The organism is Winogradskyella undariae (assembly GCF_013285155.1).
Classification (GTDB): domain Bacteria; phylum Bacteroidota; class Bacteroidia; order Flavobacteriales; family Flavobacteriaceae; genus Winogradskyella; species Winogradskyella undariae.
Window position 1 is genome coordinate 285,752 of record NZ_JABTEL010000002.1, and the last position, 57,671, is coordinate 343,422.

Below are 57,671 nucleotides of genomic sequence, written 5' to 3' on the forward strand. Positions count from 1 at the left end.
TTATGCTAGAGATAATGCTAAAACTTTTGGTGGTGAAGCTGCTGATGGTGTAGAAGCTTACAAGGTTATTCTTTCAAAGTTAAATCCTGAAATTGCCAAATCTCCTAGAGCTTTACAAGCCATGGGTAACGCTGTTAGTACACTCTCTAAAACTATGGGAGGTGATACAGCTGGAGCAACCGATGTTTTAACAACAGCTTTAAATCAATACCAAGTCTCTACAGAAAACCCAATACAAGCCAGTAAAGAGATGGCTTTAATGATGAACGTTATGGCAGCAGCAGCTGCTGAAGGTTCTGCTGAATTACCAGAGATTAAATCGGCTTTAGAACAAAGTGGACTTGCAGCAAAAACAGCAAATGTAAGTTTTGCAGAAACCAATGCATACATCCAAGAACTAGATAAAGCAGGTAAAAAAGGAAGTGAAGGTGGTGTGGCTTTGCGTAACGTAATGGCATCATTAGCACAAGGTCGATTTTTGCCAAAAGATGTTCAAAAGGAATTACAAGCAGCTGGTGTTGATGTCAATATTTTAACAGATAATAGTTTAACCTTATCTGAGCGTTTAAGACCACTACAAGGTATAATGAATGACCAGGCATTAATTACTAAAATGTTTGGTAAAGAAAATAGTAATGCTGCTATTGCGATGTTATCTGCTGTAGATAGAGCCGAAAGTTTAACCACGGCAATACAAGGTACAAATGTCGCTTATGATCAGGCAGCTATTGTTATGGAATCTCAAGCTGAGAAAAATGCAAGAATTCAAGCTTCGATAGATGATTTAAAAATCAGCCTATTTAACGTCACAGGTGGTGCATTAGGTTATGCTAAAGTATTAGGTGATATCGCTTTTGATGTTTCAAACTTAATACCACTTTTTGCAGGTTTTGCTCAGGTTATTCAATTTGTTACAAGTGCCACAAAAATGCAAGCCTTATGGACAGGTATTGTAACTACAGCAACATCTGTTTGGACAGGTGTGCAATGGGCTTTAAATGTCGCAATGAGTCCTATCTTTTTAATACCTGCAATTGTTATAGCCATTGGTGCTGCAATTGCGTGGGTAGTTTCTAAAACAGAAGGTTGGGGCGAAGCATGGCAACATACCGTAAATGGTGGAAAGCTATTGTTTAAGTTATTTGGAGAAAGTATAAAGCTTCATTTTATGACCTCTGTAAATGCGATTATGATTGGTCTTAACTACATTAAAAAAGGTTGGTACGAATTTAAAGACGCTGTAGGTATTGGTGATAGTTCTGAAAATCAAAGAATGATATCTCAGATTACTGCCGACACAGAAGCACGTAAGCAAGCCATAATAGATCAAGCCAACGAAGTAAAGAAAACAGCACTAGAAGCTGCAGGAACTTTTGGTATGGCAGCTGCTTCTATAAAGTGGAAAACAGATGTTGAAACGGATGAAGCTGGTGAAGGAATTAGTGATCCAACTATTCCTGGTGCTAATTTAGGAGGTGCTACAGCTGGAGGTTCTGGTAGTGGTGGATCTACTTCACCAAAAAAAACAAATAAAGCTATTGCCACAGGTGGTAGTAAGCATAATTATATCACTATTAATTTAAAATCATTAATAGAAGGTTTACAAATTAAAGGTGCTGATTTTAAAGATAGCGCACAGCAAATGCAAGATCAGAGTGTCGATGCATTATTGAGAACATTGGCAGTTGCCACAACACAAGGAAGTTAATGCAATTAGATAAAACAGGTATCATATTTAGTAGTATAGTTGGTGCAAAAGGTGCATCTGCTTTGCCACGTTTAGCGACGTTACAAAACGAGCTAATGAAACACGTGTTACCTGCGATACCGTTTTTGCCTGTAACGTCTCAGAATATTAGTATTAAAAATTCAGATCGTGCCATGGATGCTGAATTGTGGAAAGCTGACCAGAAGCTTAATGCTTCTGATCAGTTCTTTCCGTTTTCGTTTGTTGGGGATGATGGACAGGCTTATTTGTTACCATATGAGCCTATAATAAATATTAATGGCAAAAACACCATTGTACGTCGTTCTGTAGCAAAGGCGAAAACTAGTGATGGTTTAGCACTTGGAGGTAAGATAAAAGAACGCTGGACACAAGATGATTATGACATAACAATTACCGGTGTTTTAATTGGATCAATAATTACTGGCAATGTTGAGAATTGTTTTCCTCGTGAGGATTTTGAGAAGCTAAGAGATTTTATGACAGCACCAAGATCGTTAAAAGTGTATTGCGAACCCTTACAGCTTTTAGGGATTAATGAACTGGTAATTGAAGATTTTAGTTTCCCTTTTACCAAAGGCGAAAATGTACAAGCCTATACGATTAAAGCGTATAGCGATTTTGATTATAAACTATTACTAGACCTAGATGATTAGATTTTATTACTGCCCTGTTTTGGGTTTAAAATGGTTTGAAATAAAGGAAGAGTTACCAACAGCTTGGAATACTCAACCATCAAAAAAAAGAAGAAAAAGACGTGCTTAACATTGATTGGTACATAGAATTTAAAACAGCAGAAAAACGCTATCAATTAGCGTTAATGTCGGAGTGCGAGGTAATCTCTTCAGTAGATAATCTTAGCGACACGGCAACCATTGTTTTGCCTGAAGCTGTAATGAATGATGTACTAAACTTTGATGATAAAATTGGTAGAGGTACTGAGGTGATTATTAGAATGGGTTACGATGGTGATCTGCAAACTGAGTTTGTTGGTTTTATAAAAGACATTACAACTAACGATAGTTCTTTGAAAATTTTGTGTGAAGATGCTTTGTTTCTGTTTAGAGTTGGGGTACCAGATATTGAAATGAAACCGACCTCTTTAACAGAAGTTGCTCAGTATTTAATTGACAATATAGATAGCAGCTACACGCTTAAATGTGACTATGATATTAACTATGAGAAATTCACTATACACCAAGCCACAGGTTATGATGTATTGAAAAAGCTCCAAGATGAAACTAAGGCTAATATTTATTTTGATAGTGAGCTAAAGCAATTACATATACATCCACCTTATGTAGAAAAAGGTGGTGAAGCGCTCTATAGTATGCAGTACAATATTGAGAATTCTAGTTTAGAATTTAAAAACAGATTAGACAATAAAGTTGAAGTTACTGTTGAGAGTACCAATATACGAGGTGAAGTTAGTAAGGTCGTATCTGGAACAACTGGAGGTGATAAAGTAACGCTTAAAGTTGGCGCAATGGATGAAGCTTCTATGGAGCGCATTGCAAATGCTGAAGTATTAAAACGAAGTGCAAGCGGTTACGAAGGCAGTTATGATGGTTGGTTATTACCATTTGTAAAACCAACCTATTCATTACGAATTAAGGATGAAGATTATCCAAACAAAACGGATTGGTATTACTGCAAATCTGTTGTAACAAAATTAAGTGAATCGGGAGGTCAACGGACTATAACACCAGGAATAAAATTAAGCTAGTGAATAAGATTACTGACATAAAGAAATACCTGAAGGAGATTGTTGGCGCAAACCCTAATCTACCAATAAAAGCAACGGTTACAGCTGTACAAGCTGAGCAATGCGATGTTGAATTAGAAGGCGGATTAAAATTAACCAATGTAAAGCTTAAAGCAACAGTAACCGATGGTGATGATTTTATGATTGCTTACCCTAAAGTTGGCAGTAAGGTTTTGTTGATCAGTTTATCGGGCGAACTCGACAACCTCACTGTGATTAAAGTAGATGATGTTGAAAAAGTGCATTACAAACAAAATGGTTTAGAGGTTTTCATTGACAGTACAGATGGCAAGGTTGCCATACAAAATAACGACGTATCGTTTCATGAGTTTTTTACTGATCTGTACGATTTATTGAAAACATTTAAGGTGTTTACACCTGCAGGACCTAGTGGTACACCATTACCTCCAACAGTATTAAAAATTGAAGGATTTAAAACAAAGTTTAATAAGATTTTAAAAGCAGTTTAAATGGCATTGAATAAAGCATTACTGAAAGGTAAGATTGAAGGCATATTGATGGATATGCTACAAAGAGAAAATACATCGGTTGCTGAGTTTGCTACTCGTTTAAGTGATGCAGTTGATGATTATGTAAAGCAAGGTGAATTAAATTATACAGGTGGATTAATTGCGCCTAATGGTGCTGTTACAGGTATGATACAAGGAAATATACAATAATGAAAGGCAGAGGTGTACAACTTATAGATAGTAATGATGAAGGTACTTTAATGGATATTAAAATTAATCCTATTAGAGATGCTGATGGTAAGATTGTACAAGGTGAAGTTATTGGAGATACGCTTCAGCAAAACAAAGCTTTAATACTAATTGAACACACTGGAGAAATAAAGTGGCGAGAAGATTTAGGAGTTGGTATTGGAGACTTGTTGTTGAGTGATGATTATTTAGAATATAGGCACACCATTAGAAGAGAATTACAAAAGGATGGTATGAAAGTAACTAAGGTTGATTTGTATGAAAACACACCTTTAAATATAGTAGCAAATTATGATAGCTAAGCAAGGACAAAACTTTTGGGATTTGGTAATACAAGAGACAGGAAGTGTAGATAATGCTTTTGAGATGTCATTATTAAATCCAGATAGAAGTGTTACAGATGTTGTTGCTATTGGTACGGATATCATAAGCTCACCTATAACCAGAAAGAAGATTGTAGATCAGTTTAATGATTTAAACTTTCCTGCAACAGCTGAAGAGTTTCCAAGCTCTGGAGATTTATCTCCAAATATTGGAGGCATAGGTTACATGCAAATTGAAACATCATTTATAGTAAGTTAGAAAATGGCAAGAACGAGACAAGAAATAAAACTAGAAATAACAACAAGCTTTATGAGCAACTTAAATGTTGCTGAAGCTTATGGTTTTGCTGTTGGTGCAAATTTTAGTGATGAGTTTTCTTTAATAAGCATTGAGAATATTCGCTTTGAAATACAAGCCTATCAATTGTTTTTACAAGAAAAATTATTTAATCAACATAAAATAGAAGTTGATGCAACCATCCGTAACCAAAAGTCTGGACGTGCATCTTGGTATAGAACTATGGCATTGCGTTTTCAGTATGGTTTTGATTTATTATTAGACCAGGACTATTTTGATAATAGTAATGCAACTGAAGCGCAAATTGAAGCTTCAAAAATTATAAAGTATGCAGCAGTTAATGAAAGTGAAGATGAGAGCCGTGTAATTATAAAAATTGCTGGTGAAACGGACAACGAGCTTGCACCAATAACACAAGAACAACGCGAGTCTTTTGATTATTATTTAGATGAGTTTAGATATGCAGGTGTGCAAACTACGGTTATTAATTACTTACCAGACTTATTGTATTTAAACCTACAAATACAGCGTGATGCTTTGGTTTTAGACAGTAACGGTATGAGCATATTAAATGGGAATTACCCTGTGAATGAAGCTATTGAAGCATACATGAAACTATTACCATTTGATGGAGAGTTTGTTGTGTTTGATTTTTTAACCTACATAAAGAATAATGCTGAAGGTGTTATTATACCAACAGTAATTAATATAGAGAGTGCGGTGATTGATCCGTTGATAGATGACTATGGTGATCCTGTTAGTATTCCTATAAAAACAATAGCTGAGAGTGGTTATTTTAAGGTTGCAAACTTTGATAATATAACGTATGTGGTATAACGTAAACTTTTATAAACTGTGTTTTGATTTCATGTTGGTAAGCTTGCGCAAACCAATAGAGTTGGCAGTTTTATATGCTTACACCAAGCCATTAGTTACACTACAAATAAAGTGGTTGAATTATAGACGTGAAAACCTCTACATCCTAGATCATACAGGGCAGATTTGTAGGTTAAGAGGTGCGTTAAACGATAAGTTTGACAATGAGTTAAGGCGTATTTATATAGATGGTGATGGTGGTGCGGCTGAGCGTACTTACATATACACACCAGCAGAAAACCAAACAAAATATTTAGGCAAGCTGTATTTATATAATGCCTTAGAGTTTGGAGATAATGGTGCGGATTTTATTGTCTATGTACCATCGGAAATAATGGAAACACAAAATTTTGAAGTACGAGCACAAATTGACCTTTATAGAGCTGGAGGTAAACGGTATTTAATAATACAGATATAATGAATAGATATAATTTTTTACAGACAGGCGGTTTTCCTTTAGAGACAGACACATTAAATGGCATGCAAAATGCCTACAGCATATTTAATGCATTAGGGCAGTTAGCAGGTAATCTAACTATAATTAGTGGTTGTGTTGTAGCAGGTAGTACGGTAAGTGATGGTGTGGTTTTTATTAATGGAGAACTTTATAGATTTATAGGAGGTACGGCTCAAACAGATGTTAGAATTATACAAGACACCACAACCAAGATTTGGGAAAATGGCGAAGAAAACGATTGGCAGTATGACAGGCATGTTACGTTTGCTTCTGGTGCTGGTTCTATACCATGGGCAGACTTTACAAGATTGTCTAGTCTAAAGAATTTACAAAGCAGAATATTACCAGCAGGTACTAATCCACAAATGTATAGTGGAGCTATAAATGCTATACCACAAGGATGGCAATTGTGCGATGGTTCTAACGGTACTCCAGACCTTAGAGGTCGTTTTATTGTAGGCTATAATGCGGATGATTCTGATTATGAAAGTGTCGGAGAAACTGGTGGTGCAAAAGCTGTTACGTTATTAGAATCTCAAATGCCTCAGCATAATCACGGAGGAAACACAGGAGGGGATTCTCATACGCATAATTATAAAGATGGGTATCAATTAATAAGTGATAATTCCCAAAACGGTATATCTGGCAAAGAAACACAAAGCAGTAATTATTATGGTATGGATAATGCCGATAGCAATAATAATATAATGCATTATAAAAACAGAACTACAGATTCTGATACTCATAATCATTCTATCAATTCATCAGGCGGTGGTGAGTCACACGAAAACCGACCACCATATTACACATTAGCATTTATAATTTATATAGGATAAATATGGCAACACCACTAGAAACAATAAAAACTTGGTTTAGAACCAACTTATACCCATCGCAATCACAGTTTTGGGCGACATGGGATAGCTTTTGGCACAAGGATGAAAGCATTCCTATTGATAGCATTACGGATTTACAGACAGCCTTAGATGGTAAATTAGATGTAGAAGCTTATAATGGTTCAGCACCTCCTTTACAGTTTCCACCGTATGCAAATGAAGCTGCTATGGTTGCAGCACAAGACAACCAAACGGCAGGTTACTTGCAAAAGGTTTTAGACGGACCAGGAGACTTAGGTGTAACTTATTATTTGTTTAAAGGAGCATTCCATGAAACTGTAGAAGATTATGATCAGTTAACGGAGTCTGAGGCAGCTAGTTTAGAAGATCGTTTTAAGTATCAAACTAAACGTATTAAAGCCAAAGAATCCTCTTTTACAGGAGCAATAGAGTTAGGTTCTGAATACTTGGCTTTAATAGAAACTGATGGAAATATTAGTGCTATAATTTGGGATGAAGCTTATAGCAACTTATTAGCTAAAGCCAAAGCCTTAAAGACAGCAGGAGAAACGGTTAGATTTTCCTTTACTAATGTATCACAAAACAAACAAATTGTTGCTGAGGTAGATTCTTTTGGTACTTATGAAACCAGTGGGAAGGTTATTTCCACTTTGAAGACTACAGGTAATTTTGCAGTGCCAACTGCTGATTTAGTGGTTGAAGATGTACTACATGTGTTTTTGCCAGTTGTTGGTAGTGGTGGTGAAGGTGGTGGTGCTGATGGTGCTGATGGTGTAGATGGTGTAGATGGAAAATCAGCCTATCAATCATACTTGGATACTACTGCAGATGATCCTGTATTAACAGAGGGGGAATGGTTGGCTTCTTTAAAGGGTGATAAAGGAGACAAAGGTGATAAGGGCGATACTGGTAATACTGGTGATGATGGAGAAAAGGGAGAAACGGGAGATACTGGTAAGTCTGCATACCAATCTGCCTTAGACAGTGGATTTGTAGGTACAGAGGCTGAGTGGATAGCCTCATTTACAAAAGACAAAGTACAACTATCTTTAACCGCCACAGGTACATTAACAGTTGATTTCTCTGGTGCTATAAAAATTGCAGACATAGTACTTACCGGTGATACAGCAATTGGCGTAACCCCACCAACATTAGCTATAGGCGAAAGTATAACCACTTTTATGTACATAGAACCAGATGAAAATATACCAAGTTTAACCACAGATATTACAGATAATATGGTTGGTGATTTTGATGCTTTAGATGTTAAGTATCGCTTAGTCATAACTTGGATTAGAAGAGATGGTTCTACGTTAATTAATACTTCAACTTTAACACCACAAGAGTAATGAGTTTATTGATGCAACATCATGTTAGTACTAAAAAAATAGAACCAGACACATTTATCGGAGGGGTTGGCAGTACTGTTTTAACAAAAGAGGATTTAGTTAATCATATACGGACAGGTTCTTCAGGGTCATCCGCTCCAATAGACGTTTCTAATGTCGTTTATTTTAATAATGACGGGTATGAAATTTCATTTAAAATAAATGTAAGTCATAATTTCAGTATGGGTGCCGATTTTCCTAATGCAATATACGTGTTTGTGTATTCAGACCTGTTTAATTATATCAATAGATGGGGTGAAAGGCCTAGTATAAAAGAAATTATTATCGGAGAGAATGTAATAATTGCGGAAGGCGTTAATTTAGAATTAACAAGACACAGCATTATAAAAACGGTAGTCCTTTCTGATTACGCACCTAACTATATGTTTCAAAATTCAATCTTTAGGGTTTTATATATTCCTAACGCGAACCCTCTAGGAAGTTCGACTTCTTCAAATGAAACCATAAGCACGTGGAAACCTCAGAATAACAATAAAGGTTTTTTTAATATAGCTAACCAAACAAACAACGGAGGAGGAATAGAGGGAGACGTTCAAAATTTAATAAATAAAGGTGGCACGGCCAATTTCATAGTAAACAGCACACCTCCTAACCCTATAACAGATTTATCATTTACAGTATCGGGAGTAGATGTTATTTTGAGTTTCACTACTCCAGCATCTACAAATTCAATTTCACATTACGAAGTATATAGAGGCAAAGAGATAATGGGAATTATTTCTTCAAGCGGAGAATCTATAAGCGGTTTATCTAATGGGGACGAAATAACGGTTTACACAAAAGACACCTCATATAATTCTAGCACATCTAATTCAATAACAATATCGGGTTTATAAATTATGACAAAAGCAATAACACTAAACGGAACCACAATAATCGGTGTGCCTAAAAAATGGGTTAGAGCATCTAAACCAGGTTACGAGCATCCTGCTTATGACACGCTTTCAGATGAAGAACATTTTTTAGATGGTTGGAAAGAAGTTATTACACCAGAGTTTAATTCAGAAACACACAAATTAGGTGAGCTAAAAGACTATGAAAATAAATTTGAATACGATGTAGATCCCTTAACTCAACAAGAAATTGAAGCTAATTTTTTAGCTAAACAGAATGATTTAATAGAAGATTCAGAAGCAAACAAGCAACAATTAATTCAAGCAAAAACAGAAGCTAAAATAATTGAAGATGCCCAATTAATTGAAGATGATACTGAAGCTATTGCAAACCAAGCCTTATATCCTTTTTGGGATGAAAACAACATTGAAGTTTTTGAAGGCCACAAATACCAACGCATAGTAGGTTTAGAGCTTCACTTATATAAAGTAAAAGTTGGTAAAGGGCATTACACTCAAGCAAACTGGGCACCAGAAAACAATCCATCGCTATTCACTAGAGTTGGTTTCGCAGACGAGGCTGTGCCTTGGACTAGTACAGCAGCATCTGCAGGTGAATACATTTTAGGATATAAGGTAACACACAATGGCCAAACATGGATTAGCATTTTTAATGGAGCTAACGCATGGGAACCTGGTGAGTATGGTTGGGAAGTTTTCACAGGATAATTAACTAAAATAAATAGGAATTATGAATATAGATATTACAAAAAACACAGACAAAACGGCTCATTTCTTTTATGGCTACTGGCTTAACATTTTCGGTGTAGCAATCGCAGCATGGTTAATTAACGCATGGATAGGTGTTGCATTACTTTTAGCTTACTACATCGTTAGAGAGATTAAGCAGAAAAAAACAGGTGGCACCAATGATTTCCAAGAACAAATTGCAGATGTGCTGTTTAGTATTGTTACAGCAATTCCGTGGGCGTTATTATTACCATTTGTAATCGACAGAGTTTGGTAACATGAAAAATCTAATCCTACTTTTCTATTTGTCTTTTTTCGCCCTAAATGCACAGCAAGACCTCACTGATATTACCTCTACAATAGAAACCAACTATTATGCAGGTGTATACGGATATAATTTAGAGATAATAAACGATAGCCTTTATGTGATCTCTAAACAGAGAATAGCTGCTATTAAAATAATGAGTAAACGTAGTGATGTTAACTATTGGCACAGAGAATACAACAAATACAATATGGTTGTGTCTTTAAGACATTTAGCAAAAGGTAACTACATCATAGCACTAAGAATACAACAGTCTTTTATTATCAATATTTTAAATCATAAAACTAAATCCCTCAAAAAATGAAACATTTCACAACACTACTAACGTTTATTTGCTTTATGGCTAGCTACTCACAAGCAACCCAAATAGAGCTGTGCTCTTATCTGCATCAAGATATAGAAATGGTTTTAAATAGTACTAGTGATACATTAACGGTAAGCTCTGAAAAAGGCATTATTGATGATGTAAAGATCTTACACATGGTAGATCTTAATACCAGTATAAAAATGAACGTACCTAACGAGGTTAATTTCAATAATTACATTATACCATTATACAGATATAAAGAAGGCACATATCGCATAGTTGTGACTTTTAACTCTAGAAATTATGTGAGTTTAATGTTTAGGATGCAACCTATTGCAGGTGGACGTAAATCTTTAGTAGAGCTAAAAAACTATAGCGTTAGGTATGGTATTAATAGTGGTTTTGGTGGTACAATAACAAAGCGTGACAATCTTAGTAAAAAAGTGATGTACACGCTTTTAGAAAAGTTTAAAACCGACCAACACACTAAGCATGGTAATACTAACTGGCTAAAGGTTTATGGCAACTACACTAATGGCACAAAAGAACTGCTCTATGAAATTAATTAAACTATTACTGCTGGTCTTGGTATTTAATCTAAGCCAAGCACAACAAGATCTATCTGACCTTTTAATAGACATGCAAGGTGGTTGGTCTATTGGAAACGGATGTGGTCAGTTTGGAAACAATGGCTATAAAATATGTAAAACGGATGCTTTAGAGCTTAATGGAGATGTCTTGGAGGTTATGTGGGTAGAGCTTACGGTGCATCAACCTATTACTAATTATGGTGTGGAAACGGATGTTTTAGAATTACTAGCCAATGGACAAATAATACTTAAATGTGAGATTTCTAACGATTACCAGAACGAATCCACAATTATAGTTTTAGATCAAACTTTAGGTAACATTGATTCTCACTCTATACCTTTAAGAGTTTATCCTAATCCTGCAAAGAATCATGTATTTATAGAAGCTCACAATTTAAAGCAAATAGCATGTTATGATACAAATGGTCGCTTATTGTTTAGTATCAAAAACCCCACTACATTAAACAAGGTTTACCTTTTTAATTATTCTGATGGCTTATACCATTTAGTGTTAAAAGATCTCTTAGGAGGTATTGAAAATAGAAAATTGATAGTGAAGCGTTAAATCGTTTTTAAAGCTCATTTAACTATCGTTTAAATTACGTCTTAGGATAAAAAAAATGTCCTCAGATTTTTAAAAGTCGCCAAACCGTTAAAAATAATGCTCTGAAACATCGACTGAGGACAAAGTGTCTAAGCGATATTTGAGAGCATTTTTGGGTTTGGCGAATGCAAATTTAAACAATATAAATAATTAAAAAGTTAAATGAGTAGGAAAGTTTACACTACAGCACCCTTGCCTTTTATGGGACAGAAAAGGAAATTTTTAAAACAGTTTAGAAAAGCTCTAAGCGATTACCCAAAAGATGCTATTTACATTGATTTGTTTGGTGGAAGTGGTTTGTTGTCACACACGGTTAAAAGTCATTATCCTGAAGCTACAGTGATTTATAATGATTATGATAACTTTAGAAGACGTATTGAGGCAATTGCTGAAACTAATGTTCTATTGTCTAAATTAAGGCATCTACTGCATAGTTATTCTAAAGATAAACGATTAACAGAAGAGTTAAAACGCAGTGTTTTAAACCTAGTTAAATCGCACGAGTTATACTATGGGTATTGTGATTATATAACATTATCGTCTGCTGTTTTGTTTAGTATGAAGTATGTACAGAGTTATTCAGAATTAGAGAAAAGCACTTTGTACAATAAGGTAAGATTAAGTGATTATACTGCGGTTGGTTACTTAGATGAATTAGAGGTTGTTTCTAAGGATTACAGCGTGTTATTCAATGAGTATAAAGATAAAGATAATGTTGTTTATTTAGTTGATCCACCATACCTACAAACAGATAATAGTACTTATAAGAACTATTGGAGTTTGAAGGATTACTTGAATGTTTTGACAGTATTGATAGATAAGAAGTATTTTTATTTTACTTCTAATAAATCATCAATAATTGAGTTGTGTGAGTGGATTGGTGACCAAACGGTTGTTGAGAATCCGTTTGCCGATGCTACTAGAGTTGATATGACTAACGCACCATCCTATAATAGTAGCTATACTGATATAATGGTTTTTAAGTAGTATTTAAATGGTGTCTAAAATAGGTTTAAAATGCCTATTTTAGACACCTAAACCATTCAACTTTAATAGCGAGTGAGTGTGCATTTGAATTTTAAAAACTGTGCATTTGAATTTTGCGATTATAAACTAATATCAATTAGGGTCTCATTTCCAATATTATAAAATTAACTGCTATGAATATTTCACCATCTAAGCTCAATAAATTTTTAATGATAAAACTGCCTGCAGCGTACTTTACAGGTGTAAGAACAAAAACATTAAATGATACAGCATGCATTGTTACTGTAAAACACCGTTGGGTAAATCAAAATCCATTTAGGTCTATGTTTTGGGCTGTACAAGGCATGGCAGCTGAGTTAACAACAGGAGCTTTGGTTATGAAAAAAATTAAAGAAAGTGATAAAAAGATATCGATGTTAGTTGCGAGTAATAATGCTACATTTACTAAAAAAGCAACAGGCATTATTACATTTACATGTAACGAAGGAGAAAAAATAAATGAGGCTATAAACAAAGCAATAGCATCTGGAGAAGGGCAAACTGTATGGCTTAACTCTAAAGGCGTAAATGAAGAAGGCGTAGAGGTGTCAACTTTTAATTTTGAATGGACGCTTAAGGTGAAACCATAAATTAATAAAGAAATAATAAGCAGAAGGTTCAAAATAAATTGTAACAAATTATCAATTTCATCAACTTATATTTAAAACAACTAAATATTTTATCATGACATCACACGAAATCGATTACCGCATTTATGGAGAAGAAATGCAATATGTAGAAATAGAATTAGATCCTCAAGAAGGGGTTATTGCAGAGTCTGGGAGTTTTATGATGATGGACGATGGTATTAAAATGGATACAATTTTTGGGGATGGCTCTCAAAAAGACACAGGATTTCTAGGAAAGATATTAGGCGCAGGAAAACGAATTCTTACCGGTGAAAGTTTATTTATGACGGCTTTCTATAATAATCTTACAGGTAAACGCAACGTCTCTTTTGCTTCACCTTATCCAGGAAAAATTATCCCTATTGACTTAACAGAGTACGGCGGTAAATTCATTTGTCAAAAAGATGCTTTTTTATGTGCAGCAAAAGGTGTTAGCATTGGTATTGAGTTTTCTAAAAAATTAGGTCGTGGACTTTTTGGAGGTGAAGGCTTTATTATGCAAAAGTTAGAAGGAGACGGAATGGCATTTGTACATGCAGGCGGAACCACAGCCGTAAAAACTTTAGCAGCAGGAGAGACTTTACGAGTAGACACAGGTTGTATTATTGGATTTACTCAAGGTATAGATTACGACATTGAATTTATAGGTGGTATTAAAAATTCGATATTTGGAGGAGAAGGTTTATTCTTTGCAAAGCTACAAGGACCAGGGAAAGTTTACATACAATCTTTACCTTTTAGTAGATTAGCGGGGCGTGTACTAGCTTCAATTCCTAATGGAGGTAAATCTAAGGGAGAGGGTAGCGTTCTTGGTGGTTTGGGTAATTTGTTAGATGGAGATAATAGATTTTAAAAAGAAGAGGTGTTTTTAATCCTTTATTAATCAGTTTTTATGTTATTTTTTTTGATATTATTAAATTGAGAGAATTCAATAATACAATATAAGGTTTTAACATAATAAGCTGTTAAATTTTAAAGGATATCAAATTTGAATTCAAAAAAAATGCTATCTTTAAATCATAAATCGAAACATTAGCTTATAGATTAAAATTACTTTTTGTCAACCTAAAAACATAAAATACTTATGGCGCGAGCAATGTATGAGTACACTAAAACTGTGCTCAATAAAGTGAGTTTTGATGCAACATTATTTTGTAAAGAAGTGCAAAAAGCAGCAAAACGATTATTACCGCATGAACTAGAAGAACTAAGAATATTTATTAATTCTCTGATCTACGAACAACCAGAATTAAATCAATGTTTGATTTATTTAAAAGCATAATAAAAAAAGCGACTCAATATTGAGTCGCTTTTTTTAAGAGTTTATAATTAATTGAACCTATTATTTAGCCTTTGGACTAATGATTTCTACATTCTGAAAAGCAATAGCTCCGCGAATAATACCTGAAATTACATCATGCATAGCATCAATAATTTGCATTTTTAATTCACTTTTATGATAAATAATACTCACTTCTCTAGCAGGTGAAGGTTCAGAAAAGAATTTTAAATGCGGACTTAGTTTTTCTTTAATATCTAGAGTGTGTAAATAAGGAAGAAGGGTCATCCCCATACCTTCATTAGATAATTTTATAAGTGTTTCAATACTTCCACTTTCAAGTTGAAACGTTTCATCAACCTGATCTTTAAACGTTTTACAAAGATTAATAACACCATCTCTAAAACAATGACCATCTTCTAAAAGTAACATATCGTCAATACTTAAATCCGAAGTTTCAATGGTTTTCTTATCTTTTAATCTGTGATTATCTGGTATATAAGCAACAAATGGTTCGTAATATAATACGCGTTCTTTAATGTTTTCACTCTCCAAAGGTGTTGCTGCAATTGCAGCATCTAAGTGGCCATCGCTAATACGTGTTAAAATTTCATCGGTTGTTAATTCTTCAATTTTTAATTTAACTTTTGGATATTTTTTAATAAAACTCTTTAAAAACATCGGTAAAAGGGTAGGCATTACAGTTGGTATAATTCCTAATCTAAATTCTCCACCAATAAATCCTTTTTGTTGGTCTACGATATCTTGAATCCTGTCTGCTTCATTAACAATATTTCGGGCTTGATAAACAATTTTTCTCCCAACCTCAGTAAGTTCAATCGGTTTTTTACCTCTATCAAAAATAATGATATCTAATTCATCTTCTAACTTCTGAATCTGAGTACTTAAAGTCGGTTGTGTAACAAAACATTTTTCTGCGGCTTTAGTAAAATTCTTATGTTCTGCTATTGCTAAAGCATATTTTAGTTGCGTAATCGTCATGGCTATTAATTTAGACTATAAAAGTATAAAAAGTATTCATTATAACTATGATATTTTTGCCCTAAAAATCCGTAAATTTGATATAACAAAAAACAGATATTATGACATTAAATAGCATAGGTTTAGATACCAAAAAAACGAAAGTATTAGCTGACGATTTAAATCAGTTATTAGCAAATTTTCAATTGTATTATCAAAATTTAAGAGGAATACATTGGAACATTAGAGGGCGTGCTTTTTTTGATTTACATGTTAAATTTGAAGAGTTATATACAGATGCTAATCTAAAAGTAGATGAGATTGCAGAACGTATTTTAACGTTAGGAGCAACTCCATTACATACATTTGAAGACTATACGCAAGCAGCAAAAGTTCCTGTCGGGAAAAATATTTCTAAAGATGAGAAAGCTGTAGAGCTTATTGTTGAATCTTTAAGTGAACTATTAAAAATGGAACGTTCTATTTTAGAGTATGCAGGTGATGCAAATGATGAAGGTACAAATTCAATGATGAGCGATTTTATTACTGAACAAGAAAAAACAGTTTGGATGATGAAAGCTTGGTTGGGTGAAACAGTATAATCAAGGATTTATTTAGTAAAGTGATCGGTTGGGGCTTTTAAGTTTTAAAGCTTAAAAAATACCTTACCTTTTAATATTTAGAATCGCAGAGTTTTATAATCTCTGCGATTCTTTTTTTGTTTACTATTCAGTCGTTTTATTCAACATATTTGATATAGAGTTTTTAATATGTCAAATCAATAGCGATTTATTATTTTCTATTAATATTTTAAATTAAAATTTCAGTTTAAAAACATCAATTTAGAAGTTAACTTCTAAATTGATGTTAATACGTCTTATTAGGAACGTTAAAAGCATTATTTTTATAATGCTATGAAAGAAAAAACTAATAAATCGGGCTTTGTATTTAAAACTTACGAAGCACCAAATCAATCTCCTTTCGATAAACTTTTCGAAATATTTAAGGAATTAATTACGCATACTTCTGGTGATTTTGATGAAGCCATTGACTGGTTACGTCAGCTAGATAAAGAATATAAGTTAACCACACCAGATTATACTATTGATGATTTTATTGAAGACTTAAAGAATAAAGGCTACATCCAACAAGAAATTGATCCCGATGGTGCCGGAAATGGAGGTATCACCATTACTGCAAAAACAGAACGTGCCATTCGTCAACAAGCCTTAGACCAAATTTTCGGAAAAATTAAGCGTAGTGGTTCTGGGAATCATAAAAGCAAAGGTTCTGGTATTGGTGACGAACATACAGGCGATTTTAGAGCTTATCAGTTTGGTGACGGCTTGGATAAAGTATCGATGACCGAAAGTTTACGAAATGCTCAAATTAATAATGGTATCGGCAATTTTAGTCTCACAGAAGATGATTTGGTGGTAGAAGAAACACTTCATAAAAGCCAAATGAGTACCGTATTGATGATTGACATTAGTCACAGTATGATTCTCTATGGTGAAGACCGAATTACACCAGCTAAAAAAGTTGCTATGGCTTTAGCCGAAATGATTACCACACGCTATCCAAAAGACACTTTAGAGATTTTAGTTTTTGGTAATGATGCTTGGCCTATAAAAATTAAGGATTTACCATATTTAAAAGTAGGACCTTACCATACCAATACGGTTGCAGGTTTACAACTGGCAATGGATATGTTACGTAGAAAACGGAACACCAACAAACAGATTTTTATGATTACCGACGGAAAGCCAAGTTGTTTGCGTTTGCCAGACGGTCAGTATTATAAAAACAGTAATGGTCTTGATCCGTATATTACTAATAAGTGTTACGGAATGGCGCAACAAGCGAGGCGTTTGCATATTCCTATTACCACATTTATGATTGCTGAAGATCCTTATTTAATGCAATTTATTAGAGAATTTACGAAAGCCAATCGTGGAAAAGCATTTTACACCGGACTGAAAGGTTTAGGTGAAATGATTTTTGAAGATTACGAAAACAACAGAAAAAAAAGAATTAAAGGTTAGATAAAAAGGAAAAAGAGAATAGAAGAGAGAAATGGTTAAGTCTATTTTCTGTTATCTATAATCTCTTCTCTAAAAAAAATAAAAGTTATGAAAAAAGAAGACATAAAAACATTAGGTGAATTAAAAGCATCAGGTTACCAATCTAAATCTATAAAAGATGAATTGAGAGATAATTTGATTGAAAATATAAAAAATAAGAAAACTACATTTGAAGGGATTCACGGTTATGAAAATACTGTGATTCCAGAATTAGAACGCGCTATTTTGTCACGCCATAATATTAATTTATTAGGATTAAGAGGTCAAGCAAAAACACGTTTGGCGCGTAAGATGGTGACGCTTTTAGATGAATACATTCCGGTAGTAGAAGGTTCTGAGATTAATGACGACCCTTTAGCACCAATCTCTAGATTTGCAATAGAATTAATTGCAGAAAAAGGCGAAGAAACACCAATTACATGGTTACATCGCGATGATCGTTTTGCTGAAAAATTAGCAACTCCAGATGTTACGGTTGCCGATCTTATTGGGGATGTAGATCCTATAAAAGCAGCGAATTTAAAATTAAGTTATGCCGATGATCGTGTGATTCATTATGGAATGATTCCACGTGCTAACCGTTGCATTTTTGTTATAAACGAATTACCCGATTTACAAGCACGTATTCAAGTAGCTTTATTTAATATTCTACAAGAAGGTGATATTCAAATTAGAGGTTTCAAGTTACGATTAGCCTTGGATATGCAATTTGTTTTTACAGCAAACCCTGAAGATTATACCAATAGAGGAAGTATTGTAACACCTTTAAAAGATAGAATTGGTTCTCAGATTTTAACGCATTATCCTGAAAATATAGAAATAGCGAGAACCATTACCTCACAAGAGGCAAAACTAGACAACAGACAATCAGAATCAGTTTATGTCCCTGAGTTAGCAAAAGATTTATTAGAACAAATTAGTTTTGAAGCGAGAGAGAGTGAATATGTCGACGTTAAAAGTGGTGTAAGTGCACGTATGAGTATTACAGCTTTTGAAAATCTATTAAGCACAGCAGAACGTCGTGCTTTAATTGCTGGTGACACAGAAACCGTGATTCGTTTATCTGATTTTGTAGGTGTCATTCCGGCCATTACAGGAAAAGTAGAATTGGTTTACGAAGGGGAACAAGAAGGTGCAGACTTTGTGGCAAATGCTTTAATGGAAGCCGCAGTAAAAACCTTATTTCCTAAATATTTCCCTAAAGTAGAAAAGTTAGAAAAACAAGGTGATGAAACGCCTTATGATGATTTAATTTCATGGTTTTTTAATGGTGATGGTTTTGAATTGTTAAATGAATTTAATGATGAAGCTTACAAAGCTAAAATAGATGAGGTAACACCTCTAGATGCTTTAATTGCGGATTATCAACCAGAGCTGGATCCGAGAGATGTGTATTTTGAAAAAGAATTTATTCTTTGGGGTTTAACACAATTTAAAAAATTGAGTAAGTATAGTTATTCGGAAGGCATGCAATTCCAAGATCCTTATGGTAATTATATTAGTGGATTATAAATTTACCGATTACCACGGTTTTTAATATTAGAATCGCAGAATTTTATAATCTCTGCGATTCTTTTTTGTTTGGTATCTTCACGTTTGGCTTGATTGAGCCAATATAAATAACCTTTTTTGTAACTCGGTGCAAAGTTGAGAAAATTGGTATAAGCATTTTTGTTTTTATTAAATGCAAGTTGAAGATCTTCAGGAATAATACCTTTTTCAACAGCGTCTAGAGCTGTCCAGCTTCCATTCTCTTTAGCAATCTTAATAGAATCAAGACCTTTTGGATGCATTAAGTTGTCTTTTTGTAATTCTTTTATATACGTTTTGTTAACCGCACTCCAAACACTTTTGGGTTTTCTAGGACAAAAATATTGTCTGCGTTTACCATTGCCTAAACTTTTTACCGTAGCATCTATCCAACCGTAACAAAGAGCTACTTTTACAGCTTCTTCCCAACGCATAGACTCTTTTTCGTGATCTACTTTATAGAAAATTAAGTGTATCGCTTTTTCAGAATCATGGTTTTCTTGCAACCATTGGCGCCATTCTGTATCTGTTTTAAAGTATAATTCAGGGATTTCCAATAGTTATATTTTTTTTGCGTTGACATAAAAATCTCTATCTATGATAAAATCTTCTGAAGTTACTTTTTTAGATTGCCATTTCATTTTAGGAAATAACCATTCCGATTTACCGTTGATTTCAACTTGAATAGGCATATCAAAATTTTCAACCGTATTTATCCAACGGTATTTTAATTTACCTTTTTTAATGCGATATTCTAAAGTCGGAATTTTTATCGTTCTTAAATATTGATTAAAAAAAGCTGTTAAGTCAATGCCTGTTTGTTGGCTTAAATAATCTTCAATTTGTTTTGTTGTTACCGTTTGGTGATAAAATGTAGACGATAAGCCTCGTAGTATTTGTCGCCATTTTTCATCATCTTCTACCAATTGGCGAAGTGTGTGTATTAAATTTTCACCTTTATAATACATATCGCTAGACCCTTCGTTATTCACATCATAATAACCAATTAAAGGTCTATCGTTTTGAATGTTTTTACGTGTTCCTATAACATAATCTGCAGAAGCTTCTTTTCCATAGTAATAATCTAAAAACAGATTTTCAGAATAGGACGTAAACCCTTCATGAATCCACATGTCAGCAATATCCTTATTGGTAATATTATTAGCAAACCATTCGTGTCCGGCTTCATGAATAATAATAAAATCAAACTTCAACCCCCAACCTGTTCCTGATAAATCTCGACCTAAATAACCCTCTTTATATTGATTACCATAGGTTACTGAACTTTGGTGTTCCATACCTAAATAAGGCACTTCTACCAACTTAAAACTGTCTTCATAAAAAGGATAAGGACCAAACCAATATTCAAAAGCTTCCATCATTTTAGGGGCATCTTTAAAATGTGCTTTAGCTTTTTCAAGATTATCCTTTAAAACATAATAATTCATGTCTAAATCTCCTTTTTCGCCTTTATAAACTTCAGAGAAATTTGCATAATCACCTATATTAATATTGACACCGTAATTATTAATTGGGTTGCTTACAAACCAATGCGAAGTTACGGTATCACCATTATCGATTAGCTTTCGTAAACGACCGTTAGAAACATTAGTGAGCCCTTTTGGGTTGGTAACACTAATGAGCATACTATCGACTTCATCATACATATGGTCCTTGTTTGGCCACCAAACACTAGCGCCTAAACCTTGGCAAGAGGTGGCTATAAAATCTTTGTCGTTGTGGTCTTTTTTCCAAGAAAACCCACCATCCCAAGGTGCGCGTTTGGCTTCCGTTGGTTGACCTTCATAAAAAACATCAATACTGTTAACTGTTCCAATTTTTTGTTGGTTAATTAGTGTTACAAAATGCGCATTACCATCATGTCTTATTTGTAATTCTTCACCATCTTGAAGAACTTTAGTGATTTGTAAAGGGGGTTGCAAATCTATTTGCATTACCTGATGCGGTTTTAATACTTTATATTGAATGGTGTTTTTTCCTGAAATAAATTTTGCGTCAGGTTTAACTTCAACATATAAATGGTAATAGGTTAAATCCCACCATTCACGTTCTGGTGTAATGCTTCCTCTTAAAGTATCTTGATGTGTGAACTTATTCTTTTCAGTAAGTAGCCCTTGACTTTGGCCGTTTAAAAATATAAACAATGTAAAAAGTACGAATACAATGGTTCTCATAGGGATTTTATAATCTTATTTCTGCCGTGAAAATAAAGGAAAGGTTTTTATCTTAAAATTTTATTTGGAAAAACAACAACGCTTTCGTGTCCGTCTTCTGCTACAGCAGCTACACCAAAGAAAGAATTATCAATAACAATACCATCTAGTGTGAATTCGGTTGTGTTTTCTACATAACGACTGTAATCCCAAGTTGGTGATGTTGTATCTCTCCAGTAAATTTTATAACCTTTTGCGCCTTCTACTTTTGTCCATTGCAATTTTGCAGAAGCTTCTACAATACCTCCAATGCTTACTTCTGTAGGCGATGGTGGGGCAAAAGCAAGGCTTGCCATAGTAATAGCATTCACCGTGGTTAATTTTTTACAGTAAGCAAAATTAACATGCTCAAACGTATCGCCGTAATTAATACCGTTTTCCGTTCTAATATCTTGGTGTTGTTGTGTGTAATTTTCGTGCGCTTCCATAATTCGAAGTGCTGGGAAACCAGCATCGTTAAAAGGTTTATGATGTCCACCACGTCCAAAACGATCTAATCTATAAACTAACATCGGGTTCATTTCTGGCATATACGTTTTTGTCGTTTTATAAACATAGCGTGCCAATTGACGCGAAACACCATCAACTTCACCACCATAATAACGTCGGGCACTAGCTTGTTTGGCTAATTTTTCAGGATTAGTTTCTGCGGTAGTTATGGGTTCCGAAAAAATGCGAAATGTTCTATTATCAATAACACCATCTACGCCAGATATATTCCCAATCATGTCATTATTTAAAACACCTATAATATCCCAATGCTTTTCTTGTGCATATTGAGCTAAACCTTGTCCGCCAAATAAACCTTGTTCTTCACCTGAAAGTCCAACATAAATAATACTATTTTCAAATTTGTATTGCGATAATACTCTTGCCGCTTCCATAGTACCAGCCATACCAGTAGCATTGTCATTGGCTCCTGGTGCATCAGACGTATAATCATTAGGATCGGTAACTCTAGAGTCAATATCACCACTCATTATAATAAAGCGGTTTGGGTATTTTGTACCACGTTGTATGGCAACGACATTCACCACGTTTACATCTTTTATAATGCGTTGATTACTGCCTTTTTCTACAAAATTAGTTTGAAAGAAAACCTCTAAGCAATCTTTACAATCTTTAGAAATGTTATCGAATTCCGATTTTATCCAACGACGTGCAGCACCAATACCTCTTGTTTTTGAGACGGTATCACTAAGCGTATGTCGTGTACCAAAATTAGCTAAGGTTTTTATGTCATTTTTAATACGGTCTTCTGAAACCGCATCAATAATATCATAAATTTTAAGATCGGTTTGTGCACTTAAATTGAAACTTAATGCTAAGGTTAAAAGTAATAAGGCTTTATTCATTTAGAGTTAGTTTTTCAAGAAGTTCTCTTACTTTTTCAGGACCTTTAATTTGATATTTTGCTTTAGTTTTAACATACCCCACTTTTATGGTGGTTGCTAATTCTGGTGCCGCTTCAAACATATATTCGTCGGTCCAATCATCTCCCATAATAAGGATAAAGTCGTAATCTTCCTTTCTTAATAACTGACTAGTCGCTCTACCTTTGTTAACATTACTACTTTTTATTTCAATAACCTTGTTGCCTTGTAAAACAGATAATTCATTATTAGCTACCATACTGGTTAAAACCGTATTAAGTTCCATGGTTCTAATTTGTGCCAATTCAGGATCTGCTGTTCTATAATGCCAAGCTAAAGAGTATTCTTTTTCTTCAATAAAAGTACCTGGTGTTCGGTCTACAAAAGTTTCGAGAATAGGTTTTATACTAGACATCCAATCGGTTTTAAGGATTTCTAAAGGTGTCCATTTTTTATGTTTACGCATCCAAACACCATGATCTGTAATAAGATCGTAGTCTTTTTGGCCATACCATTGTTCAAAAGTAGCTTTGTCTCTTCCGCTTATTAAACAAAGTTTTGTGTCTTCTTGATTTTGAAATTTATCTAAAAGGGCAAAAAGCTTCTCATCTGGTTTAGCATCTTGTGGGTTGTCTTTAAAACCAACCAGAGTACCATCATAATCTAATAAAATTAATCGTTTTTTAGCTTTTTTGAAATTTTCAACAATATTATTTTCATCCTTGTCGTTTAATTTTTTTGAAACAAAAACATCTTGTAATTCATTAGTGCTTTCTAAAGTTTTGAAAAATTCTTCAGCCCATTTTTCTACATCGTAACGTTTTAAACGTTTTTGTAAAATTTTCATTCGGCTTTTTTGCTCTTCCAAAGGCATGGTTAAAGCTTTGTCTAATGCAGTAGCAAAGTCTTCAAAACTATTTGGGTTAATAAGTAAAGCTTCATTCATTTCTTTAGCTGCACCAGCCATTTCACTTAAAATAAGAACACCATCTTGTTTTGTTCTAGTAGCGACGTATTCTTTGGCTACTAAATTCATTCCATCTCTTACAGGTGTGATTAATGCAACATCTGATGAGGTATATAAATCAATAAGATTTTCAAAAGGAAGTGATCTGTAGAAATACCAAATTGGTGTCCAACTTACGGTAGAAAACTCCCCATTAATACGTCCGACTAATTCATCCGTTTCACGTTTCAGTTTTTGATATTGTGGTACGTTAGAACGCGATGGAACTGCAAGCATTACCAATCTTACCTTTTCTTTATATTGAGGATAGGTGTTTAAAAAGTATTCAAAAGCTCTTAATCGATTTGGGATTCCTTTAGTGTAATCTAAACGATCAATAGTTAATATAAACTTTTGGTCGTCCCCTTCATTTAAATGAGTGTCTAATCGTTTTTGAAGTTCAGATTTTTGTGTGTCAGGGTTATCATGTTCTTGTGCTGCATTGTAAAACTTACCGTAATCGATTCCCATTGGGAACGAATCTACTTTTACAATTCTATCTTCATAAGTAATTTCATTAAAATTAACTTCTAAACGTAAAATTCGTTTTACAGAACTTAAGAAATGACGCTCATAATCATAAGTATGAAATCCAATTAAATCGGCACCAAGCATCCCTGTTAAAAGTTCTTTACGCCAAGGGAAGGTTCTAAAAATTTCATATGACGGAAAAGGAATATGTAAAAAGAAACCAACGGTTACATCTGGTCTTTTTTCTTTAATAAGTTGTGGTAATAGTAATAATTGATAATCGTGAACCCAAACGGTGTCGCCTTCATCAATAGTGTCTAATACAACTTCTGCAAACTTTTCGTTAACACGTTTGTAAGCTTCCCATTGCTCAGTTTCAAATTTAGCATATTCTAAGAAATAGTGAAATAAAGGCCAAAGTGTACGATTACTAAATCCTAAGTAAAAATCTTCAACATCAGCTTCTGTAAGTCCGACGGATCTACATTTTGCATTTTCAATTTTTTCATTGACTTTAGCTTTTAGGTTCTCGTCTAAATCTTCATCTGTAATTCCAGACCAACCAACCCAAATGCCATTTCCTTCTGCATGTACGGACTTCATTCCTGTCGCAAGTCCTCCAACACTAGGAGTTACATTGAGCTTGTCGTCTTCAATTGAAATTTGTAATGGTAATCTGTTTGAAACAATTATTGTTTTATTCATGATAATATTTTGGATGGTTTTCAAGTTTTTCGTTAATTTAAAGAAATTAGAATTTTTATCATCATTTTAAACCAAAAAATTAATGAATAATTTAGATTACGGAATTATAGGAAATTGTAGAAGTGCCGCTTTAGTATCAAAAGATGCGTCTATTGACTGGTGTTGTTTGCCTAAATTTGATTCTGCATCAGTATTCGCAAAATTGCTAGATGATAATATCGGAGGAAGCTTTGGTTTTATTGTTGATGACGGCTATACGACCGATCAGTTTTATCAAGAAAACACAGCAATATTAGTCACACGTTTTACCAAAGGCAACGATGTTTTTGAAGTTGTTGACTTTATGCCAAGATATCACAAGCCAAATGGAACGTATCATTCACCACCAGAATTTATTAGATATCTTAAATATGTTTCGGGTCAGCCAGAATTAAAAGTGGCTTACGACCCTAAGTTAGAATATGCAAAAGGAGTAACGTCTACTTATGTAAAAGATGATTTTATTGTAAGTCTTAATAATGAAGATACTTACGATACTTTATTTTTATATACAGATTTAGATAAAGAGGCGGTTTTAAATGGTGATACAATTGTATTAGATAGTGATCATTTCTTTTTAGTGGGGTACAATGAAAAATTGTTTGTGCCACATTTAAAATACGCAAGCTTAGAATACGAACGTACCAAAGTATATTGGTTAAATTGGTTAGAGCGCACACCGACTTATAAAAAGTTTAACGAGCAAATATCTCGTAGCGCCATGACTTTAAAGTTGTTGAGTTACGATAAAACAGGTGCTGTTTTAGCAGCTGCAACCACATCTTTACCGGAAACTATTGGTGAAGTTAGAAATTGGGATTATCGTTTTTGTTGGATTAGAGATGCCTCTATGGTGATTAAAGTGATGTCGCAATTAGGACATAAAAATATCGCCAGACGTTATCTTAAATTTATCATTGATTTGATGCCAGATAAGGATGAAAAGTTACAGATTATGTATGGTATTAGTGGTGAAAAGAAACTAACGGAAGAATCTCTAGACCACCTTTCTGGTTATAAAGGATCGAGTCCGGTTAGAGTAGGAAACGCCGCTTACATGCAAAAGCAGAATGACATTTATGGTATTTTAATGGATGTGATTCACCAATTACTCGTTAATTTTAGTAACGATATTGATAACGGTGAAGAGCTTTGGACCATGACTAAAGGTATTGTTTGGGTGGTAAGTAAGCACTGGAGAGAACCAGATAAAGGAATATGGGAATTTAGGGAAGGTGATCAGCACTTTACATTTTCTAAAGTGTTATGTTGGACTGCTGTAGATAAAGCCATAAAAGTAGCTAGACTTTTAGGTAAAACCTCAAAATTATCAAAGTGGGAAGTATTAGAAGAAGAAATAAGAACAGATATTATGGAGAATGCCTGGAATGAAAAAGTCCAAGCTTTTACCCAAGCTTATAATTCTGAAGATTTAGATGCTTCTGTTTTACTAATGGAATCTTACGGTTTTATAGATGCTAAACATCCAAAATTTGTAAGTACAGTTAAGGCTATTGAGCGCGATTTATGTCACGAAGGGCTTTTATACCGTTATAAAACTAAAGATGATTTTGGATTACCATCTTCGTCATTTACCATTTGTACATTCTGGTTTATTAATAGTTTATACAAAATAGGTGAAGAGCAAAAAGCCACAGAGCAATTTGAAAAATTATTATCTTACAGTAATCATTTAGGTCTATTTAGTGAAGACATAGACTTTAAAACGAAACGTTTGTTAGGTAATTTTCCACAAGCTTATTCGCATTTAGCACTCATTGAAACGGCTATAAATTTATCTAACGTTACTACGGCCGAAGAAAATGTAAAAAATACAATTAGAACAAAGAATTAATTATTCTTTTAAAAGAAGTGTTCCGAAGATATTAGCATCGATCCAACCTCTGTTTTTATCTTCGCCTTCTACAGGAATAGAACCAATAAAATTTTCACGTTCTAGGCTTTTGTCATTGTCACAGTAGGCAATGGCAAAACCTATTTTTTTGTTTACACTTAATTTAACCGGTGTATTAGAACCCTTATCGTTATAAGAATCATCATATAAAGACATTTTTACTTCCCAAATAGTTGTATTTCCTATAGTTTTATTTTTAGATTCTATATGCGAGTTGTACAGTTTTCCTATTTTTTCAGTAGACATATCCACTATATTTCCATCTAAAGCAATATGATAGGCAAAGGCGTTGTGATTATATTGATGTTCTCCACCACTATTGTCTTCATCTACAAAAATTTCTAAACAGTCATCATCCCACCATTTTACTAATGGATCTGCAATGTTATCAATTAATGTATCGTCTTTTATTTCGGCTAAAACATAAAGAGCATCGTTTGTCCAACTTAATTTAAAACGACCAGAATAATCCTCTTTGGTAAGTGAATCTCCCAACCAAACTTGGTCTAAAGCATACCATTTACTTTTTGCCCATGCAGAATCATTAGCCACAGCATCTACAATAATAGTGTCTTCAGATTTGTAAACTTCTCGTAGTTGCTTTTCAATTTTAGTAGAAGCTGTTTTCTGCGAAGGTTGTGTCATTTCTTTATTTGCATTTATTTTCTCTGTTTTTGATTCATTTTTACAATTAAAAAGAAGCGTTAAAAGAAGCGTTAAAAGAAGTAGGAGGTAAGTGGCTTTTTTCATGGGTTACTTTTTGTAATTAAATTTTACTGTCTTTACAGTTGATACTTGGCTTTCTAAGTTTTTAATAATGATCTCAAAGGTATATTTTTTAAGTTGAATTTGGATAATTAAATTTTATTACTACATTTGTAGTATTAAAACTATAATTGTGGATATAAAACAGCTTAATAAATCAGAGCTTCAGATAATGAAGTATTTATGGATGCTTGAAAAAGGATTTATGAAAGATATTGTAGAAAAGTTTCCAGAACCGAGACCAGCTTATACTACTATTTCTACGTTATTAAAACGTATGACGGATAAGAATTATATTGGTTTTGAGCGTTTAGGTAGAGACAAAGCTTATTTTCCTATTCTTAAAAAGAACGATTATTTCACTAAGCAAGTTAACGGAATGATTCAACATTTTTTTAATGATTCTAAAGCACAATTTGCTTCGTTTTTTACAAAAAATGCAGATTTGTCTATGCAAGAGCTAGAAGAACTTCAAGCTTTATTAAAGCAGAAAATGGACCAAAAGAAAGCTAATGATTAATTATTTTATATATACCGTCATTAGCTTAGGCTGTTCTTATGCTGTTTATTTCTTGTTACTTAGAAAGCAAAAAACATTTCAATTTAATCGGTTTTTCCTAATTGGTTCTATCCTTTTGTGTTTGGTAGCTCCATTTATTGAAATAGAACTATTTAATGCCGTCCCTAGTATTACTGAAATACCTTTAGAAAGAATTACAGAGTCGACTTTTGAAACTCCACATATCGAAGCTATTACTTTTGATGAGGTTACACCAGTACATCAATCATCTATAAATCCTGTATTCATTATTTATTTTATGGTTTCTGGTTTTTTCATGTTACGATTTTTAAAGAATTTATTGAAGATTTATAAGTTGACAAGACACGATTATAAACGTGTTGAAAGGTTAAAAATAATTACGGTTACCGATTCGGATATGGTGTCTAGTTTTTTTAATTATATGTTTATTCCTGAAAATCATGTTTTGTCTAAAAATGATTATTTAAGTGTTTTAGCACATGAAACCGTACATAGTGAAGAATACCACACTTTAGATATTATACTTTTAGAATTGTTGAAGTGTATATTTTGGTTCAATCCATTTGTATGGATGTACAATACATCTATTTTACAAAATCATGAATTTATAGCCGATGAAAAATCAGTTTCATCAGGAATTGCCATCGAAAATTATTCTAATACCATTATTAATTTAGGACAAAAGGAATACCGCGTTCCTCTAACTAGCGGATTTAATTTCATTAAAATCAAAAATCGAATTATTATGTTACATCAATCAAAAACTTCAATGTTTAATCGAACTTTAAAAATTACTTCTGTTATCTTACTACTTGCAGGCATTTTTGTATTTAGCTCTTATAAAGATTTAAAAGAGCCCCTTGTAGTTGTCATAGATGCTGGTCATGGCGGAAAAGATCCAGGGCAGAAGTCTTTTAATGTGAATGAAAAAGATATTGTATTGAATATTTCAAATGTACTAGCATCATTAAGCGATGATAAAGTTGAAATAGTTTTAACTAGGCATAATGATGAATTCTTAGAATTAAGTGAACGCGTCAAATTCATAAATAATAAAAAACCAGATTTGTTTTTAAGTTTACATGGTAACGCCAATACAGATGAAACTATCAGTGGAACAGAAGCCTATTACAATCCCAAACACGAACTTGCAGAAACTAGTCTTGTTTTTGCTAATATTTTAGTAGAAAATCAATTAGGTAATTTTGGTAATAGAGGAGTAAAGGAGACAACAGGACTTTACATGTTAAAAAACACTTCAGTTCCTGGGGTTTATTTAGAACTAGGTTTTATGACCAATGAAAGTGATAGAGTAGTGCTTACTGATAAAGACCAACAGTTGAAAATAGCACAATCTATTTACGATGGCTTATTAGAAATTAGAAGTATTAAATAAGTCAAATAAAAAAGCCAATGCAACCCATAATCATGAAATGGAAGCATTGGCTTTTTAAACTTAACTTAATCTAACTTCTAACCTAAAAACAGTATTTCTTTTCTGCTTTTACTTTTTCTGCGATCTCTATACGTAAATCTACAATATCTGGATAGTTTGCATATTTAGTAAAACGCTTAAGTCCCATTAACATCATACGTTGCTCATCTCCTTCAGCAAAAGAAATAATACTTTCTTTTCCTTTTTGTTCAACGATATCTACAGCGTGATATAAATATAATTTTGCCATTGCAATTTGTGCAGATTGTGAGTCTTCACCAAAGCGCTTTGCATTTTTCTCTGTTCTTAAAATTGCTGATTCTGCCATATAGATTTCAATTAAGATATCTGCAGCCGCAATTAATAATTGTTGGTGCTCTTCGAGTTGAGGTCCGAATTTTTGAACTGCTCCACCAGCAACCATTAAGAATGCTTTTTTAAGCTTTTGAATCATTACTTTTTCTTCTGAAAATAATTCAGAATAATCTGGTGTATCAAAAGAAGGAATACCCATAAGTTCTTCTTGTACTTTTGAAGCAGGACCTAATAAATCTACGTGACCTTTCATCGCTTTCTTTACTAACATACCAACACATAACATTCTGTTGATTTCGTTAGTTCCTTCATAGATACGTGCAATTCTAGCATCTCTCCAAGCAGATTCCATTGGTGCATCTTCCGAGAAGCCCATTCCTCCAAAAATTTGAATTCCTTCATCTGCAGAAGCTTGTACATCTTCAGATACGGCAACTTTTAAGATAGAACATTCAATAGCATATTCTTCAACACCTTTTAATTCTGCTTCCTGATGTGTATTTCCGGCAGCCTCACGCATTGCGATTCTATCTTCAATATTTTTTGCAGCTCTATAGGTTGCAGATTCACCAGCATAAGCATTGGCAGCCATTTCTGCTAATTTGGTTTTAATCGCACCAAATTCTGCAATAGGTGTTTTAAATTGTTTACGCTCTGTAGCATAGTTTACTGCTGTAGTTAAAATTCTACGCTGCGAATCTAAACAAGCCGCAGCCAACTTAATACGACCTACATTTAGCGCATTCATAGCAATTTTGAAACCTTCACCACGACCTGCTAACATATTTTCTGCAGGGACAACAGTGTCATTAAAGAATACTTGACGTGTAGAAGACGCACGAATACCTAATTTATGTTCTTCTTCACCTAAAGTAATTCCGTTTGGATTTTCTTTATCAAATTCTACAATAAATCCAGTGATATTTTTATCATCTTCAATACGTGCAAAAACAATCATCAAACTACAGAAACCTGCATTTGAGATCCACATTTTTTGTCCGTTAATTTTATAAGATTTTCCATCTTCAGATAAAGCAGCTGTTGTTTTACCAGAATTGGCATCCGATCCTGCATCAGGTTCTGTTAAACAGTAAGCACCAAACCACTCGCCAGAAGCTAATTTTGGTACGTATTTTTGTTTTTGTTCTTCAGTTCCGTATAATGTAATTGGCATAGTTCCAATTCCTGTATGCGCACCAAAAGCAGTACTAAAAGATCCTGTACCAGAAGAAATATAATCACAAGTTAAAACCGTAGATACAAAACCCATTCCCATTCCGCCATAAGCTTCAGGAACAGCAACACTTAAAAAGCCCATGTCTCCAGCTTTACGCATGACTTCTTCAGTTAAAGCATAGTCTTTAGCTTCAAATCTGGCTTTATGTGCAATGATTTCACGATCGTTGAATTCCGTTACGGATTCTTTCATCATGGTTTGTTCTTCTGAAAAATCTTCAGGTGTAAAAACGTCTTCACAATTTGTTTCTTTTACCAAGAATTGTCCGCCTCTTAGTAAGTCTTTATCTGTTGTTTCCATAATTTTATATAGATTATAGAAGATAGAAAATAGAAGATAGACTCTAAGCGAGACTGTTTTGAAATCCCATTGTCATTCTTTGGAATTCTTCTATTTTATCTTCAAGTTTTTTTAATGCTTCGTTGTTTAAATATTGTCTATGTTTAGCTACTAATAATTGCGTTCCTAATTCAAATGAAGAACCTAGAGCAATGTCTAGAAAATGACTAAATGATTTATCTGTTCTAGAAGATCCTTCTGCAATGTTGCTAGGCATTGATACTGAACATCTACTAATTTGTGAACTTAAATCATACCTTTCGTGTTTTGGAAAATCTAACAAAACATCAGAAATATCATTTGTAATCTCTAAACCGAGTTTCCAAATTTTTAAGTTCTTGTAATTATGTCGTTGTTTAGCACACATAAGTCTTTTTTCTTTGTTCTATTCTCTCTTATCTATTTTCTAAGAAAGAAACTCAAATATGCCACAAGCTCCTTGACCTGTACCAACACACATGGTTACTGCACCATATTTACCACTCATATCTCGCTTACGCATTTCATCAAAAAGTTGAACTGATAGTTTTGCTCCTGTACATCCTAAAGGGTGACCCAATGCAATGGCTCCACCGTTAACGTTAATGATATCTGGATTAAGGTCTAATTCTCTAATTACAGCCAAAGATTGTGAAGCAAAGGCTTCGTTTAATTCAATTAATTCTAAATCAGATTGTTTTAAACCAGCTTGTTTTAAGGCTTTCGGAATTGCTTTTACAGGTCCGATTCCCATGATACGAGGCTCAACACCTGCTGCAGCATAGTTTACCATTCTTGCAATAGGCTCTAAACCTAATTCTTTCACCATATCTTCACTCATTACCATAACAAATGCAGCACCGTCACTCATTTGAGATGAGTTACCAGCAGTAACACTTCCACCGGCAGCAAATACCGCTCTAAGTTTGGCTAAAGCCTCTTTACTTGTTCCGGCACGAGGACCTTCATCTTTAGTTACCGTATATGATCTGGTTGCTTTTTTTCCATTGGCATCTATGTAAGTTTCATCGACTTCAATAGGTACTATTTGATCTTGAAAACGATTTTCTGCTTGTGCTCTTAAAGCTTTCATGTGCGAGTTGTAGGCAAACTCATCTTGGTCTTCACGAGATACTTTGAATTGGTTGGCTACTGCTTCAGCCGTATTTCCCATTCCCCAATAATAATCTTCATGACCTCCTTTTACAATTTCATCATAATTTAATTCAGGTTTAAAACCTGTCATAGGTACGCTACTCATGCTTTCTGCACCACCAGCTATGATACAATCTGCCATTCCGGCTTGAATCTTAGCTGTTGCCATACCAATTGTTTCTACTCCAGAAGAGCAAAAACGGTTAACCGTAACTCCAGGGACATCAACGATTTCTAATCCCATTAAAGAAATTAAACGCGCCATATTTAATCCTTGAGCTCCTTCGGGCATTGCGTTACCAACAATGACATCGTCAATACGTTTTGGGTCTAAATTAGGCAGTTCTTTCATCATATGTTTGATGGTTTCTGCGGCTAATTCATCTGTTCTTTTAAAACGGAACACGCCTTTTGGTGCTTTACCAACTGCGGTTCTGTATGCTTTTACTATATATGCTGTTTTCATGTTAATTCGATTTTTAGATTATTCGATTTTTAGACATTTTAGATTTCCAATCATCAGGAAATCCGGTAATCCAATAATCTAGTTTCTTAATGGTTTCCCTTTAGTCAACATATGTTGAATTCTTTCTAACGTTTTACGTTCTGTACATAATGAAAGGAATGCTTCACGTTCTAAATCCAATAAATACTGTTCGCTAACTAGAGTAGGCTCTGATAAATCTCCACCAGCCATAACGTAGGCTAATTTGTTTGCAATTTTCATATCGTGCTCACTAATGTACTTAGAGTCTTTCATAGAATCTGTTCCTACCATAAACATACCTAAAGCCTGTTTACCCAAAACTTTTACATCGGTACGTTTTACAGGTTGTGTATAACCCATATTTGCCATTAACATGGCGTGTTGTTTAGCAACAGCAATCTGACGGTCTTTATTGACAACCACAACATCTTTTCCTTTTTGAAGAATTCCTAAATCGAAAGCTTCGTAAGCAGAAGTTGCTACTTTAGCCATACCAATAGTTAAGAAGTATTCTTGAAGAGTATTTAATTGCACATCTCCTTTTTTGAAGGTGTCTGATGCTCTTAAAGCCATTTCTTTAGAACCACCACCACCAGGAATGACACCAACACCAAACTCTACCAATCCGATGTAAGTTTCTGCTGCTGCAACTACTTTGTCAGCATGCATAGAAAGTTCGCATCCACCACCAAGTGCCATACCGTGAGGCGCAGCAATTGTTGGAATAGAAGAGTAGCGCATGCGCATCATACTATCTTGGAAATATTTGATAGCCATGTTTAACTCATCATATTCTTGCTCTGCAGCCATCATAAAAATCATTCCGATGTTTGCACCAACCGAGAAGTTTGCAGCTTGATTACCAACAACCAATCCTGCGAAATCTTTTTCAGCAATATCAATAGCCTTATTTAATCCGGCTAAGACATCACCACCAATCGTATTCATTTTAGATTGGAATTCTAGATTTAAAATACCATCTCCTAAATCTTCTACAACAACACCCGAGTTTTTAAAGACTTCGGTTGTTTTTCTAATATTATCTAAGATGATAAAACTGTCTTGACCAGGAATTTTTTCTTGTGATTTCTTTGGAATATCATAAGCGTAGGTTGCTCCATCTTTCACGGTATAAAATGAATCACTTCCAGAAGCTAACATATCATTCACCCAAGCATTAGGTTCTAAACCTTCTGCTTTCATCATTTCAATTCCTTTTTGAACCCCAATAGCATCCCAAATTTGAAAAGGACCATGTTCCCATCCGAATCCAGCTTTCATAGCATCATCGATTTTATATAAATCATCTGAAATTTCTGGAATACGGTTAGATACATAAGCAAATAAGGCAGCGAAGCTTTTTCTGTAGAATTTACCTGCTTTATCTTTTCCTTTTACTAATATTTTAAAACGATCAACAACTTTATCTACAGTCTTAGTCAATTCTAATGTTGCAAATTTTGCACGTTTAGAAGCACGATATTCTAAGGTGTTTAAGTCTAGAGATAAAATTTCAGAAGAACCATCAGCCTTTTTTACTTTCTTATAAAATCCTTGACCTGTTTTGCTTCCTAACCATTTATTTTCCATCATAGTATTGATGAAATCGGGTAATTTAAACAACTCTAAACGTTCATCTTTAGGACAGTTTTCACTAATTCCGTTAGCAACATGAACTAAAGTATCTAAACCAACCACATCTACTGTACGAAAAGTTGCCGATTTTGGACGACCAATTACAGGACCAGAAAGTTTGTCTACTTCCTCTATTGTTAAATCTAAATCTTTAACGGCATGGAATAAACTCTGAATGCTGAAAATTCCGATTCGATTTCCTATAAAAGCAGGTGTGTCTTTAGCTACAACTGAAGTTTTACCTAAGAATTTTTCGCCATATTCACTTAAGAAATCTAAAACAGATTGCTCCGTTTTAGGTCCAGGAATAATTTCGAATAATTTTAAGTAACGTGCAGGATTAAAGAAGTGTGTTCCACAAAAATGCTTCTGGAAATCTTCACTACGACCTTCGCTCATAAACTTAATAGGAATACCTGATGTGTTAGAGGTAATCAAGGTTCCTGGTGTTCTATATTTTTCAAGCTTTTCAAAAACTTGTTGTTTAATGTCTAGACGTTCTACAACGACTTCCATAATCCAATCTACATCTTTTACTTTTGCGATATCATCTTCAAGGTTTCCTGTAGTGATACGGTTGGCAAATGAAGGATGATAGAGTGGTGCGGGTTTCGATTTAATAGAAGCCGTTAAAGCATCGTTTACCATTCGGTTACGAACCACTTTGTCTTCTAAGGTTAAACCTTTAGCTTTTTCTTTATCATTTAATTCTCTTGGTACAATGTCTAATAGTAAGACATCGACACCAATATTGGCAAAATGGCATGCGATACCGCTTCCCATAATTCCGGAACCGATAATTGCTATTTTATTAATTCTACGTTTGCTCATATTATTTTATTGTTTGTTCCTTTTGATTGTATATTTGTTTGTTAGAGATCATGTTATTAATGACTTCGGCTACTTTTTGAAAGCTTGCCAATTCTTGCTCAGAAATATTAGCTTTAATGGTTTCATTAAAAGTGATTACTCTAGCTTTTGAATAATTTCTTTTTTCTAAACCAAACTCCGTTAAAAAGATTAACACGCCACGTCCATCTTCGGGGTTAGGTCTACGTTCAATTAAGCCTTTTGTTTCCATCATTTTTAAAGTCCTTGAAAGACTTGTTGCTTCCATTCCCATTTTTGGACCTAAAGAAGTTGATGGCGTTCCATTTTCAGGATCAATACTTAATAGGGCAAAACCAGTTGCCATGGTTGTATCAAATTTGGCAGCTTCTTCGTTATACATTTTGTTGACGGCTAACCAAGTTGTTCTTAATATATAATCTATTGTTTTATCTTTCATTTATTGTCATTGGAATCCAAATATAATAAAAAACACTATGCATGCATAATAAATTAAGAAAATATTATTACTAATATTTTAATATTAAGGTGGTAAAATTCACAGAAGTCTTTTTGTTAGATGCTTTTTTTACGATTATGATATAATTTTTAAATCATTAGAGAAAAGCGATTGAAAAACGAGTGAGTGCTAAAGGCTGTGAAAATAGGCTGGTTTTTACTGTGGAAATACAAAAAGGAGTTGAAAGAAACTCTTAATAATGATTTAGGTTTTTTATTAGAAATTATAAGAAAAGTTCTAATAAAGGAGCTGTTTTGAGATTTTAAAAATTTAATAAAAAAAAAACCTTTTTTACAGTTTTGAAGTTTGTAAAAAAGGTTTTTTGAAAATGTGTTAAATTATGATCTATAAATTTTATCATAAAGATCTTGATACATCTTTACAATAATGGCACGTTTCATTTTTAGTGTAGGAGTTAAGTGACCTCCATCAATAGACCAAATATCTGGTGTAAGTTCAAAACGTTTAATCTGTTCCCATTTACCAAAATGTTTATTGTATTTATCAACTTCTTTTTGAATACGATTCATTACGATATCAGAATTCGCAATATCTTCATTTGTTTTTCCGATGTCGTGTTTTTTAATATCAATCCAATCTCGTATAAAATCGAAATTTGGTTGAATTAAAGCCGCAGGCATTTTTTCGCCTTCACCAACAACCATTATTTGTTCAATAAAATGCGATTGTTTCATGTCGTTTTCTAACAATGGAGGAATAACGTATTTACCTCCAGAGGTTTTAAACATTTCTTTTTTACGACCTGTAATTTTTAGAAAACCATCCGCATCAATTAATCCCTTATCTCCAGTATGAAAATAACCGTCAGTCATTACTTCTGCTGTTTTAACAGGATCTTTATAATAGGCTAACATAACGTTAGGTCCTTTTACTAATATCTCGCCATCATCTGCGATTTTAACTTCTACATTATCAATAGGTTTTCCTACAGTTCCTATTCTATAACTATTGTCTTTATATAAACCAACAGCTATTACAGGAGATGTTTCTGTTAATCCATAGCCTTCCATCACTTGCATTTTTGCAGCTCCAAATATTCGAGCTAATCGAGGTTGTAGTGCGGCACTACCAGAAACCATAGTACTTATTTCACCTCCAAGAGCATCTCTCCATTTATTAAATATAATTTTATTGGCTATTTTAAGTTGAAACTCGTACCACCAGCCATTAGCTTTATAAGGTTTCCATTGGCCTCCTAATTTAACAGCCCAAAAGAAAAGTGCTTTTTTTATACCGGAAAGCTCTTCGCCTTTAAACATAATTTTATCAAAAACTTTTTCAAGTAATCTAGGAACCACACTCATAAGATGAGGTTTAACTTCTTTGGCATTATCACCTATTTTATCAATGCCTTCTGCAAAATAGATAGAAAACCCTGCGTATTGATATATATATATAAGAACACGTTCAAAAACATGACAAATTGGTAAGAAGCTTAAAACTCTGTTATTTCCTTCCTTAATAGGAACTCTAGGAGAACAATCTAAAGCATTACTTGTAATATTCCAATGAGAAAGCATAACACCTTTTGGCTTTCCTGTTGTACCAGAAGTATAAATTATAGTTGCTAAATCATCTGGTTTTACAGCATCTTTATGAGCTTCAACTTCAGGCTGATTACTTTCGTCTTTACCTAGCTCTAATAATTCAGAATAATGTTTACAACCTTTAATATAATCGAAAGAGTAGACCTCTTTTATTTTTGTTTTATCTTGAATTTTTCGAATTTTTTCTAAAACCTCTTCATCTGAAACAAAACAGTAAGTAGATTCACTATGGTTTAGAACATATTCATAATCTTCTGCTGAAATGGTTGGGTAAATAGGAATATTCTGTGCTCCAAGTTGAAGAATTCCAATGTCTGTTATGTTCCATTCCGTTCTATTTGTTGTAGAAATAACAGCAATTTTATCATCTTTTTTTACGCCTAATCGTAGCAAAGCTCTACTTATAGCATTTGATTTATCTACATATTCTTGTGTAGATGTAGCTTCCCATTCACCATTGTGTTTGGTTACTAATGATTTAGGATTAGGGCTATGTTTTAATTGATAATATGGAAAATCGAAAAGTCGAGTTACTTCTGTCATAGTTGTCAATGCTTATTTTAGTAAGAGAGAATACGAAAGTATAAAATTATTGAATACAAATTTAGTAATGTTAGTAAGAAAAATTTAAGAATTATTGATTTATGCTAGAGTAATGTGTGGTTATTTTTATGAAATATACAATAAAGTTCACTTTTTTTCATAAAATAATATTAAAAATAATCATTAATTTTTGTTATATTTGGATTAATATAATTGGTTTACCAATTTGGTAAACCAATTTATCTCTAACCAATTTTTTAATTAATAAACTATGACAACAATTTACTATTTACGGACAAAAATTCTAATGATACTTAGTCTTTTTTTATTCTCAACATTTAGTTTGTTTGCTCAAACAACACATAATATTGATAATATTGATGACCTAGAAGATTTAGTAGAAACACTTGCTGCGGGTGACACCGTTATTTTAGCAGATGGAACTTACACAACTGACGAAAGAATTAAATTTTCTCCTACAACAGGTACTGCAGAAATGCCTATTACATTTAGATCAGAAACCCCAGGAGGTGTTGAATTTACAGGAGGCTTGAGAATGAGCATTGGTGGAGATCACGTAATTATTGATGGTTTTTATTGGCACGGTGGTTATGGTGCTAGTGCCGTTATAGAATTTAGAGATGGTTATGATTATGCTAACCATAGTACAATTCAAAATTGTGCATTAGACGGTTTAACTGTTGATCCGGATGATTTTGATGCAACAAGTAGTGTAAAGCATAATTGGATCACATTATATGGAACTTATAATACTGTCATTAATTGTTCATTTATGAATAAGACTAATGCCGGTAATATGGTTCTTGTAGAGCTAGCATACAATGCTTATCCTCCGGTTGATGATGATGAACCAGAAATCAATACAAGTTGTGATATCGTTGGCCATACGATTAGCAATAATTATTTTTATAATTATGAAAAAATAGATTCAGATTTAACAAATTCTGGTGATAGTGAAACGATACGTATTGGTACAAGTTCTTATCAAAATGTTGATAGTAGTACTTTAGTGACTAATAATTATTTTGTACAAGCTGATGGTGAAAATGAAATTATCACTAATAAAAGTAAAAACAATACATTTATAAATAACACTTTTAGAAGAAGTAGAGGGTCTTTAGTGCTTCGTCATGGATCTAATGCTACAGTAGAAGGAAATTACTTTTTAGGTGAAAATGTAGACGGTACAGGTGGAATTAGAATTGTTGATAGTGAACATACGATTACTAATAATTATATTCAAGATTGTGTTACTGTTATCGATCAATCTATATGGAATAATGGTATAACATTTTTAGGTGGTAGTGCTAATAATTCTGTTGCTTGTACTTCTGATAATAATTCTAATGGGTATCAAAAAGTTGAAAATATTACACTTTCAAATAATTCTATTATAAATACTAATGCGCCTTTATTTTATAATGTAGATAAAGGTTCTACAGATCCAACAGGTGTTGTGTCTAATAACTTAATTTATTTTACTCCTGGTAATGAAAATATAACAGATGTTATTACAGGAGATGAAGCTGATGCCTATTCAGATTTAGGATCAGCATTAGATTACTCTGGTAATGTTTATGCAGGAACAAATTTAGGAGTTACAAATGCAGGCTTTGCTGAAGAAGCAGGAATTACAGCTACTGCAGAAGGAGAAATTTTTACTTTCTTAGGTGTAGGAGCAATAGGAAAAGGTGCAGATATGGGAGCTTATTTACCTACAACAGATGGTATGGTTGGTTCAGGAATAGGAGCTTGTTTTTTAAATAGTTTAGGTGTTAAGATTACAGATGGAGATTGTACTATTGAAATACCAGAATCTTTAACCGTTAGTGGATTACAAACACTTTCTCCAGAAGAAGGAAGTTATGATGTTTATGTTAATGCTAATGTAAGCTGGATAGCAGTTTCTAATGACGATTGGATTTCTATTGATACAATCTTTGGTACAGCTGATGCAACTATATCTGTTACAGTTACAGAAAACTCAGATACAAGTAGCAGAACAGGTTCTATTACTTTTATGCAAGATGCAGGAGGCGATGATATTGTAAGAGTTTTAAGCATTGTACAAGATGGTGCAGATTTAACGGATTTATATGATCTTATAAATACAGGTGTAATAGGTGAGGATCCTGTTACAATTCATTCTTTTTCTGAAGAAGAAGTCGATGGGGTTACTAAGTTTAATTATGCCTCTAATAGTTTAGATAAAGATAATAGTTCGGTTTGGACTGCAGATGATGGCGATATTTTATCGGGAGATTATAAAGGAGATGGTGAATATGTTATTTATGATTTAGGGAGTATTCATACCCTTAATTTAATTCAGTTTACAACTTCAAATAAATCGGATGCTTTTGGATTCCAATTTTTTATTTCTACAACAGGAACTGAGGATTCAGATTTTTCAATGGTATTACCAACTACTGGTGATTTATTACTATCGGCTACTAGTACTACAGATTTTAATTTATACGAAGTAGATACAAGTGCTAGATATGTAAAAGTATTAGGTTTTGGAAGATTTAATAGTGATGGAGATTCTAGAACAAGTGCTTGGGTTACGCTTGGTGAAATTGAATTTTTTGGAAATGAAGTATTGTCTGTTAATGATTTTGATTACGATAAAAATGTAAAGATTTATCCGGTGCCCGCACAAAACAGTTTAACAGTTAAGGTTTTTGAAGCTATGGATATTGAAGTTGCAAAACTTTATAGTGTAGATGGTAAGTTGGTTATCAATAATAAAGTTGACTTTTTAGATTCTGAATTTACTATGAACGTTTCTAATATTGAAAATGGAACTTATATTCTTAACCTATCAGGTGCAACAGGTGTTAATGTTTCTAAATTTATAGTGATTAAAAACTAAATCATTAAAGTTTTATAAAAAGGAATCGTTTAAAATTAATTTTTTAAACGATTTTTTTTTTGCTTCAATATCAAGCTTTATAAAAAGAATAAACCCTCCTAAATTATATAGGAAGGTCTATTCAATAAATCTGTAATTTAGGGAACTACATTTCTATTTTTTCCATGCAAAAGATTGGAAAGGTGCATCTACAGGTGTATTTGCAATATGATTAGTATAGTTACTAATTACTTTTTGAGATAATCCTAAAATAATCTCTAATACTTGTTGCTCACCATAACCAGCAGCATAAAATGTACTTAATTCTTCTTCAGTTACGTGTCCACGATTTCTAACAATAGTTAATGTCATAGTACGTAATGCTTCTAATTTAGCATCTGCTAAAGGCGTTTCGTTACGTAAAGCTTCAGTTATAGCATCATCAACTTTCATCATTTTTGCAATTCCTGTGTGAGCAGGTACACAATAATGACATGCATGTTCTACGTTTATAGCTTGCCATACTACTGTTAATTCTTCTTCGTTAAAAGAAGTTTGAGTAAATAACTCGTGTAATGTTTGGTAAGCTTCAAATGTTTTTGGAGCACTAGCTAAAACACCATGTAAACCAGGAATCATACCAAAACCTTTTTGAGATTTTTCTAATAAAGCTTTGCTTTCTTCTGGTGCACTTTCGATGTTGTGAATTTTTAATGTTGTCATAATTTTTCTTTTTTATTTGTTGTATTTTTTCTAAACGTTCGGTTAGTTATGTCGTAAAAAAAAGGTTATAAATTTTTAAAGGTCATTTCAATATAATCTTCTATTTCCTTTTTTGTGTTTACTCTTGCTGCTGCGGCTAAACCATGTTTTGCTAAAAGTAAAAAGTTAGCTTGTTTTATAATGGTTTCTTCGTCTTTAGAAGGATCCATTTTAAGCTTTTCAATAATAATAGTTTTTAAACCATCCATAAAAGAATTCATTTGCTCTTTTATTAATAGGTCTTCGCTTTCTGAAAATTCATTGTAAGTATTTGTAACCAAACACCCTTTTTCATTTCCTTCTTCAAAGTTAGAACTTACAGAATCATAAAAAAACTGCTTTATGTCTTCTATTCCGTTATCTGCTTTTTTAAACTTTTCAAAAATAGAATTGATTCTAGATTTATAATGTTTTAAACTCTCTAAGAATAAACCGTTTTTGTTACCAAAACTAGAATATATTGAAAACTTATTAATGCCCATTTCTTTTTCAAGCATTTGCATTGATGTTGTTTGGTAGCCATTTCTCCAAAAGATATGCATTGCTTTCTCAACAACTTCAGTTTCGTTATATTCTTTTTTTCTTGCCATTCCTTTTATAATTAGAATCACTTAATTTCTAACTACAGTACAAAACTAACCAATCGTTTAGAAAAGAAAAAGGATTTAACATTTATTTAGTTTTTTTAGAGAGGTTGATTAAAGATGAAGTATTAACGATTTACTGTTATACTTTTTAATTTTCTGTAAATTAATAGATAAACAGTAGCTGCTGCAAACGAAATAATGGTACCTACATAAATTCCGAACAAAGGATATACTATTGAGATCACTAAGGAATAAATTATTAATGAAAACATACCAATAGGGACATTTTTTATAATTGTATGCACATGTTCTTTTGAATAGGTAAAGTGAATAATTAACATTAACGGAAATAGTGTTGTAGGAAAGGCAGAAAAAAGTCCTGCTAAATTTGGCCCTACAAATCTAGGAACACTCGTAATTAATAAAATAATTAAAGCAGCAAAAAAGGCTCGCACAAAAAGAATTCTATAATTAAGCTTTGCTTTAGTCTGGATATTAACATTCTTAATTTTTTTGAAAAGATAGATGTAAAGAAATGAAAATGTGACAGGTATTAATATCGCTATATATTTATTGACATCAATAAGCTGTAATAGCGAAACAATGGCAAAATATCCTAGTATAGCAGATAATGAAGAAAGAAGGATATTGAATTTAGTAAAGAACTTAGATGCCATGTAATAGATATATACAAATGATAAAGTTGCAGTTAACCCAATCATATTAAAAACAGCACTTTCTGCAGCGAAGTCAGGACTAACTTCTAATCCAAAGAAAAATAAAGTTATAGCAGAACCGGATGGGTATCCTGATAAAATACCTGCAATCTTTGTACTTACATTTTCGGCAAGAATAGATAAACCAATAACGAATAGAATGGCTACAATTAATTTAATTAAGATTAATAATTCGGGCATTTTATTAATTAATATTTACCTATTAATGATTTTATTTTAAAATATAAAAGCAGTAAACCTTAATATAAATTAAGTGTTTACTGCTAATAAAATATTGAGAATAAGATTAAATATTATTTTCTAGTCGCAGTTATCTCAGCTATTTTACAAATAACTTCAACAGCTTTCTGAATACTTTCTACTGGTACGTACTCATAACGTCCGTGGAAATTATGACCACCTGCAAAAATATTAGGACAAGGTAATCCCTTGTAAGATAATTGAGAACCATCAGTACCTCCTCTAATTGCTTTTATAAGAGGTTTTATACCTACAGCTTTCATGGCTTCTTCTGCAATATCAACAATATGCATTACAGGTTCTACCTTTTCTTTCATGTTAAAGTATTGATCTTTGATTTCAATTTCAAATACTTCACTTTCGTATTTTGTATTTAAATCTAAAACAATCTTTTCCATTAAAGCTTTACGAGCTTCAAACTTGTCTTTATCATGATCGCGAATAATATACTGAAGTGTTGTTTCTTCAACTTCACCTATCATATTATGAAGATGGAAAAAACCTTCGTAGCCTTCAGTCGTTTCAGGAGTTTCTAATTTAGGTAATGTGTTAATAAATTCTGATGCATAATACATTGAATTTATCATTTTACCCTTAGCATATCCAGGATGTACTATTTTACCTTTTACCTTAATTACAGCACCTGCAGCATTAAAATTTTCATATTCTAATTCACCAACTTGGCTACCGTCCATAGTGTAAGCCCAATCTGCTCCAAATTTTTCAACATCAAATTTATGAGCACCTCTACCAATTTCTTCATCTGGAGTAAAGCCAACTTTAATCGTTCCATGCTTTATTTCAGGATGATTAATAAGGTATTCCATTGCCGTTACAATTTCTGTAATTCCGGCTTTATCATCTGCTCCTAAAAGAGTAGTACCATCAGTTGTTATTAACGTTTGACCTTTATACAGTAGTAAATCTTCAAAATAATCTGGAGATAAAATAATGTTTTGTTCAGCGTTTAAAACAATGTCTTTACCATCGTAATTCTTAATAATTTGAGGTTTTACATTCGCTCCTGTAAAATCAGGAGAGGTATCAAAATGTGAAATAAAACCAATAGTTGGTACTTTGTGATCTACGTTACTTGGTAAAGTTGCCATGATATAGGCATTCTCGTCAATAGTAACGTCACTCAATCCAATACCTTTTAACTCTTCAACTAATTTATTAGCTAAATCCCATTGCTTAGGTGTGCTTGGGGTTGCTTCAGAGTTTGGGTCAGATTCTGTGTCTATAGTAACATAGCCTATAAAACGATCTATGATATGCTGCATAATAATATTTAAATTGATAAATTAAAGTTTAAATGTAATAACAGGAAGTTTAACATGGTTCACAACATCTTCAGAAATACTACCTCCAAAGAAAAGATTTAATCCTTTTCTTCCGTGTGTAATCACAGATACCGCATCTACATGTGCTCTCTTTATAAAGCTAGATATACCATCTTCTACGCTGTGGTCAGAGATACGAGCTATAGAAATATCATCGTCACTTAATTTTGCTTTTTCTAAAAATACAGCAATTTTTTCGTCAATTTCATCAGTACTTAAAAATCCTAAATTAGGAGTATTGATGTTTAACAATGATATTTTTTTTCCTAATATCTTTAATAACTCTAAAGCTTTTTTGATTGAAGGAACGCTTTCTTCAGAAAAATCAGTAGCTATTACAATATGTTCAAAATTAACAACTTTTGGTTTAGACTTAACGATTAAAACAGGTGTGTTGCTATGACGTACAACTTTTTCTGTGTTAGATCCTGTAAATACACCATCGTAATCATTATGCCCTCTAGATCCCATAACAATAAGATCAGCATCAATTTCAGTAGCTACAGCAGCAACTTCATTTAATACTTTAAGGTATTTTATCACCGGAGTAACAGTAAGACCTTCAAGATATGGTTGATCTAAAAAAGTATCAAATTGCTTTTTAGCTACCAAAAGCATAAAAGCATTTTCATCATTACGCTCAGTAATAGAAGCTGAGAAGATAGATTCAGACAATTCTAGCATGTGCATAACAATCAATTCTGCATTGTGTTGTTTTGCTATTTCTGCAGCTGTTTCTAGTGCATATTCAGAATGCTTTGAAAAATCAACAGGAACGATAATTTTTTTCATGATATTTTGATTTTGGTTTGGATTCCAAAGTTAGTAAAATTCCTAAGGAAAAATAATGATATATAACAGTTTCTGTTAAAATTAATAGGATTGTTTATCCTTTTTTATTAAGTTCAGATGCTTATTTTTGCACGGCAAAACTGTTATTATGTACAAAACTATTATTAGACCTATTTTATTTTGTTTCGATCCAGAAAAAGTGCATTATTTTACTTTTTCGTTAATTAGAACATTATCTAAAATCCCTGGAGTTAAAGGACTTTTTAGATCTATGTATGTCGTTGAAGATAAAAAATTAGAACGTCATTTATTTGGACTTACATTTAAAAACCCGGTTGGTTTAGCTGCTGGTTTTGATAAAAATGCGGTACTTTATAATGACCTTGCTAATTTTGGTTTTGGTTTTATTGAAATAGGAACGGTAACACCTAAAGCTCAAGAAGGGAATCCTAAACAACGTTTATTTCGTTTAAAAGATGATAAAGGTATTATTAACCGAATGGGTTTTAATAATGAAGGATTACAAGCTGCCATTGTTCAACTTAAGAAAAATAAAGGGCAGTTAATTATTGGTGGAAATATTGGGAAAAATACCCAGACGCTTCCTGAAGATTATACTAAAGATTACTTAGAATGCTTTAAAGCATTGCATCCTTATGTAGATTACTTTGTGCTTAATGTTAGTTGTCCTAATGTAGGGAGCCATGCTAAATTAAATGATAAAGACTATTTATTAGAATTAATAGGTGCTGTTCAAAAAGCAAATTTAGCGTTCAGTAAGCAAAGACCAATTCTACTTAAAATTGCTCCAGATTTAAATGAAGTACAATTAGATGAAATTATTGAGTTGATTGCAGAAACAAATTTAGATGGTGTTATTGCAAGTAATACTTCTGTAGATCGATCTGGTTTAAGAACACCTGAATCTAGATTGGAAGCTATTGGAAACGGAGGTTTAAGTGGACAACCTATAAAAGAGAAATCAACAAAAGTGATTCAATATCTAGCAACAAAAAGTAATAAAGCCTTTCCTATTATTGGAGTAGGAGGTGTGCATTCTGCTGAAGATGCTTTAGAGAAATTAGAAGCTGGTGCAGATTTAGTACAAGTTTACACAGGTTTTATTTATGAGGGTCCATCACTAATTAAACGAATTAATAAGGCTTTATTGAAGTAGGAATTCTTCAAAAAGTATATTTATAATAAATTTAATTCTAACGCTATACTTTATAATTGAATTACGATATTTTAATCTCTTTTGCTTTAGCTACTTCCATTTTAGCAATTTCGCCAGGACCAGATAATATTTTTGTTTTAATACAAAGTATCACTAACGGTAAATCTTATGGATTGGCAACTGTTTGTGGTTTAATGTCGGGTTGTTTAGTACATACAACACTACTTGCTTTTGGTGTTTCTGCAGTTATAAAAGCTAATGATCATTTATTTTTTGGCATTAAATTACTAGGTGCTTTTTATTTGTTGTATTTGGCTTATAAAGTTTTTATGTCAGATGCTGAACTCAACTTAGAATCTAATGTTTCCTCTAAAAGAAGCTTAAAGGGATTATTTGTAAAAGGCTTTTTTATGAATGTCCTCAATCCTAAAGTCGCGATTTTCTTTTTAGCCTTTTTCCCTGGTTTTTTGTTTAGTAAAACAATGAATACTGTAGTTCAATTTTATGTTTTGGGAGGTGTTTTTGTATTGGTTTCATTTATTGTTTTCTCTTCTGTGGCACTATTAGCAGGCCAGATTAAAACCTATACGGTAAAGCATAAAAATTCTGGATTGGTTTTAAAATGGTTGCAGATTATAGTGTTTGTAGGGATTGCGATATTCATACTGTTGTAAAATATGAAAATGCCTATATTTGACCTAATGAATAAAGCGGTTAAAATAATAGAATGTCCTAGAGATGCTATGCAAGGCATTAAGGATTTTATACCTACTGAAAAGAAAGTTCAGTACATTCAATCCTTACTTCGTGTAGGTTTTGATACTATTGATTTTGGTAGTTTTGTATCTCCAAAAGCGATTCCGCAAATGGTAGATACAGCTGAGGTTTTAGCACAGTTAGATTTAAGTAAAACCGAAAGTAAACTCCTTTCTATCATTGCTAATACAAGAGGTGCAAATGATGCCTCTAAGCATAAAGAAATTGATTATTTAGGGTTTCCGTTTTCTATATCAGAAAACTTTCAGATGCGTAACACACATAAAACCATTGCAGAATCTGTGGTTACACTTTCTGAAATTTTAGAAATTGCAGATAAGAGTAATAAAGAAGTTGTAGTATACATTTCTATGGGTTTTGGTAACCCTTACGGTGATCCTTGGAATGTAGATATTGTAGGAGAGTGGACGGAACGTTTGTCTAAAATGGGAGTTCGTATTTTGTCTTTAAGTGATACCGTAGGAAGTTCTAATCCTGAAAATATAGAGTATTTATTTTCAAATTTAATTCCGCAGTATTCTAATATAGAATTTGGAGCACATTTACATACCACACCAACATCTTGGTTTGAAAAAGTAGATGTAGCTTATAAAGCTGGCTGCCGTCGTTTTGATGGCGCTATTCAAGGATTTGGAGGTTGCCCAATGGCAAAAGATGATCTAACAGGTAATATGCCTACTGAAAAAATGTTCTCATATTTTACGCAGAAAAAAGCACACGATCTTAATGCCATGTGTTTTGAGAGTTCTTATAACGAAGCGACTAAGATTTTTAAAAAATATCATTAAAAAGTAAAACCCTCACATATTCTTTGTGAGGGTTTTATAATTTTATATTATTAAAATAATCGACTACTTTAAGACTAGTTTCTTAGTGACACTATTATTTCCAGAAGTAAACTGTAAGACATAGATACCGCTAGCTAATGAAGACAAATCAAGAGATTTGTTGTAAAACCCTGAGTTTGTATTTAAGCTCGTTTGATATACTTTTTGACCTGTACTAGAATAGATTTTAATTGTATTTATAGAAGCGGTTAGTTGTTCCTCGTCATAAACCAGATTAACAGTTTTATCTGTTGTTGGGTTTGGGTAAATTGATAATTGAGTAGTATTGGCAAAATCTTCAATACTTAGACTTTCTTGTTGGTTAGTATAAACTTTAGTTATTGGTTCATTATCACTATTAAGACCACTTAAAACAAAGTCTAAATCTCCATCGTCATCGTAATCTGTCCAATCGGCAGAACTAACGTATGTACCATAAATTCCTATTTCAGCATTTGTGTCTTCATATAAAATTCCATTAGTATTTTTATAAAATTTAGCATGTGGAACTGTGTTAGAATCTGCACCAGATAAAAATAGGTCTAAATCTCCATCATTATCATAGTCTACAAAATTAGAAGCTCCCCAATAAAGTTGCTCTAATGTAACTGTAGTATTTTCTGTAAAGTTTCCGTGCTCATCATTGTTATATAATACTGTATAAGGAGCATAAGAAGAATTAAAACCAGATATTAATATATCGATATCTCCATCATTATCATAGTCAGCTGCGCTAGATGTTGAGAAATATACATCCGCTAATACTGCAGTACTTTCTGTAAAAATAGCAGTTCCGTCATTAAGATATAGTTTGGATTCTGGAATATAGCTGCTACTAAACCCTGTAAGTAATACGTCTATATTACCGTCATTATTAGCGTCGAATGTGGTAATACTACTATAAGTACTTCCAAAAAAAGGAGCTGTAGATTCTATAAAATCGCCTTCTACATTTTGTAAATATAACTTTGCAATATTATCATAGTTAGCATCAGACCCAGTTATAATTATATCATCTAATCCATCATTATTTAAATCCTCTATTTTTATTTTTCCATTAGTTGTTCCTTGAATATCTATATCTTGAATTGTATATGAACCATTTCCGTCACTTACATATAAAGTACTAGCTCCTTCATCATATGAGTTATATCCTATGATAATAAAATCGCTAACTCCATCATTATTATAGTCTAATTTTCCTATGGATGAAAAGTAATAAGGTTCAATAGTAATAGGTAATAATCCTATACTCCCTGATTGATATGAATAGAGTGCTGAAAAAGCCTCATAATTAGTGTCATATCCAGAAAGCAATAATTCTTCTTTATCAGTATTGTCTATATTTATCCATTTTGCTTCTCCGTATAAAATACCTGTTAAATTTATTTCAGTGTTTTCGGTAAATTGTTGCGAATAAGTGCTTTGTAATATTGTAATAAATGCTATTAATATGAATAGTTTTTTCATAATGTTATATTAACTTTAATTCTTTTATTTAGAATGATTCTAAGGTTTGTTTTTTTCGAAAAAAGAGAAGAGTTAATTTAAACTCTTCTCTTTCTATGATTAATTTATTGAGGTTACTTTAAAATAAGCTTCTTAGTCACACTATTATTTCCTGAAGTAAATTGTAAGACATAGATACCACTAGCTAATGAAGATAAATCAAGGGATTTATTATAAAACCCTGAGTTTATATTTAAGCTAGTTTGATACACTTTTTGACCTGTAGTTGAGAAAATAGAGACTTCATTGTTATTTGAAGCTAATGTATTTACATCATAAATTAAATTTACTTTTTTGTCTGTTGTAGGATTTGGATACATTCCGAAAGCAACAGAACTATTTACATCTTCGATACTTAAAGCATTCGTTACATTTTCAAAAGCAAAAGAAAGGTTTCCTGTACTGCTTCCTTCAAAGGCTGTAAAATACAATCTGTAAATAGCGTCGTCTGCATATTTTATGTAATAAGCCTGATTAGAGCTTACATCGTAAGCCCAAGCATCATTTAAATCTTTCCAATCGTAACCAATAGTATTGATGTCATCAGAATAAGTTAATGTTGGGTTTGCTGGCATACCATTAACTTCATCATTTTGTGCCACAGTAACTTCATCACTATGTAAAACACCTGTTACTGGGTAGAAAAAACTTCCGTCACCAAAATAATCGTTTGCATATTTAGTGAATACAAAATCCCAATCAGCAATTGCAGGTTCAGCGACAACCTCTTCATTATTTTGTAAAGAGTAATAATTAAATTTATTTTCTGGATTATTTGTATTAGAAACCGTTGCAGTTTGGTCTTCGCTCCAAGTTGAAGTTTCGGCGTTCCAAGTGGCATACTTAAAAGTATAACCAGCAGCATAGCTTTCATTAATGAACTTTCTATAGGTTCCGTCTGCATATTTTAAAACAAATACAATAGATCCTACCACAGCATGAGTTGAAGGGTTGTATTCTCCAAAACCATAAGAAGCAGAACCTTGTTCAAAAGCGCCGCCACTCCAAGTGGTTTCACTGTTTTGAAGTGCTGTCCAATTAGCTTCATTTGTTACATCAATAGAGCTATAACTTGCAGCTGTGTTTGCAGCTTCAAAGACTTCAATACCAATACCGCTATTTACTCGCATACCGAATTCGAATGCACTTGTTCTTAAGAACGCTATATCCCATGAGTTTGCTGTAACAGATGTTGCTGTTTCTGTGCTTAATTTATAATAAATTTGATCTGAATAAGAGGGTTGCATTGATAAATCAACGACGGTTTCTTGTGCATTAGCTGTAATAAAGAATAATACTACGGTTAAAAATTGTAAAATTGTTTTCATGTCTTAAATTTTTATATGTTAATTTGGATTAAATAAAAATAACTTGTTGGGTTTTAAAAAAACCACCTCCGTAGAGATGGGTTTTTCAATTATATTATCTTATGACTTTTTGATTAGTTATCATTTACTAATAACTCATACTGAAATTGAGGATAACCGCGTTCACCTGTTTCGCTTTCTACTGCAGTAAACCTTAATTTATAGTAGTTACCATTATTGTCTTTTACAATATAGTATCTCCCTTCTGTTACTGAAGTTTCCCCTGTTGTGTAATCTAGACTTCTCCAATCACTACCAACTACGGCACGATCGGTATATACTAAACTAGATTCATTAACATCTGTTAATGTGAAATCCGTATAGCTTGGTGTTATGTCATCTTCAACGTTAATTTCGTATAAACTTACGCCACCTAGTGTGTTGTGTAGGGTATAATCCGAGTAGGTTAACCCTGCTGCTAAAGAACCTTGATTACCATAATAAGAAAATACACCTCCCAAATCGATATCCCAATCCGATGATTCTGGTTCTACACTAACAATTAGTCCATCTGTTAAACTTACCGCAGTAAGGTTGTAGTTGCTATCTTTTGTGACAACAATTTCAGAATAATCAACAGTATTGCTCAATTCTGCGTATTGAATAGTGTAGCTACTTCCATTAGATAAAACTCTAACTTTCATATAACCTCGAGGTTCACCAGTTGTGTTTAATGTGCCATTGTTAGTTGTTGGTATGTCGTTACCTAAATTCACAATGTAAACGTTATTTTCACTATCTGTAGTGGAAATCTCCCCGAATGCTGTGCCTGTTAATTCACCTTCTTTACTATCCGTAAATGAAATACCAGCATCTAAATCTCCATATTGGTAATAGCTAACAGGAAGCCCTTGCATCAGCTCAGTTACTGTAGAAATCGTTATCGTAGTTGGTGTAAATGTTTGATCTAATGCGTTTAAAGTTAATGGAGAAACTAAAGAAGTAGATGCTGTAACCGAAGTGATATCAGTAATCCCTTCTAATTCTGCTGCTGAAACTAATAGAGCATTATTTAAGTATACTCTGTTTTCAGAACCATTATATACAGCAATTTCCCATGAGTCTCTACGTGAAACCACTTGGTTACCTGTACTTAAATCGACATATACACGGTTTGGCTGATTAAAGCCACCAACTTCAGGATCTATAATTCCACCTGTAGACGGTGGCGTAGTTGTTGTCGATGAAACATCATCATCATTGCTACAACCTGTAAATAGGGCAACTCCTATAAATAGTATTAATGTTAAAAATTTGTTTATCATAATTGTTAGTGTTTAAAATTTAATTTATATGAAAGTTTTAAAAAATAAGATCGGCCATTACCGATTAATCGTGATGTTGATGTTGAGCTTGTATGCGCTCCAGACGAGGCAGCAGTATTTATATTTACAACATCAAGAATATTTCTAGCTCCGAGTGTAGCCTCGATATTAGGCGTAATTTTAGTCCGGATGGAGGCGTTTAGCCAAGTAAAAGATTCTGTTACACCAGTAAATGTATTGCCATCGTTGTCACTAAACAGTGCTTCGGTTTCACCTGTGTATTTTAATTGCGCAGAAACTGTAGTATTCCAGCTTGGTAGTTGGTAAGCTAAAGACGTTTGAAGATTAAAACTCCATAAATAGTCAGTGTCATTAGATTCAGATTCTTGGATGTTATTTTTAACTCCGAGATAGGTGCCTCCAAGACCAATATTCCAGTTTTTATAAATGAAACTATTATCTAAGGTAAACCCTAAACGTGAGCTATAATCGATATTGTCTTGTGTGAATAAGGTTCTACCATCAGCATCTTCTGTCGTAATACTAGCAATAGCATCTTTTAAATAGATATGAAAAAAATTGAAGTTGGTCTTTAAATACCCTTCTTTCTCTATTTTAAAGTTGTCTTTTAAATTAATAAAAACCGAAATACCATCTTCAGGTTGTAGGTCTTCGTTTCCTTGTACGTTATGATTGGCATCTACAAAATAAAAGAATAGTTCCTCAAAATTAGGGGCTCTGTAAGCCGAGCCCACAACTGCTTTTAATTTAAGTGTTTCAGTGAAATTGTAATTAGAAGATAATGACCAAATTAAGTGATTATTAAATTGTGTACTACTTGTAAACCTTGCACCAGGATGTATTGAAAGTTTTTGAGTGGGTTGAAACTCAGCAATCCCGAATAACTCGTAATTAGTGATTGTGTTTTCTACAACCTCATTAGAATAAGCTCCAGACGCATTAGCATCAAACCCAGACTGATTGGTAAACTCGTAACCAAGTTGTAAATCAAACCAACGCGATTGCTCGACAATATTATTTATAAAAGCTTTAGAATACCATACTTCACTAGATTGGCTTAATGCATCGGTTTCTACAGATTGTGTTTGTTGTTCAAATATGTTGTAAACTAACTCTTTATAGTTCCGTTTTTGATTTTGATAGGACAACGAAAAATTATATTGCGTCGCACCATTTAAAGAACCTGAAACATTTAGGTTATTAACCCATCGATCTGTTTTATAGTTTTCATCTAATGCCGTTGGGTTTAATTGGCCGTTTTCATATCTCCCGTTAACACTATGGTTATAGATATCTAAATCCTCATTAAAATATTGTAATTTGTAAAATATATTGTGTTTACCTAAGTCTAAATCTACATTGGCAGAAGCCGTAATTTGTTCTTTAGGATTCCATTCCGTCCCACGTAAACTGTCATTAACCACTAAATTATCTTCAATATTGACATAGTTTTGGCCTTTATACCCATTGTAATACCCTGCAAAATCATTTCTAGAAACACCAAAAGTGTAGGATAGCTTTTCATTTACTTGATTTGTGGCTCTAAAATTTTGAATGTGTCTCCCTTCATCAAAAAACTCAAATTCATTACCTACAGTTTCTTCCTGTAAAGCCATTTGTAATTGCCAACCGTCTTCTTTTAAACCGCGTTTGGTAATTATATTTATGACACCAGCAACAGCGTTATCACCATATAATACTCCCATTGAGCCTTCTACGATTTCAACACGTTCTACATCATCTATATTTAGTTGCGAAATATCAATGTTATTTCCAAGACCGTTATCGCTAACCATAGGAATACCATCAAGTAAGATCTTTACATACTGTCCATCTAATCCAAATAAACTCACTGTAGAACGTCCTGAAGATGCATCTGGGTTTACGGTAATATTTAAGTTGTTAAATAAGATATCCGCTAAATTGGCTCCTGCTACATTATCAATATCAGATCTCTTAATTGTACTTACCGTAAATAGTTTCTTACTTACAGCAGTAATATTACTTTCGCCTACAACAACGACTTCTTTTAATTTTTCAGTTGCAGTGCTGTCTCGCTTTTTGTCTTGCGCATTTAAGAAACAACTTAAAAAAAGTAAAAAATAAAATGGATTTTTATTTTTAATTAGACTCATTCTATATAAATTTGTCACAAATATATAATCTTATTTTAATTCATTCTAAATAAGAATAGTTTTTTTAATTTTTTTTCAAACACAATAATAAAATCTAACAGATGAAGAAATTCGTTCCAGTATTATCTATTATTCTAGCACTCTCTTTAAGTGCTAATGCTCAAAAGAAAAAGACACAAGATCAAGAATCCATTAAAGAAATGTGTGGTTGTTTTGAGGTGACTTTTAATTTTACTGAGACTTTCAATTACAGTAATGATTCACTTTATAGACCTTCAGAAACTAAAGTAGATAGAGGGTTAGAGTGGGCACAGTTAGTAGAGGACGATTCTAATAAAATATCTATTCAACATTTATTACAAGTAGGAAATCCAGATGATCCAATGATTATTAAACATTGGAGACAAGATTGGTTGTTTGAGAATCAAGATTTTTATATGTACAATGGTGATAATAATTGGACGTTTGAAAAAAAATCTAAAGACGATGTAAAAGGACAATGGACACAAAAAGTGTATCAAGTAGATGATAGTCCACGTTATGAAGGTTCTGGATCTTGGGTACATGTAGATGGAAAAAATTATTGGGAAAATACTACAACAGCACCATTACCAAGACGAGAATACACTAAACGTAGCGATTACAACATAACATTAAGAGGTAACCGCCACGAAATTACTAACTTTGGCTGGGTACATGACCAAGACAATGAAAAAGTAGTGCGTGTAGCAGGATCTGAAGATGTAATTATAGCGAAAGAAAAAGGTTATAATACCTATAAAAGAGTTGACGAAAGTAGATGTCAAGCTTCAAAAGATTGGTGGAAAGCACAAGAAGGAAAATGGAAATTGGTAAGATCTAAATGGGATGATGTATATGGAAGAGATAAAGATCTAACATTAGAAGAAAAAGTGGATAATAAAGTATTGTATAAATACTTATTTGATGACGAAATCACTGCAGAAAAAGAAATTAATAGTATTATTGAATCTTTTGTAAAATAAGATTAAAAATAAACATTTATATATGAAAACAATTAAGTCCGTAGTAGTATTACTTCTTGTCATATTGGCATTACCTGCTTTTGCACAGAAGAAGAAGGAAAACATCTTTTTAAATCGTGATTTTTGGGGAACAAAACCAAGTGTAGAAACGGTTAAAGCAAAGATAAAAGAAGGGAATAATCCTTCAGAATCAAATAAGGCTAGTTTTGATGCTGTTGTTTTTGCTACTTTACAAGACACACCGTTAGAAACCATTAAATTTCTTTTATCTCAAAAAGGGAATGATGTAAATAAACTAACTCACGATGGTAGAACTTACATTTTTTGGGCAGCATATAATGGTAACGATGAATTAGTAAAATACCTTTTAACAACAGGAGCTAAAACAGACATTACGGATGATAAAGGAAGTTCTATAATTAATTTTGCAGCTTCAGCAGGACAACAAAACACTAAAGTTTACGACCTTATTCTAGAAAAAGGAGTCAATTTAAAAACAGACTTAACACCAAGTGGTGCAAATGCTTTATTATTAGCAGCGCCAAGTGATAAGGATTTTAAACTTGTATCTTATTTTCAATCTAAAGGATTAGATATTAAAAGTGTTGATAAAAATGGAGACGGAATTTTTAATTATACAACTAAAACAGGTCATATTGACGCTTTAAAATCTCTTGTTAAAAAAGGATTGATAGGTACAGATCAGGCTTTTGTTTTTGCGGCTAATGGTGCAAGAAGATCATCTAATGGAATAGAGGTTTATGAGTATTTAGAAAGTATTGGTTTAAATCCCAATACAACAAATAAAGAAGGAGTATCACCGTTACATATTTTAGCTGCAAGAAGTAAAGATGTAAACATCATTAAGTATTTGCTTAATAAAGGACTAGATGTTAACCAAAAAGATCATAAAGGAAATACGCCTTTTATTAATGCGGCTTCAAATAATAATTTAGAGGTTGTAAAAGTATTGTCTTCAGGCCTAAACAATATAAACGATGCTAATAGAAAAGGGCAAACGGCCTTAAGTTTGGCAGTGGGTGGCAACGATGTAGATGTTGTAGCATTCTTAATTGCAAATAAAGCCAAAACAAATTTGTTAGATGCAGACGGAAATAATCTAGGTTACTACCTTATTGATTCTTATTCAGAAAGAAACAAAAAGCAATTTTACAGTAAAAAAGAGTTCTTGAATAAGAGTAAAGTAGATTTAACTGCTACTCAAAAAAATGGAAACACATGGTTTCATTTAACTGCCGAAAAAAATAGTTTGGAGTTGTTAAAAATAGCATTAGAGATGAAACAAGATATCAATGCTAAAAATAATGAAGGAAACACAGCATTGCATTTAGCGGCTCTAAAAGCTAAAGATGACAGTGTTTTAAAATTTCTATTAAAAAATGGTGCTAAGAAAGATGTTGTGACAGATTTTGAAGAGTCTGCTTACGACTTAGCTAAAGAGAACGAGTTATTAGCTAAGAATAACGTTTCAGTTGAATTTTTAAAGTAATATAATTTTAAATATGAAGAATATAAAACTTATAATTTTAGTCTTTACTATAGCTTTTGGCTTGGTATCTTTTAATACCTTATCTGAATCTTCAAAGTATAAATGTATGATTCAAATGACAAATTATACAGGTGAAGGTGCCTATATTGTCATTTCATTATTAAATCCTGAAGGTGAATATGTAGAAACCCTTAATGTTATCGGTGATGATGATGAATGGTATAATACCATTGAGTCTTGGTGGGATTTTTACGGTAAAAAGCGAAACGATATCGATGCTATTACAGG

55 protein-coding genes (2 of these 55 running past the window's edge) are annotated in these 57,671 nt (G+C 32.9%); 34 read left to right on the forward strand and 21 right to left on the reverse strand.

Features of this window, described 5'->3' with window-relative positions:
* The 21 genes from HSX10_RS03685 to HSX10_RS03785 form a co-directional block, all read left to right on the forward strand.
* Window positions 1-1,708 carry the 3' portion of a phage tail tape measure protein gene (locus HSX10_RS03685; RefSeq protein ID WP_217363225.1) on the forward strand. The gene continues 317 nt to the left of window position 1, outside the view, so the window shows 1,708 of its 2,025 coding nt (coding positions 318-2,025); its start codon lies off the left edge, out of view; the stop codon is at window positions 1,706-1,708.
* Window positions 1,708-2,382 (forward strand): DUF6046 domain-containing protein, encoded by a 675-nt coding sequence (locus tag HSX10_RS03690; protein ID WP_173586857.1) that lies wholly within the window; start codon window positions 1,708-1,710, stop codon window positions 2,380-2,382. Before HSX10_RS03685 ends, HSX10_RS03690 begins: the two co-directional genes overlap by 1 nt.
* A gap of 101 nt (window positions 2,383-2,483) precedes the next feature.
* Window positions 2,484-3,452, forward strand: a complete 969-nt coding sequence (locus HSX10_RS03695) for a hypothetical protein (RefSeq protein WP_173586858.1) — start codon at window positions 2,484-2,486, stop codon at window positions 3,450-3,452.
* Window positions 3,452-3,961: a hypothetical protein gene (locus tag HSX10_RS03700; protein WP_173586859.1), complete on the forward strand. Its 510-nt coding sequence runs from the start codon at window positions 3,452-3,454 to the stop codon at window positions 3,959-3,961. Before HSX10_RS03695 ends, HSX10_RS03700 begins: the two co-directional genes overlap by 1 nt.
* Entirely contained in the window at window positions 3,962-4,171 is a 210-nt protein-coding gene (locus tag HSX10_RS03705; protein WP_173586860.1) for a hypothetical protein, read from the forward strand. It abuts the gene before it with no gap.
* Window positions 4,171-4,512 carry a hypothetical protein gene (locus HSX10_RS03710; protein WP_217363226.1) on the forward strand — a complete coding sequence of 114 codons (342 nt, stop codon included), beginning with the start codon at window positions 4,171-4,173 and terminating at the stop codon, window positions 4,510-4,512. Before HSX10_RS03705 ends, HSX10_RS03710 begins: the two co-directional genes overlap by 1 nt.
* Window positions 4,502-4,792 carry a hypothetical protein gene (locus HSX10_RS03715; RefSeq protein WP_173586861.1) on the forward strand — a complete coding sequence of 97 codons (291 nt, stop codon included), beginning with the start codon at window positions 4,502-4,504 and terminating at the stop codon, window positions 4,790-4,792. The genes HSX10_RS03710 and HSX10_RS03715 overlap by 11 nt, the downstream gene beginning before the upstream one ends.
* A 3-nt stretch (window positions 4,793-4,795) precedes the next feature.
* Window positions 4,796-5,668 (forward strand): nucleotidyltransferase, encoded by an 873-nt coding sequence (locus HSX10_RS03720; RefSeq protein WP_173586862.1) that lies wholly within the window; start codon window positions 4,796-4,798, stop codon window positions 5,666-5,668.
* Between the two features lie 61 nt (window positions 5,669-5,729).
* Complete coding sequence (locus tag HSX10_RS03725) at window positions 5,730-6,125, forward strand: hypothetical protein (protein ID WP_173586863.1); 396 nt, start codon at window positions 5,730-5,732, stop codon at window positions 6,123-6,125.
* Entirely contained in the window at window positions 6,125-7,000 is an 876-nt protein-coding gene (locus HSX10_RS03730) for a hypothetical protein (protein ID WP_173586864.1), read from the forward strand. The genes HSX10_RS03725 and HSX10_RS03730 overlap by 1 nt, the downstream gene beginning before the upstream one ends.
* 2 nt (window positions 7,001-7,002) lie before the next feature.
* Window positions 7,003-8,370 (forward strand): hypothetical protein, encoded by a 1,368-nt coding sequence (locus HSX10_RS03735; RefSeq protein WP_173586865.1) that lies wholly within the window; start codon window positions 7,003-7,005, stop codon window positions 8,368-8,370.
* Entirely contained in the window at window positions 8,370-9,266 is an 897-nt protein-coding gene (locus HSX10_RS03740) for a hypothetical protein (RefSeq protein WP_173586866.1), read from the forward strand. The genes HSX10_RS03735 and HSX10_RS03740 overlap by 1 nt, the downstream gene beginning before the upstream one ends.
* A 3-nt stretch (window positions 9,267-9,269) precedes the next feature.
* Window positions 9,270-9,992 (forward strand): hypothetical protein, encoded by a 723-nt coding sequence (locus tag HSX10_RS03745; protein WP_173586867.1) that lies wholly within the window; start codon window positions 9,270-9,272, stop codon window positions 9,990-9,992.
* 22 nt (window positions 9,993-10,014) lie between these two features.
* Window positions 10,015-10,290 (forward strand): hypothetical protein, encoded by a 276-nt coding sequence (locus tag HSX10_RS03750; protein ID WP_173586868.1) that lies wholly within the window; start codon window positions 10,015-10,017, stop codon window positions 10,288-10,290.
* Window position 10,291: 1 nt separating this feature from the next.
* Window positions 10,292-10,642, forward strand: coding sequence for a hypothetical protein (locus HSX10_RS03755; RefSeq protein WP_173586869.1), 351 nt, complete (start codon window positions 10,292-10,294; stop codon window positions 10,640-10,642).
* Window positions 10,639-11,214: a hypothetical protein gene (locus tag HSX10_RS03760; RefSeq protein WP_173586870.1), complete on the forward strand. Its 576-nt coding sequence runs from the start codon at window positions 10,639-10,641 to the stop codon at window positions 11,212-11,214. Before HSX10_RS03755 ends, HSX10_RS03760 begins: the two co-directional genes overlap by 4 nt.
* Window positions 11,201-11,800: a T9SS type A sorting domain-containing protein gene (locus HSX10_RS03765; RefSeq protein WP_173586871.1), complete on the forward strand. Its 600-nt coding sequence runs from the start codon at window positions 11,201-11,203 to the stop codon at window positions 11,798-11,800. Before HSX10_RS03760 ends, HSX10_RS03765 begins: the two co-directional genes overlap by 14 nt.
* A 201-nt stretch (window positions 11,801-12,001) precedes the next feature.
* Complete coding sequence (locus HSX10_RS03770) at window positions 12,002-12,826, forward strand: DNA adenine methylase (RefSeq protein ID WP_173586872.1); 825 nt, start codon at window positions 12,002-12,004, stop codon at window positions 12,824-12,826.
* Between the two features lie 173 nt (window positions 12,827-12,999).
* A complete protein-coding gene (locus HSX10_RS03775) occupies window positions 13,000-13,455 on the forward strand; it encodes a DUF4442 domain-containing protein (RefSeq protein WP_173586873.1) in 456 nt (151 codons plus the stop codon).
* Window positions 13,456-13,549: 94 nt separating this feature from the next.
* Entirely contained in the window at window positions 13,550-14,347 is a 798-nt protein-coding gene (locus HSX10_RS03780; RefSeq protein WP_173586874.1) for a TIGR00266 family protein, read from the forward strand.
* A 231-nt stretch (window positions 14,348-14,578) separates the two neighbouring features.
* Window positions 14,579-14,776, forward strand: a complete 198-nt coding sequence (locus tag HSX10_RS03785) for a hypothetical protein (RefSeq protein WP_173586875.1) — start codon at window positions 14,579-14,581, stop codon at window positions 14,774-14,776.
* 60 nt (window positions 14,777-14,836) lie between these two features.
* Here the strand turns inward: HSX10_RS03785 and HSX10_RS03790 are convergent, their stop codons facing one another.
* Complete coding sequence (locus tag HSX10_RS03790; RefSeq protein WP_173586876.1) at window positions 14,837-15,775, reverse strand: LysR substrate-binding domain-containing protein; 939 nt, start codon at window positions 15,773-15,775, stop codon at window positions 14,837-14,839.
* A 101-nt stretch (window positions 15,776-15,876) separates the two neighbouring features.
* Here HSX10_RS03790 and HSX10_RS03795 point away from each other — a divergent pair, with 101 nt between their 5' ends.
* The 3 genes from HSX10_RS03795 (at window position 15,877) to HSX10_RS03805 (ending at window position 19,350) form a co-directional block, all read left to right on the forward strand.
* Window positions 15,877-16,356: a Dps family protein gene (locus HSX10_RS03795; RefSeq protein WP_173586877.1), complete on the forward strand. Its 480-nt coding sequence runs from the start codon at window positions 15,877-15,879 to the stop codon at window positions 16,354-16,356.
* A gap of 312 nt (window positions 16,357-16,668) precedes the next feature.
* Entirely contained in the window at window positions 16,669-17,799 is a 1,131-nt protein-coding gene (locus HSX10_RS03800; protein WP_173586878.1) for a vWA domain-containing protein, read from the forward strand.
* A gap of 87 nt (window positions 17,800-17,886) precedes the next feature.
* On the forward strand, window positions 17,887-19,350 hold the full coding sequence (locus HSX10_RS03805) for a magnesium chelatase (protein ID WP_173586879.1): 1,464 nt from the start codon (window positions 17,887-17,889) through the stop codon (window positions 19,348-19,350).
* A gap of 2 nt (window positions 19,351-19,352) precedes the next feature.
* Here the strand turns inward: HSX10_RS03805 and HSX10_RS03810 are convergent, their stop codons facing one another.
* Genes HSX10_RS03810 through HSX10_RS03825 form a run of 4 tightly spaced genes read right to left on the reverse strand, consistent with a single transcriptional unit; the run spans window position 19,353 to window position 25,157 of the window.
* Window positions 19,353-19,925, reverse strand: coding sequence for a YdeI/OmpD-associated family protein (locus HSX10_RS03810; RefSeq protein ID WP_173586880.1), 573 nt, complete (start codon window positions 19,923-19,925; stop codon window positions 19,353-19,355).
* A 3-nt stretch (window positions 19,926-19,928) separates the two neighbouring features.
* A complete protein-coding gene (locus HSX10_RS03815; RefSeq protein ID WP_173586881.1) occupies window positions 19,929-21,563 on the reverse strand; it encodes a M1 family metallopeptidase in 1,635 nt (544 codons plus the stop codon).
* Between the two features lie 47 nt (window positions 21,564-21,610).
* On the reverse strand, window positions 21,611-22,957 hold the full coding sequence (locus tag HSX10_RS03820) for a M28 family metallopeptidase (RefSeq protein ID WP_173586882.1): 1,347 nt from the start codon (window positions 22,955-22,957) through the stop codon (window positions 21,611-21,613).
* Complete coding sequence (locus tag HSX10_RS03825; RefSeq protein ID WP_173586883.1) at window positions 22,950-25,157, reverse strand: bifunctional alpha,alpha-trehalose-phosphate synthase (UDP-forming)/trehalose-phosphatase; 2,208 nt, start codon at window positions 25,155-25,157, stop codon at window positions 22,950-22,952. The genes HSX10_RS03820 and HSX10_RS03825 overlap by 8 nt, the downstream gene beginning before the upstream one ends.
* Window positions 25,158-25,239: 82 nt before the next feature.
* On the opposite strand from HSX10_RS03825, the gene HSX10_RS03830 reads away from it, so the two are divergent.
* Window positions 25,240-27,051, forward strand: a complete 1,812-nt coding sequence (locus HSX10_RS03830; RefSeq protein ID WP_173586884.1) for a glycoside hydrolase family 15 protein — start codon at window positions 25,240-25,242, stop codon at window positions 27,049-27,051.
* Here HSX10_RS03830 and HSX10_RS03835 read toward each other — a convergent pair whose 3' ends face one another.
* Complete coding sequence (locus HSX10_RS03835) at window positions 27,052-27,861, reverse strand: sugar-binding protein (RefSeq protein ID WP_217363227.1); 810 nt, start codon at window positions 27,859-27,861, stop codon at window positions 27,052-27,054.
* Between the two features lie 148 nt (window positions 27,862-28,009).
* Between HSX10_RS03835 and HSX10_RS03840 the strand changes: the two genes are divergently transcribed.
* Both HSX10_RS03840 and HSX10_RS03845 read left to right on the forward strand, forming a co-directional pair.
* Window positions 28,010-28,396 carry a BlaI/MecI/CopY family transcriptional regulator gene (locus HSX10_RS03840; RefSeq protein ID WP_173586885.1) on the forward strand — a complete coding sequence of 129 codons (387 nt, stop codon included), beginning with the start codon at window positions 28,010-28,012 and terminating at the stop codon, window positions 28,394-28,396.
* Window positions 28,389-29,813: an N-acetylmuramoyl-L-alanine amidase gene (locus HSX10_RS03845; RefSeq protein ID WP_173586886.1), complete on the forward strand. Its 1,425-nt coding sequence runs from the start codon at window positions 28,389-28,391 to the stop codon at window positions 29,811-29,813. The genes HSX10_RS03840 and HSX10_RS03845 overlap by 8 nt, the downstream gene beginning before the upstream one ends.
* A gap of 82 nt (window positions 29,814-29,895) precedes the next feature.
* Here the strand turns inward: HSX10_RS03845 and HSX10_RS03850 are convergent, their stop codons facing one another.
* The 6 genes from HSX10_RS03850 to HSX10_RS03875 all read right to left on the reverse strand — a co-directional run bounded on the left by HSX10_RS03850 (window position 29,896) and on the right by HSX10_RS03875 (window position 38,458).
* Window positions 29,896-31,704, reverse strand: coding sequence for an acyl-CoA dehydrogenase FadE (locus HSX10_RS03850; RefSeq protein WP_173586887.1), 1,809 nt, complete (start codon window positions 31,702-31,704; stop codon window positions 29,896-29,898).
* 43 nt (window positions 31,705-31,747) lie between these two features.
* The gene (locus tag HSX10_RS03855) at window positions 31,748-32,110 is read right to left on the reverse strand and encodes a four helix bundle protein (protein ID WP_173586888.1); all 363 of its coding nucleotides are present in this window, start codon (window positions 32,108-32,110) and stop codon (window positions 31,748-31,750) included.
* A 39-nt stretch (window positions 32,111-32,149) separates the two neighbouring features.
* The gene (locus HSX10_RS03860; protein WP_173586889.1) at window positions 32,150-33,343 is read right to left on the reverse strand and encodes an acetyl-CoA C-acyltransferase; all 1,194 of its coding nucleotides are present in this window, start codon (window positions 33,341-33,343) and stop codon (window positions 32,150-32,152) included.
* Between the two features lie 78 nt (window positions 33,344-33,421).
* Window positions 33,422-35,830, reverse strand: a complete 2,409-nt coding sequence (locus tag HSX10_RS03865) for a 3-hydroxyacyl-CoA dehydrogenase/enoyl-CoA hydratase family protein (RefSeq protein WP_173586890.1) — start codon at window positions 35,828-35,830, stop codon at window positions 33,422-33,424.
* Between the two features lies 1 nt (window position 35,831).
* Window positions 35,832-36,287: a MarR family winged helix-turn-helix transcriptional regulator gene (locus tag HSX10_RS03870; protein ID WP_173586891.1), complete on the reverse strand. Its 456-nt coding sequence runs from the start codon at window positions 36,285-36,287 to the stop codon at window positions 35,832-35,834.
* A 398-nt stretch (window positions 36,288-36,685) separates the two neighbouring features.
* Window positions 36,686-38,458 carry an AMP-dependent synthetase/ligase gene (locus HSX10_RS03875; protein ID WP_173586892.1) on the reverse strand — a complete coding sequence of 591 codons (1,773 nt, stop codon included), beginning with the start codon at window positions 38,456-38,458 and terminating at the stop codon, window positions 36,686-36,688.
* Window positions 38,459-38,765: 307 nt separating this feature from the next.
* Here HSX10_RS03875 and HSX10_RS03880 point away from each other — a divergent pair, with 307 nt between their 5' ends.
* Window positions 38,766-41,351, forward strand: coding sequence for a chondroitinase-B domain-containing protein (locus HSX10_RS03880; protein ID WP_254453192.1), 2,586 nt, complete (start codon window positions 38,766-38,768; stop codon window positions 41,349-41,351).
* A gap of 153 nt (window positions 41,352-41,504) precedes the next feature.
* Here HSX10_RS03880 and HSX10_RS03885 read toward each other — a convergent pair whose 3' ends face one another.
* The 5 genes from HSX10_RS03885 to HSX10_RS03905 form a co-directional block, all read right to left on the reverse strand.
* Window positions 41,505-42,053 (reverse strand): carboxymuconolactone decarboxylase family protein, encoded by a 549-nt coding sequence (locus tag HSX10_RS03885; RefSeq protein ID WP_173586894.1) that lies wholly within the window; start codon window positions 42,051-42,053, stop codon window positions 41,505-41,507.
* A gap of 65 nt (window positions 42,054-42,118) precedes the next feature.
* Window positions 42,119-42,682: a TetR/AcrR family transcriptional regulator gene (locus HSX10_RS03890; protein ID WP_173586895.1), complete on the reverse strand. Its 564-nt coding sequence runs from the start codon at window positions 42,680-42,682 to the stop codon at window positions 42,119-42,121.
* A gap of 122 nt (window positions 42,683-42,804) precedes the next feature.
* Entirely contained in the window at window positions 42,805-43,596 is a 792-nt protein-coding gene (locus HSX10_RS03895; protein WP_173586896.1) for a hypothetical protein, read from the reverse strand.
* A 113-nt stretch (window positions 43,597-43,709) separates the two neighbouring features.
* Window positions 43,710-44,939 carry a peptidase T gene (gene pepT / locus HSX10_RS03900; protein ID WP_173586897.1) on the reverse strand — a complete coding sequence of 410 codons (1,230 nt, stop codon included), beginning with the start codon at window positions 44,937-44,939 and terminating at the stop codon, window positions 43,710-43,712.
* 21 nt (window positions 44,940-44,960) lie between these two features.
* Entirely contained in the window at window positions 44,961-45,791 is an 831-nt protein-coding gene (locus tag HSX10_RS03905) for a universal stress protein (RefSeq protein WP_173586898.1), read from the reverse strand.
* Between the two features lie 148 nt (window positions 45,792-45,939).
* Between HSX10_RS03905 and HSX10_RS03910 the strand changes: the two genes are divergently transcribed.
* Genes HSX10_RS03910 through HSX10_RS03920 form a run of 3 tightly spaced genes read left to right on the forward strand, consistent with a single transcriptional unit; the run spans window position 45,940 to window position 48,533 of the window.
* Window positions 45,940-46,968: a quinone-dependent dihydroorotate dehydrogenase gene (locus tag HSX10_RS03910; RefSeq protein WP_173586899.1), complete on the forward strand. Its 1,029-nt coding sequence runs from the start codon at window positions 45,940-45,942 to the stop codon at window positions 46,966-46,968.
* A gap of 56 nt (window positions 46,969-47,024) precedes the next feature.
* Complete coding sequence (locus tag HSX10_RS03915) at window positions 47,025-47,642, forward strand: LysE family translocator (protein WP_173586900.1); 618 nt, start codon at window positions 47,025-47,027, stop codon at window positions 47,640-47,642.
* A 27-nt stretch (window positions 47,643-47,669) separates the two neighbouring features.
* A complete protein-coding gene (locus tag HSX10_RS03920; RefSeq protein ID WP_173587027.1) occupies window positions 47,670-48,533 on the forward strand; it encodes a hydroxymethylglutaryl-CoA lyase in 864 nt (287 codons plus the stop codon).
* 63 nt (window positions 48,534-48,596) lie between these two features.
* On the opposite strand, the gene HSX10_RS03925 is transcribed toward HSX10_RS03920, so the two are convergent.
* The 4 genes from HSX10_RS03925 to HSX10_RS03940 all read right to left on the reverse strand — a co-directional run bounded on the left by HSX10_RS03925 (window position 48,597) and on the right by HSX10_RS03940 (window position 54,869).
* Complete coding sequence (locus HSX10_RS03925; RefSeq protein ID WP_173586901.1) at window positions 48,597-50,042, reverse strand: T9SS type A sorting domain-containing protein; 1,446 nt, start codon at window positions 50,040-50,042, stop codon at window positions 48,597-48,599.
* A 113-nt stretch (window positions 50,043-50,155) separates the two neighbouring features.
* Window positions 50,156-51,409: a T9SS type A sorting domain-containing protein gene (locus tag HSX10_RS03930; protein WP_173586902.1), complete on the reverse strand. Its 1,254-nt coding sequence runs from the start codon at window positions 51,407-51,409 to the stop codon at window positions 50,156-50,158.
* 113 nt (window positions 51,410-51,522) lie between these two features.
* Window positions 51,523-52,713, reverse strand: coding sequence for an HmuY family protein (locus HSX10_RS03935; RefSeq protein WP_173586903.1), 1,191 nt, complete (start codon window positions 52,711-52,713; stop codon window positions 51,523-51,525).
* A 5-nt stretch (window positions 52,714-52,718) separates the two neighbouring features.
* A complete protein-coding gene (locus tag HSX10_RS03940; RefSeq protein ID WP_173586904.1) occupies window positions 52,719-54,869 on the reverse strand; it encodes a TonB-dependent receptor plug domain-containing protein in 2,151 nt (716 codons plus the stop codon).
* Window positions 54,870-54,970: 101 nt separating this feature from the next.
* On the opposite strand from HSX10_RS03940, the gene HSX10_RS03945 reads away from it, so the two are divergent.
* The 3 genes in view from HSX10_RS03945 to HSX10_RS03955 are tightly spaced (at most 22 nt apart) and all read left to right on the forward strand, a layout consistent with a single transcriptional unit that may run on beyond the window.
* Entirely contained in the window at window positions 54,971-55,873 is a 903-nt protein-coding gene (locus HSX10_RS03945; protein ID WP_173586905.1) for a DUF6607 family protein, read from the forward strand.
* A gap of 22 nt (window positions 55,874-55,895) precedes the next feature.
* Window positions 55,896-57,383 carry an ankyrin repeat domain-containing protein gene (locus tag HSX10_RS03950; protein WP_173586906.1) on the forward strand — a complete coding sequence of 496 codons (1,488 nt, stop codon included), beginning with the start codon at window positions 55,896-55,898 and terminating at the stop codon, window positions 57,381-57,383.
* Window positions 57,384-57,396: 13 nt separating this feature from the next.
* A protein-coding gene (locus tag HSX10_RS03955) for a DUF2271 domain-containing protein (protein WP_173586907.1) crosses the window boundary here: on the forward strand, window positions 57,397-57,671 show its 5' portion. 211 nt of this gene lie beyond the right edge of the window; the window shows 275 of its 486 coding nt (coding positions 1-275); it begins with the start codon at window positions 57,397-57,399; its stop codon lies beyond the right edge, outside the window.

What these genes read in the sequence shown, in the direction of transcription:
- HSX10_RS03690 (WP_173586857.1), top strand. Translation starts at nt 1,708, where the DNA reads ATGCAATTAGATAAAACAGGTATCATATTTAGTAGTATAGTTGGTGCA.
- HSX10_RS03705 (WP_173586860.1), top strand. Translation starts at nt 3,962, where the DNA reads ATGGCATTGAATAAAGCATTACTGAAAGGTAAGATTGAAGGCATATTG.
- HSX10_RS03710 (WP_217363226.1), top strand. Translation starts at nt 4,171, where the DNA reads ATGAAAGGCAGAGGTGTACAACTTATAGATAGTAATGATGAAGGTACT.
- HSX10_RS03715 (WP_173586861.1), top strand. Translation starts at nt 4,502, where the DNA reads ATGATAGCTAAGCAAGGACAAAACTTTTGGGATTTGGTAATACAAGAG.
- HSX10_RS03720 (WP_173586862.1), top strand. Translation starts at nt 4,796, where the DNA reads ATGGCAAGAACGAGACAAGAAATAAAACTAGAAATAACAACAAGCTTT.
- HSX10_RS03730 (WP_173586864.1), top strand. Translation starts at nt 6,125, where the DNA reads ATGAATAGATATAATTTTTTACAGACAGGCGGTTTTCCTTTAGAGACA.
- HSX10_RS03735 (WP_173586865.1), top strand. Translation starts at nt 7,003, where the DNA reads ATGGCAACACCACTAGAAACAATAAAAACTTGGTTTAGAACCAACTTA.
- HSX10_RS03740 (WP_173586866.1), top strand. Translation starts at nt 8,370, where the DNA reads ATGAGTTTATTGATGCAACATCATGTTAGTACTAAAAAAATAGAACCA.
- HSX10_RS03745 (WP_173586867.1), top strand. Translation starts at nt 9,270, where the DNA reads ATGACAAAAGCAATAACACTAAACGGAACCACAATAATCGGTGTGCCT.
- HSX10_RS03750 (WP_173586868.1), top strand. Translation starts at nt 10,015, where the DNA reads ATGAATATAGATATTACAAAAAACACAGACAAAACGGCTCATTTCTTT.
- HSX10_RS03755 (WP_173586869.1), top strand. Translation starts at nt 10,292, where the DNA reads ATGAAAAATCTAATCCTACTTTTCTATTTGTCTTTTTTCGCCCTAAAT.
- HSX10_RS03760 (WP_173586870.1), top strand. Translation starts at nt 10,639, where the DNA reads ATGAAACATTTCACAACACTACTAACGTTTATTTGCTTTATGGCTAGC.
- HSX10_RS03765 (WP_173586871.1), top strand. Translation starts at nt 11,201, where the DNA reads ATGAAATTAATTAAACTATTACTGCTGGTCTTGGTATTTAATCTAAGC.
- HSX10_RS03770 (WP_173586872.1), top strand. Translation starts at nt 12,002, where the DNA reads ATGAGTAGGAAAGTTTACACTACAGCACCCTTGCCTTTTATGGGACAG.
- HSX10_RS03775 (WP_173586873.1), top strand. Translation starts at nt 13,000, where the DNA reads ATGAATATTTCACCATCTAAGCTCAATAAATTTTTAATGATAAAACTG.
- HSX10_RS03780 (WP_173586874.1), top strand. Translation starts at nt 13,550, where the DNA reads ATGACATCACACGAAATCGATTACCGCATTTATGGAGAAGAAATGCAA.
- HSX10_RS03785 (WP_173586875.1), top strand. Translation starts at nt 14,579, where the DNA reads ATGGCGCGAGCAATGTATGAGTACACTAAAACTGTGCTCAATAAAGTG.
- HSX10_RS03790 (WP_173586876.1), bottom strand. Translation starts at nt 15,775, where the DNA reads ATGACGATTACGCAACTAAAATATGCTTTAGCAATAGCAGAACATAAG.
- HSX10_RS03795 (WP_173586877.1), top strand. Translation starts at nt 15,877, where the DNA reads ATGACATTAAATAGCATAGGTTTAGATACCAAAAAAACGAAAGTATTA.
- HSX10_RS03800 (WP_173586878.1), top strand. Translation starts at nt 16,669, where the DNA reads ATGAAAGAAAAAACTAATAAATCGGGCTTTGTATTTAAAACTTACGAA.
- HSX10_RS03805 (WP_173586879.1), top strand. Translation starts at nt 17,887, where the DNA reads ATGAAAAAAGAAGACATAAAAACATTAGGTGAATTAAAAGCATCAGGT.
- HSX10_RS03815 (WP_173586881.1), bottom strand. Translation starts at nt 21,563, where the DNA reads ATGAGAACCATTGTATTCGTACTTTTTACATTGTTTATATTTTTAAAC.
- HSX10_RS03820 (WP_173586882.1), bottom strand. Translation starts at nt 22,957, where the DNA reads ATGAATAAAGCCTTATTACTTTTAACCTTAGCATTAAGTTTCAATTTA.
- HSX10_RS03825 (WP_173586883.1), bottom strand. Translation starts at nt 25,157, where the DNA reads ATGAATAAAACAATAATTGTTTCAAACAGATTACCATTACAAATTTCA.
- HSX10_RS03830 (WP_173586884.1), top strand. Translation starts at nt 25,240, where the DNA reads ATGAATAATTTAGATTACGGAATTATAGGAAATTGTAGAAGTGCCGCT.
- HSX10_RS03835 (WP_217363227.1), bottom strand. Translation starts at nt 27,861, where the DNA reads ATGAAAAAAGCCACTTACCTCCTACTTCTTTTAACGCTTCTTTTAACG.
- HSX10_RS03845 (WP_173586886.1), top strand. Translation starts at nt 28,389, where the DNA reads ATGATTAATTATTTTATATATACCGTCATTAGCTTAGGCTGTTCTTAT.
- HSX10_RS03850 (WP_173586887.1), bottom strand. Translation starts at nt 31,704, where the DNA reads ATGGAAACAACAGATAAAGACTTACTAAGAGGCGGACAATTCTTGGTA.
- HSX10_RS03855 (WP_173586888.1), bottom strand. Translation starts at nt 32,110, where the DNA reads ATGTGTGCTAAACAACGACATAATTACAAGAACTTAAAAATTTGGAAA.
- HSX10_RS03860 (WP_173586889.1), bottom strand. Translation starts at nt 33,343, where the DNA reads ATGAAAACAGCATATATAGTAAAAGCATACAGAACCGCAGTTGGTAAA.
- HSX10_RS03865 (WP_173586890.1), bottom strand. Translation starts at nt 35,830, where the DNA reads ATGAGCAAACGTAGAATTAATAAAATAGCAATTATCGGTTCCGGAATT.
- HSX10_RS03870 (WP_173586891.1), bottom strand. Translation starts at nt 36,287, where the DNA reads ATGAAAGATAAAACAATAGATTATATATTAAGAACAACTTGGTTAGCC.
- HSX10_RS03875 (WP_173586892.1), bottom strand. Translation starts at nt 38,458, where the DNA reads ATGACAGAAGTAACTCGACTTTTCGATTTTCCATATTATCAATTAAAA.
- HSX10_RS03880 (WP_254453192.1), top strand. Translation starts at nt 38,766, where the DNA reads ATGATACTTAGTCTTTTTTTATTCTCAACATTTAGTTTGTTTGCTCAA.
- HSX10_RS03885 (WP_173586894.1), bottom strand. Translation starts at nt 42,053, where the DNA reads ATGACAACATTAAAAATTCACAACATCGAAAGTGCACCAGAAGAAAGC.
- HSX10_RS03890 (WP_173586895.1), bottom strand. Translation starts at nt 42,682, where the DNA reads ATGGCAAGAAAAAAAGAATATAACGAAACTGAAGTTGTTGAGAAAGCA.
- HSX10_RS03895 (WP_173586896.1), bottom strand. Translation starts at nt 43,596, where the DNA reads ATGCCCGAATTATTAATCTTAATTAAATTAATTGTAGCCATTCTATTC.
- pepT (WP_173586897.1), bottom strand. Translation starts at nt 44,939, where the DNA reads ATGCAGCATATCATAGATCGTTTTATAGGCTATGTTACTATAGACACA.
- HSX10_RS03905 (WP_173586898.1), bottom strand. Translation starts at nt 45,791, where the DNA reads ATGAAAAAAATTATCGTTCCTGTTGATTTTTCAAAGCATTCTGAATAT.
- HSX10_RS03910 (WP_173586899.1), top strand. Translation starts at nt 45,940, where the DNA reads ATGTACAAAACTATTATTAGACCTATTTTATTTTGTTTCGATCCAGAA.
- HSX10_RS03920 (WP_173587027.1), top strand. Translation starts at nt 47,670, where the DNA reads ATGAATAAAGCGGTTAAAATAATAGAATGTCCTAGAGATGCTATGCAA.
- HSX10_RS03925 (WP_173586901.1), bottom strand. Translation starts at nt 50,042, where the DNA reads ATGAAAAAACTATTCATATTAATAGCATTTATTACAATATTACAAAGC.
- HSX10_RS03930 (WP_173586902.1), bottom strand. Translation starts at nt 51,409, where the DNA reads ATGAAAACAATTTTACAATTTTTAACCGTAGTATTATTCTTTATTACA.
- HSX10_RS03935 (WP_173586903.1), bottom strand. Translation starts at nt 52,713, where the DNA reads ATGATAAACAAATTTTTAACATTAATACTATTTATAGGAGTTGCCCTA.
- HSX10_RS03940 (WP_173586904.1), bottom strand. Translation starts at nt 54,869, where the DNA reads ATGAGTCTAATTAAAAATAAAAATCCATTTTATTTTTTACTTTTTTTA.
- HSX10_RS03945 (WP_173586905.1), top strand. Translation starts at nt 54,971, where the DNA reads ATGAAGAAATTCGTTCCAGTATTATCTATTATTCTAGCACTCTCTTTA.
- HSX10_RS03950 (WP_173586906.1), top strand. Translation starts at nt 55,896, where the DNA reads ATGAAAACAATTAAGTCCGTAGTAGTATTACTTCTTGTCATATTGGCA.